The 57,671-nt window shown below is 66.3% G+C and carries 43 protein-coding genes and 1 tRNA gene (2 of these 44 only partly in view); 30 read left to right on the forward strand and 14 right to left on the reverse strand.

Going from position 1 to position 57,671, the window contains the following annotated elements:
- From BSZ14_RS05320 to BSZ14_RS05335, 4 genes are all read right to left on the reverse strand, one after another.
- Positions 1-750, reverse strand: partial view of a 1-phosphofructokinase family hexose kinase gene (locus BSZ14_RS05320; protein WP_076710115.1) — the 5' portion only. 228 nt of this gene lie to the left of the window's left edge; the window shows 750 of its 978 coding nt (coding positions 1-750); its start codon is at positions 748-750; the stop codon falls past the left edge of the window.
- 1 nt (position 751) lies between these two features.
- Positions 752-3,139 carry a phosphoenolpyruvate synthase gene (gene ppsA, locus BSZ14_RS05325; protein ID WP_076710116.1) on the reverse strand — a complete coding sequence of 796 codons (2,388 nt, stop codon included), beginning with the start codon at positions 3,137-3,139 and terminating at the stop codon, positions 752-754.
- Positions 3,136-4,200, reverse strand: coding sequence for a zinc-binding dehydrogenase (locus BSZ14_RS05330; protein WP_076710117.1), 1,065 nt, complete (start codon positions 4,198-4,200; stop codon positions 3,136-3,138). The genes ppsA and BSZ14_RS05330 overlap by 4 nt, the downstream gene beginning before the upstream one ends.
- An 81-nt stretch (positions 4,201-4,281) precedes the next feature.
- Positions 4,282-6,795 carry a cation-translocating P-type ATPase gene (locus BSZ14_RS05335; protein ID WP_076710118.1) on the reverse strand — a complete coding sequence of 838 codons (2,514 nt, stop codon included), beginning with the start codon at positions 6,793-6,795 and terminating at the stop codon, positions 4,282-4,284.
- 259 nt (positions 6,796-7,054) lie between these two features.
- On the opposite strand from BSZ14_RS05335, the gene BSZ14_RS05340 reads away from it, so the two are divergent.
- From BSZ14_RS05340 to BSZ14_RS05360, 5 genes are all read left to right on the forward strand, one after another.
- Positions 7,055-7,711: a BON domain-containing protein gene (locus tag BSZ14_RS05340; RefSeq protein ID WP_083748123.1), complete on the forward strand. Its 657-nt coding sequence runs from the start codon at positions 7,055-7,057 to the stop codon at positions 7,709-7,711.
- A 520-nt stretch (positions 7,712-8,231) separates the two neighbouring features.
- Positions 8,232-10,043, forward strand: a complete 1,812-nt coding sequence (gene lepA / locus BSZ14_RS05345; protein ID WP_076710120.1) for a translation elongation factor 4 — start codon at positions 8,232-8,234, stop codon at positions 10,041-10,043.
- Positions 10,044-10,249: 206 nt separating this feature from the next.
- The gene (modA, locus tag BSZ14_RS05350; protein WP_076710166.1) at positions 10,250-11,002 is read left to right on the forward strand and encodes a molybdate ABC transporter substrate-binding protein; all 753 of its coding nucleotides are present in this window, start codon (positions 10,250-10,252) and stop codon (positions 11,000-11,002) included.
- A gap of 7 nt (positions 11,003-11,009) precedes the next feature.
- Positions 11,010-11,699 (forward strand): molybdate ABC transporter permease subunit, encoded by a 690-nt coding sequence (gene modB, locus BSZ14_RS05355; protein WP_042488059.1) that lies wholly within the window; start codon positions 11,010-11,012, stop codon positions 11,697-11,699.
- On the forward strand, positions 11,689-12,306 hold the full coding sequence (locus BSZ14_RS05360; RefSeq protein ID WP_076710121.1) for an ATP-binding cassette domain-containing protein: 618 nt from the start codon (positions 11,689-11,691) through the stop codon (positions 12,304-12,306). Before modB ends, BSZ14_RS05360 begins: the two co-directional genes overlap by 11 nt.
- Here BSZ14_RS05360 and BSZ14_RS05365 read toward each other — a convergent pair.
- The 5 genes from BSZ14_RS05365 to BSZ14_RS05385 all read right to left on the reverse strand — a co-directional run bounded on the left by BSZ14_RS05365 (position 12,303) and on the right by BSZ14_RS05385 (position 16,401).
- On the reverse strand, positions 12,303-13,094 hold the full coding sequence (locus BSZ14_RS05365) for a hypothetical protein (RefSeq protein WP_139330337.1): 792 nt from the start codon (positions 13,092-13,094) through the stop codon (positions 12,303-12,305). The two genes, BSZ14_RS05360 and BSZ14_RS05365, sit on opposite strands and share 4 nt — an antisense overlap.
- 89 nt (positions 13,095-13,183) lie before the next feature.
- Positions 13,184-14,074, reverse strand: a complete 891-nt coding sequence (locus BSZ14_RS05370; RefSeq protein WP_076710123.1) for a DMT family transporter — start codon at positions 14,072-14,074, stop codon at positions 13,184-13,186.
- A 127-nt stretch (positions 14,075-14,201) separates the two neighbouring features.
- Positions 14,202-14,744 carry a 30S ribosomal protein S9 gene (rpsI, locus tag BSZ14_RS05375; protein WP_076710124.1) on the reverse strand — a complete coding sequence of 181 codons (543 nt, stop codon included), beginning with the start codon at positions 14,742-14,744 and terminating at the stop codon, positions 14,202-14,204.
- On the reverse strand, positions 14,744-15,223 hold the full coding sequence (rplM, locus tag BSZ14_RS05380; RefSeq protein ID WP_042488064.1) for a 50S ribosomal protein L13: 480 nt from the start codon (positions 15,221-15,223) through the stop codon (positions 14,744-14,746). Before rplM ends, rpsI begins: the two co-directional genes overlap by 1 nt.
- A 122-nt stretch (positions 15,224-15,345) precedes the next feature.
- Positions 15,346-16,401 carry a COX15/CtaA family protein gene (locus BSZ14_RS05385; protein WP_241823647.1) on the reverse strand — a complete coding sequence of 352 codons (1,056 nt, stop codon included), beginning with the start codon at positions 16,399-16,401 and terminating at the stop codon, positions 15,346-15,348.
- 98 nt (positions 16,402-16,499) lie between these two features.
- On the opposite strand from BSZ14_RS05385, the gene BSZ14_RS05390 reads away from it, so the two are divergent.
- The 3 genes from BSZ14_RS05390 (at position 16,500) to BSZ14_RS05400 (ending at position 21,244) form a co-directional block, all read left to right on the forward strand.
- A complete protein-coding gene (locus BSZ14_RS05390; protein WP_042487967.1) occupies positions 16,500-16,967 on the forward strand; it encodes a Fur family transcriptional regulator in 468 nt (155 codons plus the stop codon).
- Between the two features lie 285 nt (positions 16,968-17,252).
- Positions 17,253-20,246: a TonB-dependent receptor plug domain-containing protein gene (locus BSZ14_RS05395; protein WP_083748124.1), complete on the forward strand. Its 2,994-nt coding sequence runs from the start codon at positions 17,253-17,255 to the stop codon at positions 20,244-20,246.
- An 11-nt stretch (positions 20,247-20,257) separates the two neighbouring features.
- Positions 20,258-21,244: a glycoside hydrolase family 43 protein gene (locus BSZ14_RS05400; protein WP_076710125.1), complete on the forward strand. Its 987-nt coding sequence runs from the start codon at positions 20,258-20,260 to the stop codon at positions 21,242-21,244.
- 162 nt (positions 21,245-21,406) lie between these two features.
- On the opposite strand, the gene BSZ14_RS05405 is transcribed toward BSZ14_RS05400, so the two are convergent.
- Positions 21,407-22,447 (reverse strand): LacI family DNA-binding transcriptional regulator, encoded by a 1,041-nt coding sequence (locus BSZ14_RS05405; RefSeq protein ID WP_076710126.1) that lies wholly within the window; start codon positions 22,445-22,447, stop codon positions 21,407-21,409.
- A 74-nt stretch (positions 22,448-22,521) separates the two neighbouring features.
- Here BSZ14_RS05405 and BSZ14_RS05410 point away from each other — a divergent pair, with 74 nt between their 5' ends.
- From BSZ14_RS05410 to BSZ14_RS19605, 10 genes are all read left to right on the forward strand, one after another.
- Positions 22,522-23,802: an MFS transporter gene (locus BSZ14_RS05410; protein ID WP_076710127.1), complete on the forward strand. Its 1,281-nt coding sequence runs from the start codon at positions 22,522-22,524 to the stop codon at positions 23,800-23,802.
- Positions 23,799-25,388, forward strand: a complete 1,590-nt coding sequence (locus BSZ14_RS05415; RefSeq protein WP_076710128.1) for a glycoside hydrolase family 43 protein — start codon at positions 23,799-23,801, stop codon at positions 25,386-25,388. Before BSZ14_RS05410 ends, BSZ14_RS05415 begins: the two co-directional genes overlap by 4 nt.
- 115 nt (positions 25,389-25,503) lie before the next feature.
- Positions 25,504-26,769, forward strand: a complete 1,266-nt coding sequence (locus BSZ14_RS05420) for an MFS transporter (RefSeq protein WP_042488106.1) — start codon at positions 25,504-25,506, stop codon at positions 26,767-26,769.
- A complete protein-coding gene (locus BSZ14_RS05425; protein WP_076710129.1) occupies positions 26,766-29,150 on the forward strand; it encodes a glycoside hydrolase family 31 protein in 2,385 nt (794 codons plus the stop codon). The genes BSZ14_RS05420 and BSZ14_RS05425 overlap by 4 nt, the downstream gene beginning before the upstream one ends.
- 231 nt (positions 29,151-29,381) lie before the next feature.
- Positions 29,382-31,688, forward strand: coding sequence for a TonB-dependent receptor (locus BSZ14_RS05430; RefSeq protein WP_076710130.1), 2,307 nt, complete (start codon positions 29,382-29,384; stop codon positions 31,686-31,688).
- Complete coding sequence (locus tag BSZ14_RS05435; protein ID WP_076710131.1) at positions 31,688-33,007, forward strand: alpha/beta hydrolase family protein; 1,320 nt, start codon at positions 31,688-31,690, stop codon at positions 33,005-33,007. Before BSZ14_RS05430 ends, BSZ14_RS05435 begins: the two co-directional genes overlap by 1 nt.
- Positions 33,008-33,090: 83 nt before the next feature.
- Positions 33,091-34,950: a glycoside hydrolase family 2 protein gene (locus tag BSZ14_RS05440; protein ID WP_083748130.1), complete on the forward strand. Its 1,860-nt coding sequence runs from the start codon at positions 33,091-33,093 to the stop codon at positions 34,948-34,950.
- A 53-nt stretch (positions 34,951-35,003) separates the two neighbouring features.
- Positions 35,004-35,495, forward strand: a complete 492-nt coding sequence (locus tag BSZ14_RS05445; protein ID WP_076710132.1) for a nucleoside deaminase — start codon at positions 35,004-35,006, stop codon at positions 35,493-35,495.
- Between the two features lie 49 nt (positions 35,496-35,544).
- A tRNA-Pro gene (locus BSZ14_RS05450) sits at positions 35,545-35,621 on the forward strand.
- A gap of 306 nt (positions 35,622-35,927) precedes the next feature.
- Entirely contained in the window at positions 35,928-36,068 is a 141-nt protein-coding gene (locus BSZ14_RS19605; protein ID WP_158069181.1) for a hypothetical protein, read from the forward strand.
- Positions 36,069-36,393: 325 nt separating this feature from the next.
- Here BSZ14_RS19605 and BSZ14_RS05455 read toward each other — a convergent pair whose 3' ends face one another.
- From BSZ14_RS05455 to BSZ14_RS05465, 3 genes are read right to left on the reverse strand one after another with little or no spacing between them, the layout of a single operon-like run.
- Positions 36,394-37,773: a family 4 glycosyl hydrolase gene (locus BSZ14_RS05455; RefSeq protein ID WP_042490809.1), complete on the reverse strand. Its 1,380-nt coding sequence runs from the start codon at positions 37,771-37,773 to the stop codon at positions 36,394-36,396.
- Complete coding sequence (locus tag BSZ14_RS05460) at positions 37,757-38,680, reverse strand: carbohydrate kinase family protein (protein WP_076710133.1); 924 nt, start codon at positions 38,678-38,680, stop codon at positions 37,757-37,759. Before BSZ14_RS05460 ends, BSZ14_RS05455 begins: the two co-directional genes overlap by 17 nt.
- Positions 38,677-40,068, reverse strand: a complete 1,392-nt coding sequence (locus BSZ14_RS05465; RefSeq protein ID WP_076710134.1) for an APC family permease — start codon at positions 40,066-40,068, stop codon at positions 38,677-38,679. The genes BSZ14_RS05460 and BSZ14_RS05465 overlap by 4 nt, the downstream gene beginning before the upstream one ends.
- A 206-nt stretch (positions 40,069-40,274) precedes the next feature.
- On the opposite strand from BSZ14_RS05465, the gene BSZ14_RS05470 reads away from it, so the two are divergent.
- From BSZ14_RS05470 to BSZ14_RS05485, 4 genes are all read left to right on the forward strand, one after another.
- A complete protein-coding gene (locus BSZ14_RS05470; protein WP_076710135.1) occupies positions 40,275-41,168 on the forward strand; it encodes a MurR/RpiR family transcriptional regulator in 894 nt (297 codons plus the stop codon).
- A gap of 150 nt (positions 41,169-41,318) precedes the next feature.
- Positions 41,319-44,084: a TonB-dependent receptor gene (locus BSZ14_RS05475; RefSeq protein WP_042490799.1), complete on the forward strand. Its 2,766-nt coding sequence runs from the start codon at positions 41,319-41,321 to the stop codon at positions 44,082-44,084.
- A gap of 15 nt (positions 44,085-44,099) precedes the next feature.
- Positions 44,100-45,602 (forward strand): CehA/McbA family metallohydrolase, encoded by a 1,503-nt coding sequence (locus BSZ14_RS05480; protein ID WP_076710136.1) that lies wholly within the window; start codon positions 44,100-44,102, stop codon positions 45,600-45,602.
- A 1-nt stretch (position 45,603) separates the two neighbouring features.
- Positions 45,604-47,952, forward strand: coding sequence for a GH92 family glycosyl hydrolase (locus BSZ14_RS05485; RefSeq protein WP_076710137.1), 2,349 nt, complete (start codon positions 45,604-45,606; stop codon positions 47,950-47,952).
- A gap of 35 nt (positions 47,953-47,987) precedes the next feature.
- Here BSZ14_RS05485 and iolG read toward each other — a convergent pair whose 3' ends face one another.
- Positions 47,988-48,971: an inositol 2-dehydrogenase gene (iolG, locus tag BSZ14_RS05490; protein ID WP_076710138.1), complete on the reverse strand. Its 984-nt coding sequence runs from the start codon at positions 48,969-48,971 to the stop codon at positions 47,988-47,990.
- Between the two features lie 77 nt (positions 48,972-49,048).
- Between iolG and BSZ14_RS05495 the strand changes: the two genes are divergently transcribed.
- From BSZ14_RS05495 to BSZ14_RS05530, 8 genes are all read left to right on the forward strand, one after another.
- Positions 49,049-50,977 (forward strand): bifunctional 5-dehydro-2-deoxygluconokinase/5-dehydro-2-deoxyphosphogluconate aldolase, encoded by a 1,929-nt coding sequence (locus BSZ14_RS05495; RefSeq protein ID WP_076710139.1) that lies wholly within the window; start codon positions 49,049-49,051, stop codon positions 50,975-50,977.
- A gap of 3 nt (positions 50,978-50,980) precedes the next feature.
- Positions 50,981-52,807: a 3D-(3,5/4)-trihydroxycyclohexane-1,2-dione acylhydrolase (decyclizing) gene (gene iolD, locus BSZ14_RS05500; protein WP_076710140.1), complete on the forward strand. Its 1,827-nt coding sequence runs from the start codon at positions 50,981-50,983 to the stop codon at positions 52,805-52,807.
- Positions 52,808-52,918: 111 nt separating this feature from the next.
- Positions 52,919-53,812: a myo-inosose-2 dehydratase gene (iolE, locus tag BSZ14_RS05505; protein WP_076710141.1), complete on the forward strand. Its 894-nt coding sequence runs from the start codon at positions 52,919-52,921 to the stop codon at positions 53,810-53,812.
- Positions 53,809-54,612, forward strand: coding sequence for a 5-deoxy-glucuronate isomerase (iolB, locus tag BSZ14_RS05510; protein ID WP_076710142.1), 804 nt, complete (start codon positions 53,809-53,811; stop codon positions 54,610-54,612). The genes iolE and iolB overlap by 4 nt, the downstream gene beginning before the upstream one ends.
- Before the next feature lie 276 nt (positions 54,613-54,888).
- Positions 54,889-55,245, forward strand: a complete 357-nt coding sequence (locus BSZ14_RS20235; protein WP_338012073.1) for an L-lactate permease — start codon at positions 54,889-54,891, stop codon at positions 55,243-55,245.
- A gap of 2 nt (positions 55,246-55,247) precedes the next feature.
- Complete coding sequence (locus tag BSZ14_RS05520; RefSeq protein WP_241823648.1) at positions 55,248-56,021, forward strand: FCD domain-containing protein; 774 nt, start codon at positions 55,248-55,250, stop codon at positions 56,019-56,021.
- Between the two features lie 16 nt (positions 56,022-56,037).
- Entirely contained in the window at positions 56,038-57,171 is a 1,134-nt protein-coding gene (gene lldD, locus BSZ14_RS05525; RefSeq protein WP_076710143.1) for an FMN-dependent L-lactate dehydrogenase LldD, read from the forward strand.
- A 333-nt stretch (positions 57,172-57,504) separates the two neighbouring features.
- A protein-coding gene (locus BSZ14_RS05530) for a hypothetical protein (protein ID WP_089413584.1) crosses the window boundary here: on the forward strand, positions 57,505-57,671 show its 5' portion. Its footprint extends 88 nt past the window's final position; only the first 167 of its 255 coding nucleotides appear in the window; the start codon lies at positions 57,505-57,507; the stop codon falls past the right edge of the window.

The following is a 57,671-nucleotide window of genomic DNA, read 5'->3' on the forward strand; positions in this document are numbered from 1 at the left end:
GGTTCGTGCCACGATCGGGATGGCACGGCATCGATCGACGCCTTGCCGGGTTACCACCATGGCACCCCGGTCGCCGAGCGAGACGAGCAGGACTTCGGCGAACCCCTGGTCGATCAGGAGCCTGGCGGCTTGTTCTTCGTCCGCCTCCGACAGGAGCGATCGGCCTGCAAGCTGGGCGAGTTCATCGGCATTGGGCTTCAGCAGGAACGCGTGACAGGTCCGCGCCTGCTGCAATCCCTCGCCCGATGTGTCGAGGACCAGGCGGCAGTCATGTGCCCGACAGAGGTCCGCGATACGCGGCAGCAGGTTGGGGGCCACATCGGCGGGCAGGCTGCCGCTGACCACGACATAGCGCGCCGACGGGGCCAGCCGCGCCAATTCGTCGATGCAGCTCTGCTGATCGACCGCGCGCAGCGGCGGTCCGGGCAGCACGAAGCGATATTGCGCGCCCGAACGACGATCCACGATCGACAGGTTCTCGCGGGTCGCGCCGGCCGTGAGGATGCGCAGGAACGGCGTGCCGGTCGCCGTCACCAGCGCAGCCAGATGGTCGCCGGTCAGGCCGCCCGCCGGGAACAGCGCCACCACCGCTTCGCCCAGGGCATGGGCCATCCGCGCGACGTTGATCCCGCCGCCGCCGGGATCGTATCGCGGCGGATCGCAGCGCAATTTCTCGTCGGCCAGGATCATCGCGGTCGCCGTGCTGCAATCCAGCGCGGGATTGAAGGTCAGGGTGATGATATCCGGCATGTCACGCCGCCGCCTGAGCGGTCGCTTCGGCCGCGGCCACCGCCCTGAGCGTGGTGACGAAGCTGTCGGGATTGAGCGACAGCGAGTCGATGCCCTGCGCCACGAGGAAGGCGGCGAAATCGGGATGGTCGCTGGGCGCCTGGCCGCAGATGCCGACCGATGCACCGCTGCGATGCGCACGGGCGATGACGTCGGCGATGGCCCGCCGCACCGCCGCGTCACGCTCGTCGAACAGCGGCGCGAGCAGGTCGGAATCGCGATCGATACCGAGGATCAACTGGGTGAGGTCGTTGGAGCCGATCGAGAAGCCATCGAAACGGCGCGCGAATTCCTCGGCCAGGATGACGTTCGACGGCACCTCGCACATCATCCAGATGCGAAGCTCGCGCGCACCGCGTCGCAACCCGTGATGCGCCATCTCGGCCAGCACCTTGTCGGCCTCGGCCGGGGTGCGGCAGAAGGGGACCATCACCGCGATATTGGTCAGCCCCATCTCGTCGCGCGCCCGGCGGATCGCCCGGCATTCCAGCGCGAAGGCCTCGCGATACTCGGGGTGATAATAGCGCGAGGCGCCGCGAAAGCCGATCATCGGGTTGTTCTCGACCGGTTCGAAGTCCCGGCCGCCGATCAGATGCGCATATTCGTTGCTCTTGAAATCGCTCAACCGCACGATCGCGGGATGCGGGTGGAAGACGGCGGCGATCCGCGCCAGCCCCTCGGCCAGCCGCTCGACGAAAAAGTCGGCCGGATCGGAGTATCCCCGCACCATCCTGGCGATCTGCGCGCGGTCACGGGGGGACGTGACGGCGTCGGGCCGGACGAGCGCCATCGGATGAATGCGGATCAGGTCGGCGATGATGAACTCCATCCGCGCAAGGCCCACGCCCTGCGCCGGAAGACGCCACCAGCGCATGGCCCCCGACGGATCGGCGAGATTGACCATCAATCGGGTCCGCGTGCCGGGAAGATCCCCCAGCGTCACCTCGTCCCGCACGAAGGGGACGATGCCCGAATAGACCGCACCGCGATCACCCTGCGCGCAGGACAAAGTGATCGCCTCGCCATCATTCAGCCGCGTGGTGCCGTCGCCGGTGCCGACGACGGCGGGCAGCCCCAGTTCGCGTGCGACGATCGCGGCATGGCTGGTCGGGCCGCCATGGTCGGTGACGATGCCCGCCGCGCGCCGCATGGCGGGCATCCAGTCGGGATCGGTGCTGCCGGTGACGAGGATCGCGCCGCGTGGAAAGCGGGCGAGGTCGCGGGGATCGCGGATGATGCAGGCCGCGCCGCTCGCGATTCCCTCGCCCACCGCCGCGCCGGACAGGATCGGGTCCGCAGGTGCGGTCAGCCGCCATGTCGCCATCATCGCGCCGCTCTTGCGCGACTGGACCGTTTCGGGGCGGGCCTGAACCAGGAACAACGCGCCGCTTTCGCCGTCCTTGGCCCATTCCAGGTCCATGGGGCAGCCATAATGTGCCTCGACCGCGACCGCCCAGCGCGCGAGTTGCAGGATCTCCGCATCACTCAGCACGAAACAGGCCTGCTCGGCCGGGGGCACGCGCCGGGTGATCGTGCCGCCATGGCGACCATGGATCAGCCGGACCGCCTTTCCGCCCAGCCGCCGGTCGATGATCGCACGGCATCCCGCCTTGGCCAGCGAGGGCTTGAAGACTTGATAGCTGTCGGGCTCGACCTGTCCCTGCACGACCGTCTCGCCCAGGCCCCAGGCGGCGCTGATCGTCACGACGCGTGGGAAACCCGTCTCGGTATCAAGCGTGAAGATGACCCCCGCACCCGCCAGATCGGAGCGGACCATCGCCTGCACGCCGATCGACAGCGCGACAGCCATATGGTCGAAGCCCTTCGCCTCGCGATAGGCGATGGCGCGCGCGGTGAAGAGCGAGGCATAGCAATGGCGACACGCATCGAGCAGAGCGGCGTCGCCGACGATGTTCAGGAACGTTTCCTGCTGTCCGGCAAAGCTCGCGTCAGGCAGATCCTCGGCTGTCGCGCTGGAGCGGACGGCGACCGCCGCCTGCGCCTTGCCGGTCCGCCTGGACAATTCGGCATAGCCCGCGACGATCGCCTGACACAGCGGCGCGGGGAGGGGTGCCTTCAGGATCAGGCGGCGTATCTGCTGTGCCGCCAGGGCCAGCGGCACGGTGCCGGCGCGGAGCGCGGCAAGGCGCTTGCGGATCGCCGCCTCGATCCCGGCGGCGGCCAGGAAGCTCCTATAGGCCGCAGCCGTCGTCGCGAAGCCATCGGGCACCGCGATCCCGCTGCCCTTCATCGCCCCGATCATTTCGCCGAGTGACGCGTTCTTGCCCCCGACCTGGCCGACATCGCCACGGCGCAGTTCTTTGAACCAGATGATGTCGTGCTTGGTCATGGCCGGATCGCCACCTTCAGCACGCCATCGCGCTGATGGGCGAACAGCTCATAGGCGCTCTCGATCCGGTCGAGCGGGAAATGATGGGTGACGAGCGCGCCGGTGTCGACGCGCCCGCCCGCCACCATGGCCATCAACCGCCGCATCCTCTCCTTGCCGCCGGGACACAAAGTGGTGCGGATCACATGGTCGCCGAGCCCTGCTGCTAAGGCCTGCAGCGGAATCGTCAGATCCTGGGCATAGACGCCCAGCGACGACAGGGTGCCTCCGGGACGCAAGACCTTGAGCGCCCACGCAAAGGTCTCCGCTTTGCCCAGCGCCTCGATTGCGACGTCCACGCCCCGGCCTCCGGTCAGCCGGTCGATGGCCGCTACCGGGTCCTCGCGGGTGAAATCGACGACCTCGTCCGCGCCCATGCGCCGCGACACCGCGACGCGCTCGGGCACCGATTCCACCGCGATGATCCGCGCCGCACCAATCAGGCGCGCGCCCGCCGTCGCGCATAGCCCGATCGGGCCTTGCGCGAATATCGCGACCGTGTCGCCGATGCGGATGCGCCCCGCCTCCGCGCCGCCAAAGCCGGTCGACAGGATATCGGGGCACATCAGGACCTGCTCGTCGGTCAGTCCGTCGGGGATCGGCGCCAGATTGGCCATCGCGTCGGGAACCAGCAGATAATCCGCCTGCGCGCCGTCGATCGTGTTGCCGAAGCGCCAGCCGCCCATCGCCTTCCAGCCATGGGCCGTGCCCGCACCGCATTGCGCGCCGCAGCCGGACAGGCTGGCATTGTCCCAACCCGCCGGGGTGATGGCACCGGCAATGACCCGCTGGCCCTCGGTAAAGCCGGTCACGGCCGATCCCAGCTTCTCGATGACGCCGACCGGCTCGTGGCCGATGGTCAGCCCGCTGGCGACGGGATATTCGCCCTTCAGGATATGGATGTCGGTGCCGCAGATCGTCGTCGTGGTGATCCGGATCAGCGCATCGCGCGGCACCGGCTTTTCACCCAGGATGATCCGTCCGGGTTCGATGAAGATCGTCGCGCGCATCGTCTCTGGCATGGCCTTCTCCTTCGCCTTCGCCGATCTTCTATTCCCGGCATCCCCGACGTGGCTGTACGGGAAGATACGAAGCGCGGGCGCTCATCGCCCCGCCCGTGGCCAGGCGCGGTTGGTCGCCGGCAACAGCAGGACCAGGGCCAGGCCGCCCGCCAGGACGACGAGCCATTGCGACGGGCCGGGGCGGTCGAAGGCCAGGATCGTTCGCAGGTCCGTCATGGTCAGGATCGTCGTCAGGACAAGGGCGATGCCCAGGAGGACGAAACGGAACGCCCGGTTCCCCCGGCGCAGCGTCGGGATCAGGCCATTCCTGCCCGCCCGGTCGGCGACGACCAAGGCCAGAATTCCCGCCACCAGCAGAAGGAACACGGTGACGCGCACCGCCCCGCCGCTCCAGCCGTCATGGGGCAGGGTAATGGCCAGTGTCGCCAGCAGTCCCAGGACGATCCCGCCCTGAAGCAGACTTCGGACGACCATGTCCCACGATACCAGTCGCATCTCGGGCGAGCGGGGCGGCCTGGTCATCGCGGCCTCGTCACTGGCTTCGGATTCGAACACCAGGGTGCAGACGGGATCGATGATCAACTCGAACAGCGCGATATGGATCGGGCCGAACAGGATCGGCGTCCCGGTCAGCAGCGGCAGCAGCGCCAACCCGGCGATCGGCATATGGACGCTGATGATGAAGGCGATGGCCTTGCGCAGATTGGCATATTCGCGGCGTCCCAGCCGAATGGCCGCGACGATCGCAGGGAAGTTGTCATTTAGCAGGACGAGCGCCGCCGCCTCGCGCGCGACATCGGTGCCGCGCTGTCCCATGGCAATGCCGATATGCGCGGCCTTGAGCGCCGGGGCGTCGTTGACGCCGTCGCCGGTCATCGCCACCACCTCTCCGGCGGCCTTCAGCGCCTCGACGATGCGCAGCTTCTGGACCGGCATGATCCGGGCGCAGACCGATGTTTCCCGCAGGCGCGCGACGAGCGCGGCGTCGTCCAGCCGTTCGATCTCGGCACCGGTGACCGGCTCGCCGGCGTCCAGCCCCGCGTCGCGCGCGATCGCCCTTGCCGTGCCGGGATGGTCGCCCGTCATCATCACCGTCCGCACGCCGGCTGCGCGACACTCGGCGATGGCGGCAGGCACGTCGGGACGCAGCGGATCGGCCAAGGCGACCAGCCCCTTGAAGCGGAACGGCAATTCGCCCTGCGTTCCCGGCAGGCGTTCGTCCGGCACCTCGGCTTCCGCGATGCCCAGCACCCGCCCACCGCGCGCCGTCATCATCTGCATCGCCGCCTCCATCGCGCTCCGCTCGGCCGGGGCGAGGTCGCACAGCGCCGCGATCGCCTCCGGCGCCCCCTTCGCCGCGACGAGCAGCGTTTGCCCGATCCCGCGAGACCAGACGTTCGACATCGCCAGCAGCTCGGGCGTCAGGGGAAAGCTGTGCCGCAGGGTCCATTGGCCCTGCTCGACGGACAGGGTGGCGGCATCGTCGATCGCGATTTCCATCGGATCCTTGCCGATCGCGGGACTGGCGAGCAGGGCCAGGCTCAGCACCTCGTCGGCATTCTTCGCCCCGGTCGACGGCATGAGCCATTCGCCTGCCGGTCGCCACCATCCGACCAGTTTCATCCGGTTTTCGGTCAGCGTCCCCGTCTTGTCGACGCACAGGATCGTCGCGGCCCCCAAGGCCTCGATCGCCATGGCCTGCCGGGTCAGCACCCCCGCCCGCGCCAGCCGCCAGGCCCCCATCGTCAGGAAAACGGTCAGGACGACCGGAAACTCCTCGGGCAGGAGCGCCATGCCCAGCGCGATGCCCGCCAGCACGGCTTCCAGCCAGCTTCCCCGCAGCAGGCCGAATAGCAGTGTGACCAGGCCGACCATCAGGATGGCGCCGATGGCGGCCACGCGGACGATCCCGTGGATTTCGGTGCGCAATCGCGGTGCCTCGGTGTCGAGCGCGGCGAGCGCCTGTCCGATCCGGCCCATCTGCGTACGCGGTCCGGTCAGGACCACTCGTGCGATCCCGCGCCCGCGCGTGATCAGCGTCCCGGCATAGATCAGCGGCATGTCGTCGCCCCCGGGCGGCGCGGTCACGCTGTCCCCCGGTTGCAGCGTCCGCTTGCGGACGGGCAGCGATTCGCCGGTCAGCAGCGACTCATCGCTCTCCAGCTCGGACGCATTCAGAAGCATGGCGTCGGCGACCACCCGGTCACCCTGTTCGACGACCAGGATATCCTCGGGCACGACCTCCCATCCGGCGATCCGCCTTGGCGTTCCATCACGCAGGACCATCGCTCGCGGCGCCGCCATGTCGCGCAGGGCCTCCAGCGCGCGTTCGGTTCGAGCCTCCTGCACGATGGTCAGCACGATCGAAAGACAGGCGAAGCAGAGCAGCACCAGCGCCTCGACCGAAGAGCCCAGCATCAGATAGGCGAGGCCGCCGACCAGCAGTAACGAGAGCATCGGTTCGCGCAGCACGTCCAGGATGATGTGCACCATGGTCCGCCGCCGCCCGGACGGCAGCCGGTTCGCGCCATCCCGGGCCAGTCGCCGCGCCGCCTCCTCGCTACTCAGGCCATGGACGGACGGATGGGGGGGCATGTCGGATGGGGGTGTTTCCGTGTGAGGCGATCGGGCTGACACGTCTGTGACCGGCATCCGCAATTCCCTTGTCCGACCGTGATGGAACGGTCAGCATTCCCGGCCCACCCCTTCGCGCCAATGCGTAGATTACCGGAGGCGCTGAGGGTGCGGCCGTCATCCTCCGTATAAGTGCGGATTTTTTGGCCGGGCGATCTGCAAGAAAAGGGCCGCCGGATCGCCGCCGATGCCTGGCGACGCCAATCGAAGGAGGTTCGTCATGAAGAAGAGCGACAGCCAAGTGCAGGAAGACGTTATGGAAGAGCTGGTCTGGGAACCCAGCGTCGACCATGCCGATATCGGTGTTTCGGTTCATGACGGTGTCGTGACCCTGTCCGGCTATGTCAAAAGCTATCCCGAGAAGCAGGCCGCGGAAGCGGCGGCACGCCGGGTGGCGGGCGTCCGCGCGATCGCGGAGGACATCAAGGTCCGGTTCAGCACGCAACCGAAGACCGCCGATCATGAAATCGCCAAGCGCATCGTCGATGTCTTCACCTGGAACGTGCTCGTTCCCGTCAACGATATCTCGGTGAAGGTAGAGCATGGCTGGGTGACGCTGGGCGGTACGGTGCAATGGGCCTATCAGCGCGACGAGGCGCGCAAGGCGGCGGGGCGGATCAACGGCGTCATCGGTGTCACCAACCTGATCTCGGTGCGCACCGCCCCCGTGGCGAGCGATGTGCGCGAGCGCATCCTGGCGGCCTTCAAGCGGCAATCGAACCTGTCGGCAGAGGCCATTACCGTCACGACCGAGGGCAATGCCGTGCGGCTCGGCGGAAAGGTCAACCGTTGGAGCGAGCGCGGCATCGCGGAGCGCGCCGCCTGGGCCGCGCCGGGCGTGACCGATGTGACGGACGACATCATCGTCGCCATCTGATGCACGATCTCAGGACCGCCCGACACTTTGCGGCCTTACAGACCTGCTCCCCATTTTCAGGCCGCTGATACGCCAGCTGCGATGTTATCAGGCCCGTGGCGGTGGGCGGTTGGTGAACTCGGCGGGTTCCATCCCGCCGAGGCTGCTGTGCGGTCATGTGGTGCCGAAATCGGCCTGCCTGCCTCAAGGCGGTATCGTCGTTAGATAGCGGCGAACCGTACCCCGACTTCGGACCACTTGCCTGGTCAGTGCGTCCACTCCTGCGCAGCGGGAGGGGTTGCAAAATTGCCACCGGGGCATTGCCCACGGGTCGGCGCTGCCCAGCGCGGCAAGTGACCCTAATCGCGATCCTGCTCCAGCCCGGTCCTTCGACCAGCGGTTTTGCGATCCGACCCCTTCCGCCCCGGGCAATTCATCCTGACCCGAACGGACGACAAAGTCATAAGACAAGCACTTTGGCATCCGCCCGCATCTTTGCTAGTGGCGTGATCGAATAGCTTTTCAGGAAACCATTTCCCCCGTGTCCACGCCGCTCGACAAGATCCGCAACTTCTCCATCATCGCGCATATCGACCATGGCAAGTCGACGCTCGCCGATCGCCTGATCCAGTTCACCGGCGGCCTGACCGACCGCGAGATGAGCGAACAGGTTCTCGATAACATGGAGATCGAGAAGGAACGTGGCATCACCATCAAGGCGCAGACCGTGCGCCTGGCCTACAAGGCGCAGGACGGTGAGACGTACACGCTGAACCTGATGGACACGCCGGGCCATGTCGACTTCGCCTATGAGGTCAGCCGCAGCCTCGCCGCGTGCGAAGGCGCGCTGCTGGTAGTCGACGCCGCGCAGGGCGTCGAGGCGCAGACGCTGGCCAATGTCTATCAGTCGATCGAGCACGACCATGAGATCGTGCCCGTCATCAACAAGATCGACCTTCCCGCCGCCGAACCCGAAAAGGTCCGTGCCGAGATCGAGGATGTGATCGGCATTGACGCCTCGGGCGCGGTGCTGGCCAGTGCGAAGTCGGGCATCGGCATCGGCGATATCCTGGAAGCGATCGTCAAGAACATCCCGGCGCCCAAGGGCGATGCAACCGCGCCGCTCAAGGCGATGCTGGTCGACAGCTGGTACGACCCCTATCTGGGCGTCGTCATCCTGGTCCGCGTGATGGAAGGCACCCTGAAAAAGGGGCAGCAGATCAAGTTCATGCAGGCGGGCACGACCCACCTGATCGACCGGGTCGGCTGTTTCCGGCCCAAGATCGAGCAGCTGACCGAACTGGGCGTCGGCGAGATCGGTTTCATCACCGCGCAGATCAAGGACGTGGCGCAGGCGCGCGTCGGCGACACGCTGACCGACGCCAAGAAGCCGACCGAGCAGGCGCTGCCGGGCTTCAAGGAAGTCCAGCCGGTCGTGTTCTGCGGCCTGTTCCCGGTCGACGCCAACGACTTCGAGAAGTTGCGCGAGTCGATCAGCAAGCTGCGGCTGAACGACGCCTCGTTCAGTTTCGAGATGGAGACCTCGGCCGCATTGGGTTTCGGTTTCCGTTGCGGCTTCCTGGGCCTGCTCCATCTGGAAATCATCCAGGAGCGGCTGACCCGCGAATACGACCTCGACCTCATCACCACCGCGCCGTCGGTGGTCTATCAGATCGAGTTGAGCCATGGCGGTGGGCAGATCGACCTGCACAACCCGGCCGACATGCCCGATCCCAACAAGATCGCGTCGATCGCCGAGCCGTGGATCGAGGCGACCATCTATGTCCCCGACGAATATCTTGGCTCCATCCTGAAGCTGTGCCAGGACCGGCGCGGCATCCAGAAGAACCTGACCTATGTCGGTGGGCGCGCGCAGGCGACCTATGAACTGCCGCTCAACGAAGTCGTGTTCGACTTCTACGACCGGCTGAAGTCGCTGTCGAAGGGCTATGCCAGCTTCGACTATCACCAGATCGGCTATCGCGAGGGCGACCTTGTGAAGATGTCGATCCTGGTCAACGAAGAGCCGGTCGACGCGCTGTCGATGATCGTCCACCGCGGCACCGCCGAGACGCGCGGGCGTGGCATGTGCGAGCGGCTGAAGGAACTGATCCCGCGCCACCTGTTCAAGATTCCGATCCAGGCGGCGATCGGCGGCAAGGTGATCGCGCGTGAGACGATCAGCGCCATGCGCAAGGACGTGACCGCCAAATGCTATGGCGGTGACGCAACGCGTAAGCGCAAGCTGCTGGAAAAGCAGAAAAAGGGTAAGGCGAAGATGCGCGAATACGGCTCGGTCAGCATCCCGCAGGAAGCCTTCATCGCCGCGCTCCGCATGGGGGATGAGGCGTAAAAGCCCTTTCCCCCCGACACGGGGAGGGGGACTACCGCGAAGCGGTGGTGGAGGGGTTTCTCCACATGGCTTTGCCTTGCTGGAAGCCCCCCTCCGACAGTCCTTCTGGCTGCCACCTCCCCGTGCCGGGGAGGATTTGGTGGGATAAAATCGTTCCTTGTGCGTTACAGCCGTCTGACGCCATGAAGGCGAAAAGGGGGCTGTCGATGAAGGGGTTTCGGTTTGTCGCGCTGATCGGCGCATTGTGCGTGTCCGCACCCGTGCTCGCGCAGAACCGTGCCCCGCTGGTCCTTGCCGCCGCCAGCCTTCAGGAATCGATGACGGCCGCCGCCGATGCCTGGGCGAAGAAGGGGCATCCGCGCCCGGTCATCTCCTTCGCAGCCTCGTCCGCCCTCGCGCGACAGGTGCAGGCGGGCGGCAAGGCCGATCTGTTCGCTTCGGCCGACGAAGAATGGATGGACGTCCTGCAAAAGGACGGGCTGCTGGCCGACAGCACCCGCAGTGCGTTCCTGGCCAACCGCCTGGTCGTGATCGCACCCGCGGGCAAGGGCAGGCAGGTCACGACGCGCACGCTGGGCAGGACGCTGTCCGCCGGGCCGCTCGCCATGGCCGATACCGACAGCGTGCCTGCGGGCAAATATGGCAAGGCGGCGCTCGAGAAGCTGGGCGCCTGGGCCATGGTCGCACCGCATGTCGTGCGCGCCGAAAATGTTCGTGCCGCGCTCGCCCTTGTCGAGCGGGGTGCGGCCCCTTACGGCATCGTCTATGCCACCGACGCCAAGGCCTCGTCGCGCGTCCGCGTGGCGGGCCTGTTCCCGGCGGCGAGCCATCCGCCGATCACCTATCCGCTCGCCCGGCTGAAAGCCTCGACCAACCCGGAGGGCGAGGGCTTCCGCCGCTTCCTGCTGTCGGGCGAAGGCAAGGCGATCTTCCGCCGCTTTGGTTTCGCGACGCGATGACGGCCTGATGCTGTCGGCCGAGGAATGGGGGATCGTTCGCCTGTCGCTGCTGGTCGGTGGCACGGCGATGCTCGTGACGCTGCCGATCGCGTTCGTCCTGGCCTGGGCCTTGGCGCGGTGGCGGTTTCCGGGACGGGTGCTGCTCGACGGGATCGTCCATCTGCCGCTGGTCGTGCCGCCCGTCGTCACCGGCTGGGTGTTGCTGCTGGCCTTCGGGCCGGAAGGGCCGGTCGGGCGCTGGCTGGCGGCGTGGTTCGGGGTAAGCGTGCTGTTCCGCTGGACGGGAGCGGCGATCGCGGCGGGTGTCATGGCGCTGCCGCTGGTCGTGCGCGCCATCCGTTTGTCGATCGAGGCGGTCGATCCCCGGCTGGAGCAGGCCGCCCGGACCCTGGGGGCCGGGCGGGTGCGGGTCTTCGCCACCATCACCCTGCCGCTTTGCGCACCGGGCGTCCTCGCGGGGCTGGTGCTGGGCTTCGCACGCTCGATCGGGGAGTTCGGAGCAACGATCACCTTCGTCTCCAATGTGCCCGGCGAGACGGCGACCCTGCCGCTGGCCATCTATTCCGCGCTTCAGCGGCCCGGCGGCGAGGACATGGTATGGCGACTGGCCAGCGTGTCGGTGGTGCTGTCGCTGGTCGCGCTCGTTGCCTCCGAATGGCTGGCGCGTCGGATGGGGCGGGGGCTGCATGTCCTTTGACGTCGACGTCACGGTGCGGCGTGGCGAAGGGCAGGTCGCGGCCTGCTTCGCCAGCGGGCCAGGTGCGACCGTGCTGTTCGGGCCGTCAGGCGTGGGCAAGACCACGATCCTGCAAATGGTTGCCGGGCTCGTCCGGCCGGACGCGGGCCATGTAAGGGTCGCGGGCGAGACGCTGTTCGATTCCGCTGCCCGTATCGATGTCCGTGCCGAGCATCGCCGTATAGGCTATGTCTTTCAGGAACCACGACTATTCCCGCACCGGCGGGTTGCGGCCAATCTGCGCTATGGGATGGGGCGGGGCATTGCGCAGGGCGGGGGCGACTGGGACGGCGTCATCGCGATGCTGGGCATCGGCCATCTGCTGGACCGCTGGCCGCGAAGCCTGTCGGGCGGAGAGGCCCGGCGCGTGGCGATCGGGCGAGCGCTGCTCAGCAACCCGCGCGTGCTGCTCCTCGACGAGCCGCTGTCCTCGCTCGATCGGGCACGGCGGGGGGATATCCTGGATGCGCTGGAGGTCGTGCGCGACCATAGCGGCATCCCGATCCTGATGGTCACGCACGACCCGGAGGAAGCCGAACGGATCGCCACCGCCATCGTCCGGCTCTAGCGCGGTGCCTTGGCGGGCGGATCGGCGCACCACAGGACCTGCGCGATCAGCCGGGGTCTGGGACAGGCGCGGTCGGGCAGGGGGAACGCTTGTCCTGGATGCCACAGCTTCAACCGGCGCAAGGTCTCGGGCATTTCCGAATCGATCACCGCCAATGGATTGCCGTCACCATAACGCGTTCCGCTGCGATAGCGCAGGACGGGGGCGTAACGACCACCGGCATTCATCCGGTTCACGGTGATCCAGAAGCCGAACGGTGCATCGGATGTGGGCACGGCGGAAATGATCGCGCCGCGCAGCGGACCCGTTTCGACGAAGCGCACCTCCTGGTTGTTGTTGCGGCTCGTCTGTTGGCGAAAGACGGGCACGAAGCGGTCGCCCGTGCGGTCATAGGACAGCGCCATGCGGCCGACGCGCTGGTCGCCATTGCCGGCATGGACGCTGGCGACCTGGACCCAGAGCAGCGCACGTTCGGCGCTGGGGCGGACGATCCGTGCGGTTTCCAGATAATGGGCTTCATCGAACGCGTCGGGCTGGTCCGGACCGGCGAGCAGGTCGTCGAGCGCGGGACGACAGGTCTTCCCGCTATTGCGAGTCAGGCAAAGATGGAGCTTGCCCGGTGCCGTATTGCCGCCCGGGTCTTCCACGTCCGGCCCCTGGCTTGCCACAAGCCGCCAGCCGGGGGCCAGGGCAGAAAGGTCTACCGGAGCTGGCGCGGCGGCAATGGCGGGCAGCGCCAGAACGGCGAGCCATGGGAGCAGTCGATCATGGCCCCGACGCGCTTTCATGTCCTTCCTCCTCTACCGCCCTATGAACGAATGTGCCGCGACGTGGATGGCCGCCTCATAAAGTCCGTGTGACATTCCCGTCAGGGGTGTCAGAACAGCGTCGTCAGCAATACGCCGCCGATGATCGCGATTCCCGACAGGATCTGCCGCGCGCCCAGTCGCTCGCGGAACAGCCGGTGTCCGGCCATGGCAGCGATGGGGGCCTCGATGATGCCCAGCGCACGAACCGGCGCGGCGGGGGACAGGGCGAGCGCCACGAACCACCCCGCCGAGGCGCAGGCCCCGCACAACCCCGCGCCCAGCGACGGTTGCCAGCGGCGCGCCACCTCGACCAGCGTCGCCGGATCGCGCCAGGCGAGGATCAGGCCGAGCGCCACCGTCTGCATCGCCTGAACGACGGCGACGCAGACCAGCGCGGCGAAGACCGGGTGGACGGGATCAAGTGCCAGTGCGGCGTGGCGAAAGGCGTTGAGCGAAAAGCCGAAGAACAGCCCCGATGCCAATCCCATCGCTGCACCGATCAGCGAGGCGCGGCGCTGCTCGGGCGGCGGCCAGGACAGGGCGACCAGGCCGGCCGTGGTGATGGCGACGCCGATCCAGGCCACGCCGCTGATCCGGTCATGATAGACGATCAGGCCGAGCAATGCGGCCAGCGGCAGCGAGCTTTGTTGAAGTGCGGTGCCGACCGCGAAGCCGGACCGCTGCATGGCGTCGAGCAGCGCGGCCGTTGCCAGCACCTGAGACGCGGCACCCACGATCGCCGACAGCCAGAAGGCGCCGCTCCAATGGAGGTCGGCCCCCGGCATGACCAAATGGGCCAGCGTGACGAACAGGATCGAGAAGGGCAGGCCGAACAGGAACCGCACCAGCGTCGCCCCCCATGGTCCCGAGGACGCCATGACCCCGCGTTGCAGGGCGTTGCGACCGACCTGAAAGGTCGCGGCCGCGATGGTGGCGGGAATCCATAACGGGTTTGTCATAGGGGAGGCGTCCTGTCGGGCGGGTGAAGTCCGCTCCAAACGAAAAGAGCGGCCCGTTGCCGGACCGCTCGTTCGTGCTTGATGGCAAGTCCACGGATTGCTTGCGCAATCCGGGGCAGCCCGCAACTTAGCGCTTCGAGAACTGGAAGCTGCGACGCGCCTTGGCGCGGCCATACTTCTTACGCTCGACGGTACGGCTGTCGCGGGTCAGGAAGCCAGCGGCCTTGACCGGAGCGCGCAGGATCGGCTCGTACTTGGTCAGCGCCTGGCTGATGCCGTGCTTGACCGCACCGGCCTGGCCCGACAGACCGCCGCCCTTGACGGTGCAGATCACGTCATACTGACCTTCGCGCTCGGTGATGCCGAACACCTGGTTGATGACGAGACGCAGCGTCGGACGTGCGAAATAGACTTCCTGGTCACGACCGTTGATCGTGATCTTGCCCGAACCCGGCTTCAGCCAGACGCGAGCCACGGCGTCCTTACGACGGCCGGTGGCATAGGCGCGGCCGAACTTGTCCAGTTCCTGCTGACGCAGCGGGGTGGTGCTGACGCGCTCGGCGGGAGCGGCAGGCGCTTCACCGGCAGCGGCGGTCTGCGCCGGGGCGGCAGCGGCCTGCTGGTTCAGGGTGGCGCCGAGATCGGCGAGCGACTGGCGGTTATCGGACATTATGCGCCCACCTTGTTCTTGCGGTTCATCGACGCGATGTCGAGGACTTCGGGGTTCTGAGCGGCGTGCGGATGCTCGGTGCCGGCGAAGATGCGCAGGTTGCGCATCTGCTGGCGGCCCAGCGGACCGCGCGGGATCATACGCTCGACGGCCTTTTCCAGGACGCGCTCGGGGAAGCGGCCTTCCAGGACCTTGGCGGCGGTGATGCCCTTGATACCACCGGCATAACCGGTGTGCTTGTAGTACACCTTCTGGCCCAGCTTGTTGCCGGTGAAGCGCACCTTGTCCGCGTTGATGACGATGACATTGTCACCGCAATCGACGTGCGGGGTGAACGACGTCTTGTGCTTGCCGCGCAGGATGTTCGCGATGATGGTGGCGGCACGGCCGACAACCAGACCGTCGGCGTCGACGATATGCCACTTCTTCTCCACCTCGTGCGGCTTGGCCGCCTTGGTGGTCTTCATGAGCGCCTTCATGGGCGTGAGACCTTTCGGTTTGAAATGCAACACGCCGCCCGTGAACCCGGGCGGCGCGAACAAGGGTCCAATGCTGGAGGACCCCCAAAATGTCAAGCAAAGTGGGGCTTTGCTGACGGGTATTATGATACCTTGCGGTTTTGCCCGACGCTTCCCAGGCAATGCGCGGCGGCGGTCGCGGCGATCAGCAGGAGGGCGGCATTGGCCTGATGCGCGACCGCGATGTCGATCTGCACGCCCGACAACAGCGTGGCGATGCCCAGGCCGATCTGGACGACGACCAGCACGATGACCAGCCAGCCCGCACGCAATGCGCCGTGCCGGATCGCCCGCGCGGCCATCCAGACGAGCAGCCCCGCCGCCGCGAAGGCGAACCAGCGATGGATGAACTGCACCACGACCGGGTTGTCGAAGACATTGGCTATGGCGGGCGTCATCATCGGCGTGCCGACCGGGAACCAGGCGTCGCCCATCAGCGGCCAGCTGGAAAAGGCATAGCCCGCATCCAGCCCTGCGGTCAGCGCACCGAACATCAACTGGACGAACAGCGTGACGATCGCACCCGCGCCGAGCAGCGTCAGCCGGGCCGGGGCCGCCAGGCGGTTGCGATGAAGCGCCATCAGGTCGAGCGCGGTCCACACGATCCCAGCCAGGATGAACAGCGCGGTCAGCAGATGCACCGCCAGCCGGATATGGCTGACGTCCGTGCGCTCGACGAGGCCCGACGCGACCATCCACCAGCCCACCGCCCCCTGCAATCCGCCCAGCGCCAGCAGCGCGACGAGGCGCGGCTTGTAGCCCGCCGGAATGGCCTTCCTCGCCCAGAACCAGATCAGGGGCAGGGCAAAGGCCATGCCGATCACCCGCCCCAGGACACGGTGCAGATATTCCCAGAAGAAGATCGCCTTGAACCCGGCCAGCGTCATGTCGCGGTTGAAGGTCCAATATTCGGGAATGCGCTTGTAATTGGCGAATTCGGCCTGCCACTGCGCATCGGTCAGCGGCGGCACGATGCCGGTGATCGGCTTCCACTCGGTGATCGACAGGCCGCTATTGGTCAGGCGCGTGATGCCGCCGACCACGACCATGGCGACGATCAGCCCGGCGACCGCGAACAACCAGCGGGCCAGGCTGCGGGGGCGGGCAGTAATCATGAAGGCGGGGCTCGGTTGCAGCATGATGCCATCATAGAGTTTCGCACCCGCGCGCGATAGTGGACCGAATGCCCCGCCGCCCGGACCTTGCCCGGCGGGGCGGCACCGCCTAAATCCCCTTCATGGCGCATGTTCACACCCATCAGGAGCCCCAGGGGGCCGACCTCTCCGTCGCGGCCAAGGCTACCCTGGAGCGCGCCGGGGAACAGTGGACGGCGATGCGCGCCAGCGTGTTCGAGGCGCTGGCCGGGTTCGACAAGCCCGCCTCGGCCTATGACATCGCCGATGTCATGTCGCAGTCGCAGGGGCGGCGCGTGGCGGCGAACAGCGTCTATCGCATCCTCGACCTGTTCGTCGGCGCGAATCTGGCCCGCCGGGTGGAGAGCGCCAATGCCTATGTCGCCAACGCGCATCCCGACTGCCTGCACGACTGCATCTTCCTGGTTTGCGACAAGTGCGGGCAGATCACGCATATCGACGATGATCGCCTGACCGGCGCGGTCCGCGACGCGGCTGTCGGTGCGGGGTTTCGCCCCGAGCGGCCGGTGATCGAAGTGCGCGGTCGCTGCGGGGATTGTTCCGGGGACTGATCCATTTCTATTCCTCCCCGATGCGGGGAGGTGGCAGCGCGCAGCGCTGACGGAGGGGGGCTTCCGCAAAGGTCGTCGCTGGCGGCACGCCCCCTCCACCAGCTTCGCTGGTCCCCCTACCCGTGCCGGGGAGGGTAAATGGATCCAGGCGAGAACTTAGCTCATTCCCGCAAATCCGCCAGCGTGTCCGACGTACATGTCATTTTGCAACATTGACACGCGCGCAAAAACAGGAAATGAATGCTGGTAACGTTACCAGATAAAACAGAATCAAAAGGGATGAGGATGATGATGAAGACGGGAACGCGCACCCGGCGGCTGCGCCGTCACGCTCTGGGCGCAGCCAGCCTGATGGTTCTGGCGGGCGGCATGATGGCCGCACCGGCCTGGGCGCAGGTCCCGCCGAACCAGGCAGCGCAGTACGCTTCATCCGATCCGACAGCCGTTCAGACCCCTGCGCCCCAGACCGATCAGGCTGATGAAGGCCCGACCCGCGACATCATCGTGACCGGATCGCGCATCACCACCGGCGGCTTCACCGCACCGACCCCGACCACGGTGATCGGCGAGGAACAGATCGCCGCCAACGCCCAGCCCAACGTCTTCACCACGGTCGCCCAGCTTCCCTCGCTCCAGGGTTCGACCGGCACCGCGACGAACACCTTCAGCACGTCGAGCGGCCAGCAGGGCCTCAGTTCCTTCTCGCTGCGCGGCGTCGGGGCGATCCGCACCCTGACCCTGCTCGACGGGCAGCGCGTCGTCGGCGCGAACGTGACGGGCGTCCCCGACATCAGCCTTTTCCCGCAGCTGCTCATCAAGCGCGTCGATGTCGTGAACGGCGGTGCCTCCGCCTCCTACGGCTCGGACGCGGTCGGCGGTGTGGTAAACTTCATCACCGATACCCGGTTCAAGGGGATCAAGGGCAATGTCCAGGGCGGCGTGACCACCTATGGCGACGATCAGCAGGTGCTGGTCCAGCTGGCGGGCGGCACCAGCCTGCTCAACGACACGGTGCATGTGATCGCGAGCACCGAATATGCGCACGAGGACGGCGTCGGCGGGGGCGACTTCGGCATCAATCTGGCCAATGGCCGCGACTGGTTCCGCCAGTCGACGCTGATCAACCGCAACGTCCTGAACGACGGGTCGCCGCAATATCTGTTCCGCGACTATGCCCAGTCCTACAATTATACGAAGTACGGCCTCATCACTGCCGGGCCGCTACAGGGCATCGCCTTCGACCAGTCGGGCAATCCGTTCCAGTTCCAGTACGGCTCGAACGGCGTGCCCGCGCGCGACGCGGCGGGCAATGTTCGGGGCTGTCTGCCCGGCTTCTGCCAGGGTGGCGACCTGTCGGGCAATGTCGATGCCGGACGCTCGCTCCAGTCGAAGATCCAGCGCGTCAACGGCTATGGTCGTATAGGCTATGACTTCGCCCCCAATGGCGAGCTTTACGGCACGATCAACATCGGCCAGGTCAAGACCAACAACCAGCCGGTCGGCGGGCAGAACCGCCCGAACCTGACCATCCAGTGCGCCAACCCTTACGTCCCCGCGCTGGTCAAGGCACAGTGCGCCACGGCGGGCATCACCAATTTCCAGTATGGCACCAGCAACGCGGCGCTGGGCAACACCCAGGTCTATACCGATCGCCGCCAGTTCCGCTTCGTCGCAGGCGCCAAGGGACGTGAGAGCGTCGCCGGATCCGACTGGTCCTACGACATGTATTTCGAACACGGCACCAACTACACCGATGTCGATGTCAGCAACATCATGCTGTCGCGCCGCTTCAACCAGGCGATCAACGCGACCACGCTGAACGGCGCGATCGTCTGCGCCGATGCGACCGCGCGCGCCAACGGGTGCCAGCCGCTCAATATCTTCGGCGGCAATCCCTCGGCGGCGGCGATCAGCTATATCATGCCGCAATATGGTCCCTATCAGCGGACCCGCCAGACTCAGGACGTCATCAGCCTGAACTTCTCGGGCTCGCCCTTCTCGTCCTGGGCCGGGCCGGTGTCGGTCGCGTTCGGCGGCGAGTTCCGCCACGAATTCTACCGCGTGCGCGCCGACCCTTACGGCGCGGGCTTCGCCAACACGCCCGCCAATGCCAACTACCCGGCCGACCCGGCGCTGCTGGCCGACGGCAACAACTGGTATGCGGGCAATTACAAGAACGGGACCGGCGCCTATAGCGTGAAGGAAGCGTTCGTCGAGGCGAACCTGCCGGTCATCAACTCGGACGCGGGCGGCCGTGCCAACATCAACGGCGCGGTGCGCGTCACCGACTACAGCACCTCGGGCACGGTCTGGGCGTGGAAGATCGGCGGCACCTGGGACCTGCCGGTCGATGGCCTGCGCATTCGCGGCGTGACCTCGCGCGACGTGCGCGCGCCCAACTTGTCGGAGCTGTTCGCCGCGCCGGTCACCACGACGCTGCCGGGCTTTTTCGATCCCTTCCGCAACGTCAATGTGCTGGCGCTGCAGAACACCATCGGCAACGTCAACCTGACGCCCGAGATCGCGCGCAACACCACGCTGGGCATCGCCTTCTCCAATTCGCAGGCGATACCGGGCCTCAGCCTGTCGGTCGACTATTACAAGATCAAGATCACCGACGTCATCTCCAGCCTGGGCGCACAGGACATCGTCAACCTGTGCTATCTCAACATCGCGCCCGAGACGTGCGGCGTGTTCAACCTGAACAACCCCAACGGCCCGAACTTCATCAATGTCCAGTCGTTCAACCTGGCCTCGATCCTGACCGACGGTTTCGATATCGAGGCGAGCTATCGCTGGCGCAATCCGCTGGGCCTGCCGGGCAACCTGACGCTGCGGGCGCTGGCGACCAATATCCGGCGCTTCATCACCGATACCGGCCTGCCGAACACGATCCCGAACGACACGGCGGGCGTGAACATCGGCAACACGCCCAAGTGGAAGTGGCTGGCGGTGCAGACCTATGCCACCGACGACTGGTCGCTGCTGTTGCAGGAACGCTGGTTCAGCGACGGCAAGCTGGGCAATCAGTACATCCAATGCACCACCGGCTGCCCCGCCTCGACCGCGAACCGGCCGACCATCGACAACAACTTCATCCCCGGCGCCTTCTATTTCGACATTGGCGGCACCTATAATGTGAGCAAGGCGGTGACGGCCTATTTTAAGGTCGACAATGTGTTCAACCGCGATCCGGCCAAGTCGCCCTATTTCGTCAACCCGGCGCTCTATGACGTTCTCGGGCGGGTGTACCGCGCGGGCGTGCGCTTCAACTTCTGACGGGGACCCACATGATGACGAAGTCGCGGACGATCGCATCCCTGCTGCTGGCCGCGTCGGGGGCTGCGCTGGCGGCCGACCGGCCGGGGAGCAACCCGATCATCCGCGACCGCTTCACGGCGGATCCCGCGCCGCTGGTCGTGGGAAACACGCTGTACCTCTATGTCGGGCATGACGAAGCGCAGCGCGACGAGATGTTCAACATGAAGGAGTGGCTGGTCTATTCCACCACCGACATGAAGAGCTGGACGCCGCACGGCGCCATCATGAACGTCAAGGACTTCAAATGGGCCAAGAAGGACGCCTGGGCCAGCCAGGCGATCTATAGACACGGCAAATACTGGTTCTACACTGCGGTCGAGCATGACAACAGCCATCCGGGCAAGGCGATCGCGGTCGCGGTGTCCGACAAGCCCACCGGCCCGTTCGTCGATGCCAAGGGATCGGCGCTCATCACCAACGAGATGACGCCGAAGGGTACGCATAGCTGGGAAGACATCGATCCGACCGTCATGACCGATGACGACGGCACGACCTGGATCGCCTGGGGCAACCGGCAATGCTATATCGCCAGGCTGAAGCCCAACATGATCGAGATCGACGGCCCGATCACCGAGATCACGCCGCCGCACTTCGAGGAGGGGCCGTGGCTGCACAAGCGCGGCAAGCTTTATTACCTGACCTATGCCTCGCTGGACCGGACGACGCAGCGGGACGAGCATATCTCCTACGCCACCGCGACCTCGCTGAAGGGGCCATGGACCTATCGCGGGCTGCTGACGGGTTCGGGCAAGTACAGCTTTACGATCCATCCGGGCATCGCCGAGTTCAAGGGCAAGTCCTACCTGTTCCTGCACAATGCGAACCTCGCCATCGGCGACCAGAGCGGCGCGATCGGACGGCGCGCGGTGACGGTCGAGCGGCTTTACTATAATTCCGACGGGACGATGAAGCCGGTCGTGCAGACCGATGCTGGTGTGACGGCTTCGGCGCGGTAAGGGCTAATGGAGCATGGCATTTTACGGTTTCAGGCCGAACCCCTCCCCTTTAGGGGAGGGGCTGGGGTGGGGCATCTCCACGAGCCGCTTGTTTGCGGAAGCGCCCCACCCCCTGCCCCTCCCCTGAAGGGGAGGGGAGACTGTACGTCATGCCATCCGATTCTAGTAACGCGGCGGGGCCGTGGAATCGCGTTCGATCAGTTGATGCTCCAGCACCGTGACGCGCGGCTGGCCGTTCGGCGCCGGAACCCCGCCTCGAATCTCCTGGATCAGCCTTTGCAACGCCTCGGTCGCCAGCGCGCGGACGGGTTGGTGGATGGTGGTCAGCGGCGGCCAGAGCGTCGTTGCGGCGGTGCTGTCGTCGAAGCCCACCACGGTCAGGTCGCCCGGCACGTCCAGATGCCGCCGATGCGCGACCGAGACGATCGCGGCAGCCATGTCGTCGTTGCTGGCGAAGATCGCGGTTGGCGGGCTTTCCCCGGCCAGCAGTTCCTCGCCTGCCCGCAGGCCCGAGGCATAGCTGTAATCGCCCTGGACGATCCGCGTTTCGAGACCGCCTTCTTCCTCGACCGCGCGGCAAAAGCCCGCCAGTCGCTCGATACTGGCCGACTGGCCGGGATTGCCGTGGACGAAGCCGATGCGGCGATGGCCCAGGGCGATCAGGTGGCGGGTCATGTCATAGGCGGCGCGCGCATTGTCGATCCAGACGGACACGGCATCGGGCGCGACGCCGCCGATCACCGCCATGGGCAACCGTGCCTCGCGGATGATGTCGCGGACGAAGTCGGATTCACCCAGCGGCGGGGCCAGGATGACCCCCGCGATCCGCTGGTCGATCAGCCCCTCGATCGCCTCGCGCGTCGGCGGGCGGCCCTGTTCGCCCTTCAGGAGGAACAGCTGCGCCGCGCGGGTCGAGGCTTCTTCGAACACGCCGACCAGCAATTCGCTCATGAAGGCGGCGCTGGGGTTGGAATAGATGACGCCGATGCGGACCTCGCTGGCCGTCACCAGGCTGCGCGCCATCAGATTGGGGGTGTAGTTCAGCCGCTTGATGACCTCGCGGACATGGACGCGCACTTCGTCGCGCACGCCCGCATCGCCATTGATGACGCGCGAGACGGTCATGGGCGAGACGCCAGCCTCCTTGGCCACGTCGATGATGGTCACGCCGCGTGGGCGCTTTCGGGTCTTGGTCACGGTCATCCTGTCCCGTCATCGGGCTTCACGCTATGCCGATGCTCAGCCACAGCCGTGCCCCGGCATGCCGCATCAGGTCAATGGGAACGACATATGCCGAACAGGCCGAAGGACCGCATGTGAAGGGTTTTCCCTATATCCGCTGGACGATCATCGCGCTGTTCGTGGGTGCGATGGTCATCAACTATCTGACCCGCAGCATCCTGGGTGTCGCCGCGCCCGCAATCATGGCCGAACAGCATATCAGTTCGGAACAATATAGCTGGATCACCGGCGCCTTTCAGTTCGGCATCATGTTCCAGCCGGTGGCGGGCTATCTGCTCGACCTGATCGGGTTGAAGATCGGCTTCACCCTGTTCGTCGCGGTGTGGTCCTGCATCACCATCGGGCATGGGTTCGCCAATGGCTGGCTGGGCTTTGCCGGGCTTCGCGGCGCGCTGGGTCTGGTCGAGGGATCGGCGCAACCGGCGGGCATGAAGGTCGTCGCCGAGTGGTTCCCGGCGCGCGAGCGCGGCGTCGCGGGCGGCATCTATCAGATCGGGGCCTCGTTCGGCGCGGTCTTCGCGCCGCCGCTCGTCGCCTGGGCGGTGTTCCACCATAGCTGGCGCGCGGCCTTCTTCGTGGCGGGCGGGCTGGGGCTGCTCTGGGTGCTGGCCTGGCTCTTCTGGTATGCGACGCCCGCCCGTCACCGCGCGCTGTCGGAGGCGGAGCGGACACTGATCGTCGAGGGGCAGGAGGCCGCGCTCGTCAAGCAGCGCCGCCGTCCGCCGCTGGGCGAGCTGCTGCGCCGTCGCAACCTGTGGGCGATCGCGGCGGCGCGGTTCCTGGCGGATCCGGTCTGGGGCATGTTGTCGCTGTGGATGCCGCTCTACCTCGTCCAGGCGCGGCATTTCGACCTGACCCAGATCGCGATGTTCGCCTGGCTGCCCTTCCTGGCCGCCGATCTCGGCTGCCTGTTCGGACCGGCGGTCGTCGCCTCCCTGCAACGGCGCGGGGTCAACCTGATCGACGCGCGGCGCGGGGCCTTTACGCTGGGTGCGGTGCTGATGACCGGCATGATGTTCGTCGGCAGCGTGGGCAGTCCCGTCGCCGCCGTCGCGCTGCTGTGCCTGGGCGGTTTCGCCCACCAGACGCTGTCCGTCACCGTCATCACTTTATGCTCCGACCTGTTTCCGCAGGATCAGGTGGCGACCGCGACCGGCGTGTCGGGGACGGCGGCCAATCTGGGCGTGCTGATCTTTACCCTGACGCTCGGTTCGCTGGTCGATCAGGTCGGCTATCAGCCCTTCTTCATCCTGCTCGGCCTGCTCGATCTGGCCGGCGCGGCTCTCCTCTGGACCTTGGTGCGCAAACCCGCATGACCCCGAACAATCCCATTCTGCCGGGCTTCAATCCCGATCCCTCGATCGTGCGCGTCGGCGAGGATTATTACATCGCGACCTCGACCTTCGAATGGTATCCGGGCGTCCAGATCCACCATAGCCGCGATCTGGTGAACTGGACGCTGGTGGCGCGGCCGCTGAACCGGGCGAGCCAGCTCGACATGCGGGGCAACCCCGATAGTTGCGGCGTCTGGGCACCCGATCTGAGCTATGCCGGTGGGCGGTTCCACCTGATCTTCACCGACGTCAAGCGCTATGGCCGCACCACCGTCGACGGCGCGAAGGGCGCGTCGCTCCGCGACTTCCACAATTACTGGGCGTCGAGCGAGCGGATCGACGGCGAGTGGTCCGATGCCGTCCATCTGAACAGCAGCGGCTTCGACCCGGCGCTGTTCCATGACGATGACGGGCGCAGTTGGCTGCTGAACATGCTGTGGGACCATCGCCCCGATCGCAAGCGCTTTGCCGGGATCGTGATCCAGCAGATGGACCTGACCACCGGCCGCCTGCTGGGCGAGCGTCGCCGCATCTTCGACGGCACGGCGCTGGGTTTCACCGAGGGGCCGCATCTGTATAAGCGCGACGGCTGGTATCATTTGCTGGTCGCCGAGGGGGGAACCGAGCGCGGCCATGCCGTGACGATGGCGCGCGCGCGCGACCTGTTCGGCCCCTATGAGGTGCATCCCGACGGCCCGGTGCTGACCGCGCGCGACACGCCCGACGCGCCGCTGCAACGCACCGGGCATGGCGATCTGGTCGAGACGCCGGACGGTGAGACGTGGATGGCCTTTCTCTGCGGCCGTCCGCTGCCCGTCAGCAATCGCTGCGTGCTGGGCCGCGAGACGGCGATCCGGCGGATGGAGTGGGGCGCGGACGGCTGGCTGCGCTGTGCCGAACCGACGCCGGTGGCGGCTGTCCCCGCGCCGGTCGAGGCGCGGGACCAGTTCGACGCACCATTTCTGCCAGCCGCCTTCCAATGGTTGCGCACGCCCGAGCCGGACCATATCTTCAGCCTGACCGAACGTCCCGGCCATTTGCGACTGTTCGGGCGCGAAACGATCGGCAGCCATTTCGAACAGGCGCTGGTCGCCCGCCGCCAGACCGCCTTCCGCTATGACGTGCGGACGGTCGTCGATTACGAGCCGGAGCATTTCCAGCAGGCCGCCGGGATCGTCGCCTATTACAACAGCACCAAATACCACTTCCTCCAGATCACGGCCGGGGATGCGGGCAAAAAGCTGATCCAGGTCCTGTCGGTCCTCCCGAACGGGGAGGGACAGAGCCTGATGGGGCCTGCAACACCCGCCCCGGCTGGCCCGATCGAGTTGCGGGCGGTGGTCGATCACGAGGAACTCCGCTTCGCCTTCCGTGCCGAGGGAGCGGCGGAATGGACGTGGCTTTCGCAGACCTTCGACGCCTCCATCCTCTCGGATGAGGCGACGTTGGCCGGTTTGCCCAATTTCACGGGTGCCTTTGTCGGCATGGCGTGTCAGGATATGAGCGGGTCGGGTCATCCGGCAGACTTCCGCTATTTCCACTATGTCGAGCGACTTGACGGCGATTGAGCAATCGATCGGCCTGATTGGCTAGACCAATATGGACAGGCCGCTTTCCCGTCGTTAAGCTTGCCCCAGACATCGGCGCCGCGATGCGCCGGGAGAGGGTAGGGGAGTGACGGGCTTGCGGGTACGCAATCTGCGCTGGTGGATCGTTGCGCTGATCTGCGCGGGGACGATCGCCAATTATCTGGCACGCAACAGCCTGGGCGTCCTCGCGCCCGAGCTGAAGTCCGCGCTCCACATGTCGACGCAGCAATACAGCTATGTCGTCGGTGCGTTCCAGCTGGCCTATACGATCATGCAGCCGGTGGCGGGGGCGTTCATCGACCGCTTCGGCCTGCGCGCCGGGTTCGCGCTGTTCGGCCTGGCCTGGTCGGCGGCGAACATGATGCACGCGCTGGCGATCGGCTGGGTCAGCCTGGCCATCTATCGCGGCATATTGGGCTTGTTCGAGTCCGCGGCCATCCCCTCGGGCATCAAGGCGGTGGCCGAGTGGTTCCCGGCGCGCGAGCGCTCGGTGGCGGTCGGCTGGTTCAACGCGGGCACCTCGCTCGGGGCGCTGATCGCGCCTCCGGTGGTGGTGGCGGTTGCGCTGTGGGCCGACTGGCGCACAGCCTTCATCGTCACCGGAGGCGTCGGCATCTTCTGGGCCGCTGCCTGGTACATCTTCTATCGCTCGCCCGACGAGCACCCTGCGATCACGCCCGAGGAAAAGGCGATGATCGCGGTCGAAAAGCCCAAGGGGCCGGTCCAGCGCGCCAAGGCGAAGGATATTCTGCGCACCTCGCGCTTCTGGGTGATTGCGGTGCCGCGTTTCCTGGCCGAACCGGCGTGGCAGACCTTCAGCTTCTGGATTCCCCTCTACCTCGCCAGCGAGCGCGGCATGGACCTGAAGCAGATCGCGCTGTTCGCCTGGCTGCCCTTCCTGGCGGCCGATGTCGGCGGCATATTGGGCGGCTATCTCTCGCCCTGGCTGATGAAGCGTGGCGTCTCACTGATCCCGTCGCGGGTCGCCGGCGTTGTACTGGGCGCGGTCCTGATGATCGCGCCGGGCTGTATCGGACTGGCCGCCAGCCCCTATACGGCGATCGCGTTGTTCTGCATCGGCGGCTTCGCCCATCAGATGATCTCCGGCCTCATCAATACCTTATCAGCCGATGTGTTCGCCCCGGCCGAGGTCGGCACCGCCAATGGCTTTATCGGCCAGGCGGGCTGGATCGGCGGGCTGCTCTTCTCGCTGCTGATCGGGCAGCTGGCCGATACGGTCGGCTATGCGCCGCTCTTTGCCGTGCTGGCGGTCTTCGACCTGATCGGGGCGGCGGTGCTCATCATCTTCATACGGCGGCTGACGCCGTTCGCCACCACGACCCAGGAGACCGGCCAATGAGGCGCGCCACCCTTTCCCAGCCGCCGCGCTTCGCCATCACCGGCCAGTCGCGCGGGCGGCTGACGCTGACCGCCGATACCGGCGCGGTCGCGCACCTCTTCGTGCTGGAGGAGGACATGACGCGCCTTCTGCTGCTGGCCGAGGGGCGCGTGACCAGCCCGCCCAGTTGGGCGATTGCGCCGGGGGTCGAGGACATTGCCGAACCGGGCCGCGATCGGATGGACGTGTCGGGCTTCGCTTGCCCCGACTTCACTTGCGAGGAGACGGACGGGCACCTGATCGTCGCGACTGCGCGGCTTCGCGTGACCCTCACTCTGGACGGCCTGCATGGCCGCTGGGAACAGCGGGCCGAAAAAGGCTGGCACGTCATCACGCAGGACCGCCCGACCCAGGCCTATGACTTCGGATGGTGGGACGGCCGCGCGCATCATTATGCCGCGCGGGTGCCGGGCGAGCGCTTCTACGGACTGGGCGACCGCACGGGCGATACCGACCGGGCGGGTGGGCGCTTTCGCCTGACCAATGTCGACCCGATGGGCTTCGATGCCGAGACGAGCGATCCGCTCTACAAGTCGATCCCCTATCTGCTGGTCGCCGATTCCGAGGGGCGCTGCCATGGCGAGTTTTACGACACGGTCGCCGATGTCACCTTCGACCTGGGGCAGGAGCTGGACAATTATCACGGCCTCTATCGCCATGTCGTGGCCGATGCCGGGGATGTGGATCGCTGGATCATCGCGGGGCCGGACCCGCTGGCGGTCACGCGGCGCTTCACCTGGCTGACCGGGCGTCCGGCGCTGATGCCGCGCTGGTCGCTGGGCTATTCGGGTTCGACGATGACCTACACCGATGCGCCCGACGCGGCGGCGCAGATGGCGGGGTTCCTGGAGCTGTGCAAGCGGCATGATCTGGGCTGCACCTCCTTCCATTTGTCGTCGGGCTACACGTCGATCGGCGACAAGCGGTACGTCTTCCACTGGAACCGCGACAAATTCCCCGATCCCGCTGCCTTCGTCGCTTCCTATGCCGAGGCAGGTGTCCGGCTGGTGCCCAATATCAAGCCCGCATTGCTGCGCAGCCATCCGCGTTATGACGAGGTGGCGGCGGCCGGACTGTTCGTCGCGAACGCGGACGGAGAGCCGGTCGAGGCGCAGTTCTGGGACGAGGTCGGCAGCTATATCGACATGACCTTGCCGAAGGCGGCGGCGTGGTGGCGCGATCAGGTTACCACCGCGCTGCTCGATCACGGGATCGAGGCAACATGGAACGACAATAACGAATATGAACTGTGGGACCGCCGCGCCATGGTCGACGGCTTTGGCCAGGCCCGCCCGGCATCGGAGATGCGCCCGGTCCAGCCAATCTTGATGACCCGCGCCTCGCGTCAGGCGCAGGTCGCCGCGCGGCCCGATACAAGGCCCTATGTCGTCACCCGATCGGGCATGGCGGGACTGCACCGCTATGCGCAAACCTGGTCGGGTGACAACCGGACCGAGTGGAAGACGATCCGCTACAATGTCCGCCAGTCGATCGGGCTGGCGCTGTCGGGAGTGTCGAACAGCGGCCATGACGTGGGCGGCTTTTCCGGGCCTGCGCCGTCGCCGGAGCTGCTGATCCGCTGGGTGCAGGCGGGGGTGCTGATGCCCCGGTTCAGCATCCATAGCTGGAACGACGACCGGACGGTCAATGAGCCCTGGATGTATCCGGAGGTGCTGCCCGCGATGCACCGCCTGATGGCGCTGCGCCAGACCTTGATCCCGTTCTTCTACGACCTGCTGCACCGCTATCATGAGGATTACGAGCCGATGGTCCGCCCGCTCTGGGCCGACTTCCCGCAGGACCCAGCGGCCTGGGGCGAGCGGGACGAGCATATGCTGGGGCCGGATGTTCTTGCCGCCCCGGTGATGGATGAAGGGGCGGAGCGCCGTTCGGTGCAACTGCCGGGTGGAACCGAATGGGTTCACGTCTGGACGGGCGAGCGTTTCGCCGGTGGCGTAAAGGCCGATGTCGCCGCGCCAATTGATGGCCCGCCGCCGCTATTCGCGCGGAGCGGATCAGCGATGCTGGTCGACCTTGCCCGGGGCGGCTGGCGGCCTGAGCCCTATCGTCGTGGGCTGTGGCTCTTCCCGCCCTCGACCGGCGCTGTCCGTTGGACCGGCATGGACGATAGCGGCGACGGTCATGGCTCGGTCACGCGCTGGCATCTGACCGGCCAAGCCGATGGGGAGCGGGTCGTCGTCGCCGTGTCACGCGACGGGGAAGCGGAGGGCGGCATGACCCTTCTGCTCCCGCCGGGCGACGGCCGAGCCCTGATCGTCGAAGGCGCGGATAGTATGCCGGTCGAGCAGGATGGACGACGCGGCCTTCATCTGACCGTCTGACGTTTCGATCGGGCAAGCGAGAGCGTCCGGCCTTGGCCGGGCGCTTTTGCGTATCTGGCGCTGGTTAGTGATGCGCAAATGTCGCACACGTTTGCAATTCTTCATTGTATTAGCGCAACCAAAGCAACCCGCCTGCGCAGGTCTAACAACAGCATTGCATTGGTAAGGCCATTCGGTATGTTTGGTTGACAAGGCCAGACCGGCCAAGACCGGCGGCAATGGGAGGGAAGGATGAAGATGCTGCGTTCCACCGTGGCCCTGACGGCGATGATCGCATCGCTGTCGGCGGCAAGTCAGGTTTCGGCTCAGCAGGCCGCACCATCGCCAGCCGATGAGGCGCAACTGACCCAGGCGGCACAGGGACAGCCCGGCGGCCCCACCTCCAACGTCGCGCCCGAACCGGCCAGCGCAGGCGACATCATCGTCACCGCCAACAAGCGCGCCGAGAATGTCCAGCGCGTGCCGCTCGCCGTGTCGGTCGTCGCTCCGGCCCAGTTGGCGGCGGCGGGTGTCCGCAATTTCACCGATATCGGCAAGGTCTCATCCTCGCTGGTCGTCCGCCCGGCCGAACAGCCGCAGAACTCCAACATTTCGCTCCGCGGTGTCGGCACCTTCGCCTTCGGGATCGGCGTCGAATCCAGCGTCGCGGTACTGGTGGACGAGGTGCCGCTGGCGTTCCAGGCGCGCGCCTTCACCGACCTGCCCGATGTCGAGCGGATCGAGGTGCTGCGCGGCCCCCAAAGCACGCTCTACGGCAAGTCGGCTTCTGCGGGTCTGGTCAACCTGATCACGCGCAACCCGACCTCGGAACTGCGCATCCGCGCCAATGCGGTGGCGACGACCGATCGCGAGCAGGGCGTGAACTTCAGCGTGTCTGGTCCGATCAACGAGCAGCTCGGCTATGTCGTGTCCGCCGCCTACAACAATTGGGACGGCAATATCCGCAACCTGTTCAACGGCAAGCGGGTCAATGGCCGCGAGACGCTGAACCTGCGCGGCAAGCTGCGCTGGGAGCCGACCGATACGGCGGCGCTGGTCATCTCGGGCAATTACGTCAACGGCAACACCACGGTCGGTCGCCCCTTCCTGGCATTCGGTCAAAATGCCCGGCTGCGCGGCACTGCCGGGCTGACCCCATCGGTCGTTCTGCCCGGCATCGTGGTCGGGCCGGACAACCAGACGATCAGCAATAATTACGACTCGCGCACCAAATATGAGGGCGGCGGCGGTTATATCCGTGGCGAGTTCGGCATCGGTTCGCTGAACCTGGTGACGATCAGTTCGTACGACCGTTTCCACCTGAACGACTATCTGGACCATGACGACACGTCGGCACCGGGCAATCTGGGCAACAACACCCAGATCGGCGTGTTTAATTCCGAGCAGGTGACCGAGGAAGTCCGCCTGCAGTCCGACGCGGACAAGCCGTTCCGCTATACGGTCGGCCTCTACGGCGCGAATGTGAAGTTCAATCGCCCGTTCCAGCGCGGGCCGTATTTCTCGCTCGCCAACTGGTATGCCACGTCGCAGTCGCGCCAGGTCGCGGCCTTTGCGCAGGTCGACTGGACGATCGTGCCCGACCTGACCTTCACCGGCGGCGGTCGCGTGCAGAACGAGCGGGTCAGCTATACCTTCCGCGACAATCTGGCGGGCACGGCCTTTGCGGGTCATGCCAGTGACACGGCGGGCACCTATCGCGGCACGCTGCGCTATGATTTCAGCCCGACGATCAACGGCTTCGTGACCTATGCGACCGGTTACAAGGGCCAGACCTACGATCTGACGACCGGCTTCAACCGCAATCGTGCGTTGGCCGGGCCGATCCGCCCTGAACGCTCGCGCGATAAGGAACTGGGTATCCGCAGCCAGTTCCTCGACCGCCGCCTGACCGCCAACGTCACCTTGTTCGACACCAATTACCGTGACCTTCAGGCCCAGACGATCGAGACGCTGGCCGATGGCACATCCAATTATCGCCTGACCAATGTCGGCAAGCTGAATACAAAGGGCGTCGAGTTCGAGGGTTCGATGCGGTTCAGCGACAGCTTCAACCTGGGCGGGGCCGTCACCTATCTCGACGCGAAATATACCGAGTTCGGGGTCGCCCAATGCTATCCGCTCCAGACCGCGGCGCAGGGCTGCACCGGCTCCCCCGCCAGCCAGAACCTGACCGACACCACCGCGATCCAGGCGCCCAAGTGGAAGTTCAACGCCAATCTGGACTATTCGCCGCGCCTGACCACGACCACGCGCGGTGTGGCGCAGGTGAACTGGCAATATCAGAGCAGCCTGTTTTTCCAGGCACGCGATCCCCAGACCTTCCAGCCCGCCTTCAGCATCGTCAATGTCGGCCTGGGCGTGCGCGAGGAGGATCGCCGATGGGAGCTGGTCGCCTTCGTCAACAACCTGTTCGACAAGCAATATTACGGGTCGCTGGTGAACACGGCGGGTAATTTCGGCAACAACATCGCGACCCAAGCGGTGCTGCCGCGCGACTTCCGCCGCTATGCCGGGATGCGCCTCGGCCTGAACTTCTGATGCGCCGGGTCGGTCTGGGGCTGGCGGCGGTGGCGACGCTCGCCGCTGTCGCCACCGCGCAGATGCCGGGGGCGGGGCAGGGCGATGCCCCGGCCCGCCCGCCGGTCGACGCCCCCGAACTTGCCCGGCTGGGACGCTATCCGGTCGGCGTACAGCGCAACCGTTTCGTCCAGCCGGGGCAGGCCGATCCGCTCCAGGGCAGGGACCGGCCTGCCATCGTCGATCGCGAACTGCCGTTGCTCATCTGGTATCCGGCGGCCTCGGCGGGGCGGGGGACCACCTATCATACCGCCCTGTCGGGCGAGGATGGCCGCGACGTCGTCTTCGATCTGCCCGGCCTGGCTTCGCCCGACCGTCCGGCCGCGGCGGGCCGTTTCCCGCTGGTGATCCTGGCGCATGGCTATGGGAACACGCCCGAAGTCCTTTCCTGGCTCGGTGAAAATCTGGCCAGCAAGGGCTATGTCGTCGTCGCCCCGGCCTTTCGCGATCCGCCGATCAGTATCCGTACCGATGCCGCCCGTGCGGGACCGATCGCTCGGCGACCGCTCGACATCGCCTTCGTCACCGCCCAGGCGCAGGCCCGTGCCGACCAGCATAAGGGCATATTTGCCGCTGCCGATCCGACCCGAACCGCGCTGATCGGTTATTCGATGGGCGGTTACGGCGTACTGACGGTCGGCGGGGCACCGCTGAACCCGGCGATGGGCCAGCTCAGCCGGGGCATCCTCACCCCCTATGCCGCCGATCGGGCGGGCGCGTTGCGCGCGAAGCACCTCAAGGCCATCGTTGCGCTGGCCCCCGCCGCCCGCTTCGGCGAGGTGCCGATCTGGACGGGGCAGGGCGTGGGCGCGGTGCCCGTGCCGACCCTGATCGTCGTCGGCGATCATGACCGGGTCGTCGGGCATGAGGCAGCGCGTGCGCTGTTCACGGCGCCCGCGTCGGCCCCCCGCTATCTGCTGACCTTTGCCCAGGCCGGGCATAGCATCGCCCTGACACCCGCACCGCCCGCGATGCGGCAGCGTTTCTGGGACATGGACTGGTTCGAGGACGCGGTGTGGCGCAAGGACCGGCTGCTGCCCATCCAGACCCATTTCATCACCGCCTTTCTCGACCGCTATGTGAAGGGTGAGACGGCGATGGATGCCTATCTCAACGGCCTGACGGTGCAGTCGGATGCGGGCCGCTGGCCGGGCGCGCCGGTCGGCCGGGTGGCGCAATACAGCCCCGGCCCGCCCGCCTCGACCGTGTGGAAGGGATTCCAGCCCGGCCGTGCGGTCGGCATGAGCTTCGAATATCGCCCCGCACCCGGCTGGAGATGAACGGGGGCGGGGTCTAGACTGACGACCAAGGCTGGCGGTCAGGACCGGCCGAATGACGGGAGAGCGACGTGATGGGCAGGACCATGTGGGGATATGCCGCGGCGGGCATGATGCTGGCCACAGGCGCGCCGCTTTACGCACAGGATGCCGCGCCCCGGCCCGGTCCCGTTCTCGCGGCGGCCGATCTGCGTGACGGGACCGACCTGTCGGGGCCGTGGCATTACTCGATCGACCCGTTCCGCTCCGGCATTTCGGGCTTTCACGGCGGCATGCCCGATAGCGGGCAGCAGCGGTGGAAGGACGTGGACGTTCGCACCGAGATGGCGAAGGACAGCCGCGTCCTCTACGAATTCGACCTGCCCCATTCGCCGCTGACCTCGCTGCCGTCGTCCTGGCTGACCCAGGCACCCGAGCTTCGCCATTATGACGGGCTGATGTGGTATCAACGGACTTTCGCCGCGCCCGCCGTCCGCAAGGGCCGCTATTTCCTGCGCTTCGGCGCGGCCAATTACGCGACCATCGTCTATCTGAACGGTAAGCCGGTCGGAAAGCATGAGGGCGGCTTCACGCCCTTCGCCTTCGACATCACCGGGCTGCTTCGCGACGGGATGAACCAGGTCACAGTCGGCGTCGACAGCCAGGCGACCGAAGCCACCGTGCCGCCGCCGGTCACCGATTGGGAAAATTATGGCGGCATCACCCGGCCGGTTCGGCTGATCCAGACGCCCGATACCTATGTCGACGACGCCTGGGTGTGCCTGACCCGCGATGGTCGCATGGCGGTGGACGTGCATCTCGACGGGCCGCAGGCGGCGAACCGGCCGATGCGGCTGCGCATCGCCGAGCTGGGGCTGGACCGGGCGGGTACCACCGATGCCAAGGGCGACTGGCGCGCGACCATGGCCGCTCCCCGCGCGCTGGTCCGCTGGTCGCCCGAGCGGCCCCGGCTCTATGACGTGGCGGTGACGGCGGGCGAGGACCATTGGCGCGACCGCATCGGCTTTCGCACCATCGAGCGACGCGGCGCCGACATCCTGCTCAACGGCAAGCCGATCTTCCTGCGCGGCATCTCGATGCATGAGGAAGAACTGGGCGTCGATCCCACCCGCGCGATGACCCCGGCCGCCTCGCGCGCGCTGCTGTCCGAGATCAAGGACGGGCTGCACGGCAATTTCGTCCGGCTGGCGCATTATCCACATTCCGATGTGACGGTGCGGCTGGCGGACGAACTCGGCTTGATCGTCTGGAGCGAGGTGCCGGTCTATTGGCGCGTCGCCTGGTCCAACCCCGACACGCTGAACCGCGCCCGGATGATGCTCGCGGAGAATATCCTGCGCGACCGCAACCGCGCCTCGATCGCCATCTGGAGCGTCGCCAACGAGACGCCCGTGACCGACGCCCGCAATGTCTTCCTCCGCACGCTGGTCGGCGATGTCCGGCGGCTGGACGACACCCGTCTGGTCAGCGCCGCGCTGCTGGTCGAGCGGGGGGAGGGCGCCGATCACCCCGTGATGACCCTCGCCGATCCGCTGGCCGACGCGCTGGATGTCATGGCGATCAACACCTATAATGGCTGGTATACCCCGGATCGCCTGACCGATCTGGCGCGCAGCGAATGGCGGGTGCCCGCCGACAAGCCGCTGATCTTCTCCGAATTCGGCGCCGATGCACGGGCGGGTTTCCACGATCCGGCGAACAAGCAGAAATTTTCCGAGGAGTTTCAGGCCGACTATTACCGCGCCACGCTGGGCATGGCGGACCATGTGCCGACCCTGCGCGGCATGTCGCCCTGGATCCTGAAGGACTTCCGCTCGCCCCGCCGCCAGAACCCCGATTTCCAGCAGGGCTGGAACCGCAAGGGCCTGATCTCCGAGACCGGACAGCGCAAGGAGGCCTTCGGTGTGCTGAGCGATTATTATGGCACGAAGGCCGAACAGCGATAGGTGGGATTTCAAAAGCTTGAACCCGAAAGCCGGGCCACGGCGTTAACCCCGCCATGACCCAGGACGACGAAAAATGGATGCGCATGGCGATCGAGGTCGCGCGGTCGAAAGGCTCCGATCCCTCGACCTCGCCGCTCGGCTCGGTGATCGTGCTCGACGGCCGGGTTCTTGCCGCCGAGCGCAACCAGACCGAGGAACTGCCCGACGCCACCGCCCATGCCGAGATGATGGCGATCCGCCGCGCCTGCGAAGGGGAGGGTGAACTCGAACTGCGCGGCGCGACGCTTTACTCGACGCTGCAACCCTGCGGCATGTGCACCATGGCCTCGATCTGGTCGAAGGTCGGCCGCGTAGTCTATGGCGCGGGCCGCGATGACGTCCATGCGATGTATTTCGAGGCGCGGCACGTCGATACGCTGGGCTTCATCGCCGACGCTTACCGCAATGACATCGTGATTGAGGGCGGCTGCCTGCGCGAGGAATGCGCGGCGCTCTATTACCCGCCCGATGCCGACCTGTCGGAAGACGAACAAGCCAACCTTTGAAATTCCCCTTGCACCCACCGCCCCGCTTCCCCTAAGGGCCAACCCCTGTCGGGGAGTGGCGCAGTCTGGTAGCGCGCCTGCTTTGGGAGCAGGATGTCGCAGGTTCGAATCCTGTCTCCCCGACCAGAATGGCTGTTATTCGCCATTCTTGCGCTGACGAAAGCGTCACCAGTCATCTGAAACCGGAACAGACCGGAGACAGGTGAAAATCATGGGAAATCAAAACCACGGAATAGTCCCGGAACGGGTTGGCAGTTCGCTCGCGGATGCCGAACAGGCTTGGGTGGATTGGCGCGGCGGTGAACGCCCCGTTGATGCAAACGCGCTGACACGTCCGCGCTATGGCGATCGCGAACTGTTCATCCGATCGGCATGGGCGCATGACTGGTCCCGGCCGTGCCAATATCGCGTCGCCGTCTTCGGAGACAATCCATGACGACGACTGAGGAGGGGCTGCGGCATTTGCGCAAATTGGCTTCTGGAAAAGGTGCCAAGCCTCAGCCGCTCAAGCAGGGCTACGTTTCTTTTCTGCGGTCAGAAAGCCGGGCCGGTGAAAATCGGTTGGTCGACTGACCCGAGCGAGCGCCTCTATCGCCTGCAAACCGGCAGGGCGTCACGTCTGCATATCTGAGCTGACGTGTCGGGCACAAAGGCTGACGAGAGCGTCTATCACAACCGCTTTGCCGATGCTTGGGTTGGTGGCGAGTGGTTTGCGCGAACCCCGGCGCCGGAGGCTCAAATCGCCTAGGCCGCCTCGTGGTCGAGGGCCGTGGGCGCGGCCCCTGATGCGCCGGTGACGCTCAGCCCGACCAGACCGGCCGAACCGAGCATCAGGGTCCGCCGCGTGGTGCCCGTTACCACGCGGGCGCGATCCGTCGTCACTGCGCCGCGTCCCGGCTCAGCAATGCTGGCAGGTCGGGTCCAGCAGGTCGGCCAGCAGCGCGCCGGTCGGGTCCCACTCGCCGATCGCCGGATGGATCAACAGCGCCTTGCGGGCGGTCGGCCTTTCGCCGGTCAGGGCTGCCTCGATGGCGGCGCGCTCATAGGCTTTGATCCCGTGGACCAGTCCGATGGCCGGATCGGGCAAGGGCGCGATCGGCAGCGGGGTGATCGAGTCCCGTTCGATCCGCGAGGACGTCTCGACGATCGAACGTTCGGGCAGGTCGGGCAGGGCGCCCCGGTTGCGTGTGTTGACCACGATCGTGGCGGGTTTCGCGCCGGTCAGCGCGCTCATCACGTCGATCGCGATCCGGTGATAGCCGCTGGCGACGCGGAACGGATCGATGTCGAAGGTCGACTCGGGATCGAAGGCGGAGCCGCCCTCGGCTTCCAGCTTCATATAGGAACCCGACCGCCGGTTCAGATAGGCCGCATAGGCCGCGATCGCACCCGCGCCGTCATCCGCCGACAGGCGATCGCGCAGCGTCGCGATCAGGTCGACGTTCAACGCCTCGACCTCGGTGCCGCGGCTGGCGCCGTGCTTGCACTGGTTGGCCAGCGCGCGGCGGCGTTCGTAATAGAAGAACAGATATTCGGTCGGGATCAGCCGCAGGGCGCGGATCATCGCCTTGTCGAAGACGGGGGCCGAGTAGAGCTTGTCCAGGACCGCGTCGTCGCCCAATACGCGGTCGAACACGTCTTCGCCGTGCAGCCGGATGCCGCGCACCCAGCCGAGATGGTTCAGGCCGACATAGTCGCATTCGACATCGGCCAGCGTCGCGCCCAGGGCATGGGCGATGTTATGGAACAGCTCGGTCGGCGTGTCGCAGATGCCGACGATCTTCGCATTGGTATGATCGCTGATCGCCTGGGTGATGAGGCCGGCGGGATTGGTGAAATTCACCACCCAGCCGTCGGGGCTCAGGCGTTCGACCAGCCGGGCCTGTTCGATGGCGATCGGCACCGTCCGCAGGGCCATCGCCGCACCCGCCGGGCCGGTCGTTTCCTGTCCGGGAAAGCCGTGTTCGATGGCCGTGCGCTCATCGGCGGCGCGACCGGCGATGCCACCGACGCGGATCGAGTTCATGACGAACGACGCGCCCTCGACCGCGTCCTCGATCGAGGATGCCTCGCGGACGATCAGGTCGCCGCCCTCGGCCTTGACGATGGCTCGGCCGAGCGCTGCCATGATCGCGAGACGGTCGGCGTCCGGATCCCACAGGACCAGTTCGCGCGCGCCCAACGCCTCGGCGGCATCGTTCACGCCGAAGGTGACGAGTGGCGTGCGGACACCGCCGCCGCCGATGAGCGTCAGCTTGCGGTCAGTAGGTGCGGTCATAAAAACTCCGAAGTTCTTGGGTATCGGGAATGGCGGCCAGCGCGCCGGGCTGGCGGGTGGACAGCGCGCCGGTCAGGCAGCCGCGACGCAGGCGGGCAAGCGCGTCGCCACCATCGAGCAGCGCGTCGATGAACCCTGCGTCAAAGGCATCGCCCGCGCCGGTGGCGTCCACGGCCACGACGGCGGGCGGAGCGGCCTGGACGATGATGCCATGCTCCAACGCGGCGGCCCCGCGCGCACCCAGTTTCACCATGGGGTGACGCAGTCCGATGAGGGCGGCGTGGTCGAGATAGGCAGCCGGGTCGGCGCTGCCGCAGATCAGCTCGGCCTCCTTCTCGTTGGGTATCAGATGGTCGATGGCGGTCAGCGTCGGGCCATTGGCCGGATCGGCGAGCCATACCGGCTGATAGCCCATGTCGAGTGAGGTGGTGATCCCGGCGGCGGTTAGTTCCGGCAGCACGATATCGGCCACGTCGCGGGGCAGGGGCATGGCGAAATGCACATGCCGGGCATTCTTCAGCGTCTTCAATCCCTTGCCAACGGCCAGGACGCCGACCTGCCGGTTGACCCCGATATGGGTGAAGAAGGACCGATCCTGCGCTGTGGAAACGCTGATCGAGGTACCCGTCGCGCCGTCGCCGATGCTCAGGCCGTCACTGGCCACACCGAAGCGAGCAAGGCGTTCGCGGAACCATGGCATGTCATCCGCGCCGACCAGTCCGACCAGCGCCACGCTGCGCCCCAGTTTCGCCAGACCGCAGGCGGTGGCCGCCGCCCCGCCGCCCATCTCACGCACATAGGAGTCGGTGACGATTTCCTCGCCGGGCTGCGGCCAGGTCGGAAAGCCGCTGAAGACATGATCGACATAGATCTCGCCGATCACGGCGACGTCGGGGTGATGGGTCATAGGACAGGCTCGGGCTTCGGGGCGAAGGGCCAACTCGCGCGGGCACGGGCGACCACGAGGAACACGATGGTGCCGATCATCATCGCGGCGATGCCGGCCAGGACATGGACGGGGCGGCTGGTGCCGACGATGAACAGCCATCCGATCAGGGTGACGATGACCGGCAGGGGATAAAGCGGCATGCGGAAAGTGTGCGCGGCGTCCGCCTTGCGCTGGCGGCGAAGCAGCACGACCGCGAAACACTGCGCCGTGTACTGGAACAGCGTCTGCACGACGATCAGCGCCGCGATCAGATTGTCCAGCGACATCAGGCAGGCCACAGCCGACGCCCCTCCCATGAACAGCAGGGCGACGGTCGGGAAATTCCCGCGCGGATGTAGTCGGGCGAAGCGGGCGAAGAATTCCCCTTCGACGGCCGCGGCATAGGGAACGCGCGAATAGCCGAGCAGGACGATCAGCGCCGATCCCCAGCTGGCGATCAGGATCAGGACGGCCACGGTGACCCCGCCCGCCGAGCCGTAGATGGCCTGCATGAAGTCGGCGACCACGGCATTGCTCTTCATCGCCTGTCGCCAGGGCAGCACGCCCAGGATCGACAGGTTCAGGCCGATATAGAGGAAAGCGACGAGCGGTATCGAGATCAGCACCGCGCGCGGAATGGTGCGGCGGGGCTCGCGCACTTCGCCGCCCAGCATACAGACGGCATTATAGCCACCATAATCATACACGCCGACCAGCGTCGCCGCGCCCAGGCCCGTCCAGAAGGCGGTGGTCGGCGAGAAGGCCCCCTTGGGAAAGGAAAAGGCGCGCCCGGCGTCGAAATGCAAAGCGCCGCTGAGAATGATCCACAGACAGGCGGCAATCACGATCACGCTGACCGTGATGGACAGGCGCTCGATCGACCGCACATCGCGCCACAACAATCCGGTGTTGAGCAGACAGATCGCCGCTGCCACGGCCGCGATGCCCCATCCGGTCAGCGACGGCCAGATGAAGGTCGCATAATGCGCCAGTCCGACGGTGCCCGATGCGATCGACATCGGACCGATCAGCATGGTCTGCCACAGGTAGAGAAAGCCGAACAGACGTCCCAGCCTGGCGGGGCCATAGGCTTCGCGCAGGTAATGGAATGGACCACCCGAGCGCGGCACGGCGGAGCCCAGCTCGGCCCAGACCATTCCGTCGCAGATGCACAACAGCGCGCCCAGCAACCAGCCGATCAGCGCCTGTGGACCGCCCATGGCGGACAGGGCCAGCGGAATGGTGATGAAGGGGCCGATGCCGATCATGTTCAGCAGATTGGCGGAAAGCCCGCCAGCCAGTCCCAGCGTGCGCGGCGTCGCCTCGACAGGCGCAGAGCGCTCGGACGGCATCGCCAGGCCGGTCATGCGGGATAAGCTCCGACCATGTTCGCCGCCGCTTTGGAAGGCATGCAATGCTGTCGTTCCTGGTACGTCATGGCCGCCCTCCCAGATTTGCCCCTATTTAGACAAATAATGTCAAATATAAGTCAATATGAAAATTACATTTCAGAAATGCGCTTTGTAATCGACGTGGTCCCATTTATGATGGCGGCATCGATGCGGAGACGATCATGACCGATGCCGGTATCACGGTGCCCCAGACGGCGGCGGAATTGCGCCAGGCCATTCTCGATCGGCACGACTCGCTCAGCAAAAGGCTTCAGCATGTCGCGCGCTATGTTCTGGATCATCCGGACGACATGGCGCTCCAGCCGTTGAGCGTCATTGCCACGCGATCGGGCACGCAGCCGTCCGCCATCGTCCGATTTGCCAAGTCGCTGGGCTTTACCGGGGCGGGGCCGATGCAGCGATTGTTGCGCGACAGCCTGCTCGCGAACAATGCCGCTCTGGGTTATGGTGAGCGGGTTCATCAGTTCACGGCGTCGGTCGACCAGTCGGTTTCCGAGCGGGGTGTCGGTTCGCTCATCGACGAGTTCACCGAGGCCGATATCCTGGCGTTGCAGAATACCCGGGCTACAGTCGGTGAGGACGGCCTGGCCGAGGCGGTGGCGATGATCCGCAAGGCCCAGGTCGTGCATCTGGCCGGTATGCGCCGGGCCTTTCCCGTTGCTGCCTATCTGGCCTATGCCATTCCGCAGGCGGGCAAGCCGACCATGTTGATCGACGGGATTGGCGGACTCGCCTTTCAACAGTTTCGCGCCATGTCGTCCCGTGACCTGCTGATCGCGATCAGCTATCATTCCTATGCCCCCGAAACCGTGAGCGCGGTCGAGGCAGCGGCGGCGGCGGGGGCCAGCATCCTTGCCATCTCGGACAGCCTGGCCAGCCCGATTGCGCGACATGCGACCCACACCCTGATCGTCCGCGAGGCGGAGGTGCGGGGATTTCGATCCCTCGCGGCGTCGCTGTGCGTCGCCCAGGCGCTCGTCGTCGGCCTGGCCTATGACAAACAGCGCGGCGCGCGCCGGGCCAAGGCGGCCAAGGCGGGGACCGATGCCTCCTGAGGCTGGGGTCTCGGCAGTATCCTGGAATGTGAAACCCCGTAAATTTTTAAAATGAAATATTCAGATTGACACAAAACTGACCAATCTATTTTCTAACGGCCGTGCATTGGGGTGCTCATACCGGGCACTGTAAAAGTGCAGGGGGTTCAGATGCGGAATCGGTCGGGCAAGGGGCGTTTGCTGTCGGGCGTCGTGATGGCAGTGGCAGTGGAAATGGTGGCGCCTGCCGCCATGGCGCAGACGGTTCCGTCGCCCGCCGTGGACGCCGCGGATGCCGATGCGACCCAGCAGACCGCCAGTGAGTCGCTGACCAGCGATATCGTCGTCAATGGTCGCCGCCAGCGGACCGCGCTGGACGAAGAGCGTAACGCCATCGCGACGATCGACATCGTGACCACCGGCGACGTGGCGATCAATTCGCAGACCGGCGTCGCCGATCTGGCCAAGGCCCTGCCGGGCGTGTCGGTCAGCCGCGACCAGGGGCGCAACCAGAGCGCGACCGGCGAAGCGCAGTTCGTCTCGATCCGCGGCTTCGACACCAGCTACAATGCCTATACGCTGGACGGCCTTCGCCTGCCCCAGACCGCGGGCAACACGCGCGCCATTTCGCTGAACCTGTTCTCGCCCTTCGCGATCGGTGGCATCGCCGTCGACAAGACGCCGGGCGCGGCCAAGGATGCCGACGCGATCGCCGGTATCGTCGACCTGCGCTCCCCGACCGCATTCGACTTCAGCAAGTCCTTCACCCGTGCGCGGGTTCTGGGCCAGGGGGCGCAACTTGCCCTCGATCACAAGATGGAGGGCATGGGCGGTGCCATCGGTCTGGACGCGGCACGCCGGTTCGGGAGCGCGGGCCAGTTCGGAGTCTATGTCGCGGGCTATTACGAGGAGCGCGCGAACACGGCCGAGTCCACCGCCGTGCAGAACGACTATAAGGCGGCGAACCGGACCACGGATACCGTTCGTACCGTGCTGGCCAATGGCGGCGCCCTTGCGGCGGACGGCGTGCAGTGGAATTTCTACAACAACCGGATCAAGCGTTATGGCGCGACCGGATCGTTCGACTTCCGCAGCGAGTCGTTCGATGCCTTCGCGCGGGTGAACTACGCCACCTATCTCAACACCAACACGATGAACCAGACCGCGCTCCGCAACGAGCTGACGCGCGGCCAGACCAATCCGAATGGCGGTTCCTACAACGCGGCGGGCGTCTACACGCCGCTGGGCATCAATCCGGCCAGCTATTTCCGTACCGAGGACGTCGAGCAGGAACTGCTGTCGACGCAGATCGGTGCGAAGTGGCATCATGACGGCTTCACCGCCTCGCTCGAGGGGGCCTATGCCGATGGTCGCTTCGATCAGCCGCGCCGTATCGAGGCAGCGTTCCGTGGGATTGCCTATAACGGTGCCGCGGGCAACACGGGGGCGTCGACCGAGGGTGTCGTCGTCGACCTGTCGGACAATCGTTCGCCCCGTCCCGTCCTGTCGCAGGGCGCCATCGCCTATGTCGGCTCGCTCGACCGGCCGACCCAGCTCTATGTCCAGGCGGGCTATGACTATCTGTCCGAGGTCAAGAAGACCGTGAAGGGCAGCGTGGGATGGGAAGGCGAGGGCCTGATCTCGAGCGTGTCGGTCGGTGGCCTGTATGAGGATTCGGATCGTGACGGCCGCTCGCTGGCCCCGGATGCGACGCGGTATCGCTTCCTGACCCCGCTTCAGGCGGGAACGGTGCAGGGACCGTCGATCTCGCAATATCTCGGCACCGTGCTGACCGATTTCCTGAGCTACTACCCCGCGCGTCCCATCAAGGTGCTCGAGCGTTCGCAGCTCGACTCGCAGGTCACGCAGTTCGTGAACTATGCCGCCCTGTCGGCGACCACGATCAACCAGGGGCTGCTCAAGGGCGTCGAGAAGCGCAAGGCGGTGTATGCGACTGCGACCCTGAAGGCGGGCAATCTCGAAGTGATGCCGGGCATTCGTTACGAGGATAATGATTTCACCGCGCGTTTCTACTCGCTCGGGAATCTCGTCAACGCCGGACGCAAATATGATCATGTCGATCCGTCGTTGCTGGCGTCGTGGAAGCCGGACAGCCGCATCGTCGTTCGCGGCGCCATCCGGTCGAGCTATTCGCGTCCGGCCTTCGGCCTGCTGGCGGGGCCGACCACGACGAGCGATCCGAGCGGCGGTTTCGTGACGGTCACGCGGCCCAACCCCGATCTGAAGCCGGTCGAGGCGTGGAGCTATGACGCGGGTCTCGATTATTATGGTGGCGTCGGCCGCTATTTCCAGATTGCGTTGTATTACAAGGATCTGAAGAACATCCTGGTGCCGTCGGGCACTCGTTCGGTCGGCACCGATGGCGGCACCGACGCCAATGGCAACCGGATCATCCTGTTGCAGACGGCCAATGGTCGCAGCGGCAATGCCAAGGGGGTCGAGGTCTCGGGCCGCTATACGCTGGGCGATCTGGTCGGCGGCGGCGTGCTGGGCAATTTCGGCTTCGGCGGCAACGTCACCTATCAGCAGACGCGTGCGACCTATCAGGTCGCGGCCAACGATATCCGCACGACGAACCTGCCCCAGGCCCCGGACCTGATCTACAACGCCGAAGTCTTCTATGCGGGCGGCGGTCTGCGCACCAACTTGTGGTACAACTATACCAGCCGTATCCTCGCCACCGTGCAGGACAGCCAGCCGGACATCTATGTCCAGCCGGTCGGCGAATTGAATCTGGGTCTGGCCTATGAAGTCACGGCGAACCTGGAGGTCGGTTTTGCGGCGCGCAACCTGCTGAACCAGCACACCTACTGGGCGACGGTAGGTAAGGAAAAGACCTATATCTCGAACGACCGGAACGGCGGCTATATGAAGACCGGCCGCGTGTTCCAGTTCAGCCTCACGATGAAGATGTAAGAAGGAGTCCGAACGATGCGGTGGCTGCTCCTGATCTGCATGGCCCTGATGGCCGTGCCCGCCACCGCATCGGATCGGGCACCCGATATAGTCCTGCAAGGCGTCGTCCGCAGTACCGACCGCGCCACGACCAGGGACCTGACCTTCGCCGTTCCCGAAGGGATGGCGCAGGTCCGGGTCGTCTTCACGTTCGAGGGGCGCGACCGGGGCGTTGCGATCAACCTGGGCGTGACCGACCCGCAACGCTTTCGCGGCTGGGGCGGGGGCACCAAATATGCCTTCACCATCGGTGAAGCTTTCGCCTCGCCCTCCTTCCTGCCGGGTCCCATTCCGGCAGGGCCGTGGCGCCTGACGCTCAGCGTACCGTCGATCCGGCCCCATGATGCGGCGAAATGGTCGGCGAAGATCTGGTTCTCGCGTTTTTCCAACCTGGATGAAGTCGCCTTTTCCGCCACGCCGATCCGGTCGGGTCCGGGCTGGTATCGCGGCGACCTGCACAGTCATAGCGGGCAGAGCGATGCGCGATGCCGCAGTCTGGCAGGACGCGAGGCGGGCTGTCCCCCCTTCCTGACCTTTCAGGAAGCGGCCGACCACGGTCTCGATTTCATCGCCTTGACCGACCATAATGTGACGTCGCACTTCATCGAGATGGGCTATCTCCAGCCGCATTTCGACACGCTGCTGCTGATGCCGGGCCGCGAACTCACCACGCGTGACGGACATGCCAACCTGCTGGGTTATATGGGCTTCGTCGATACAGAGATCGGTCGTCCCGGCACGCCGACCGTCAATGCGCTGCTGTCGGCCGCCCATGCCACGGGTGGCTTCCTGACGATCAATCATCCCTCGCGCCCGACCGGCGAGGATTGCCTGGGCTGCGGCTGGGCGCCGCGCGATACCGATTATTCCAAGGTCGATGCGATTGAGGTGGTCAACGGCGGCAGCACGATCGAGACGCCGGGCGACCGCGAGGCGGCGATCACGAAGCAGGTCCGCTATTGGGAGGGGCTGCTCGATCAGGGATATCGGCTGGTCGGCGTCGCGGGCTCGGACAATCACGACGCGATCCAGTATCGCGGCAGGTCGCCCATCGGCCCCCAGGCCGCGATCGGCAGCCTGGCGACGGTCGTGCGGGCGGATGATCTTTCGCAGGGCGCGGTCCTGCGGGGCCTGAAGGGCGGTCGGGTCTTCGTCGATCTGGACGAGGGGCGTGGACGCGTGCTCGACCTGTCGGCGCGTCGCGGTGCGGCGCAGGCGGTGATGGGCGGCACGTTGCCCGCCGGGCGCGACCCGATCACGGGCAGCGTTCATGTCGAGGGCGTGGAGGGCGGCACGGTCGACCTGGTGGTCGATGGTCGCCATGTCCGCCCCCACACTAAGGCCGGGCCGTTGGGGCGTGGGGCGGCGGACATCGCCTTCACCCTGCCGCAGGGATCGGTACGACACTGGTTTCGCGCCGATGTGCGGCGGGCGGACGGCAGGCTCTGGCTGATCGGAAATCCCATCTATGTCCGGTGACATGGCCATTTCCCGCCGGGCATTGATCGGCGGCACCGGAGCGGCGGCGCTGACTGCGTCCATGCCCGCCATCGCTGCGCCCAGGACAGGCAAGCGGCCGGTGGATTGGGTCGATCCGTTCATCGGAACCGGCGGCCATGGCCATACCTATCCGGGCGCGACCCGCCCGTTCGGCATGGTGCAGCTGAGCCCCGACACGGACAATGCACGGTGGGACGCCTGTTCGGGCTATCACCATGACGACACCACGATGCTGGGCTTTTCGCACACGCATCTGTCGGGGACCGGAGTCGGCGACCTGATGGATGTGCTGCTCGTACCCCGCACCGGCCCGATCATCCTGGATCCCGGCAGCCTGGAGCGGCCCGAGGGTAGCTATCGCCAACGTTTCGTCCATACCGACGAGCGCGCGAGGCCCGGCTATTATGCGGTGCGCTTCCCCGATAGCGGGATCGCGGCGGAACTGACCGTCACCGACCGGGTCGGTTATCATCGCTACCGCTTTCCGGGGTCGGGCCATATCCTGGTCGATCTGGCGCATGGCGCACGTGACGAGCCCGATCCCGCCAGCATCGGCTTCGATCCGCCGCGTCCCACGCCGGTCAGCGATGCGTCGCTCCGCCTGATCGGTCGCGATACGCTGGTCGGATCGCGGCGGGTGCAGCAATGGGCGAACGGGCGGGTGATCCACTTCGCGCTGCGGGTGTCGCGGCCTTTCGCCGAGGCGCGCTTCTTCAGCAATGACCGGGCGGTGGCACCGACCGGGGAGGGCGTATCGGGGGCGTCCCTGAAGGCCGCACTGCTCTTTCCCGACGCCGCCACGGGGCCGATCGTCGTTCGCGTCGCGTTGTCGGGCGTCGATGTCGACGGTGCGCTGGCCAACCTGACGGCGAACGGCGCATCGGAAGATTTCGACCGCGTCGTCCGGGAGGCCGATGCGGCCTGGGACGTGGCGCTGGACGGCCTGTCGATCGAGGGCGCGAGCGAGGCCGAGGAGCGGATATTCTACACGGCGGCCTATCACGCGATGCTGGCGCCGACGCTGTTTTCGGACAGCGACGGTCGTTATCGCGGCATGGATACCGCCGTTCACCGGCTGTCCGACGGTGACCATAATTACAGCACCTATTCGCTATGGGATAGCTATCGCACCCTGCATCCGCTGCTGGGGCTGATCCGGCCGGAGCGGAACGCCGATCTGGTTCGCGGTCTGGCCCGCATGACGCTGGAAACCCCGGCCGGGCCGCCGGTATGGCCGCTTCAGGGGATCGAGACCCATTGCATGATCGGCTGGCACTCGGCGGTGGTGATCGCCGAGGGCTTGGTGAAGGGCGTGCCGGGTCTCGACGCGGCGGCCATCTGGCCCGCTATTCGCGAACTCGCCTTTCACAGCGAGGCGCGCGGCCTGCGGCCTTATCGGGAGCTTGGCTATATTCCGTCCGACAAGGTCGGGGAGGCGGCCAGCAAGACCCTGGAATATGCCTATGACGACTGGGCGATGGCGGTCATCGCCGAGCGGGCGGGGGCCAGCGGGGATGCGGCGCGACTGCGCGCCCGGTCGCGCAACTATCGCAACCTGTTCGACCACAAGACGGGTTTCATCCGTCCGCGCCTGGCCGACGGGACATGGGCCGAGCCGTTCGACCCTCGCGCGCTGGGCCATGATACGGCGCACTGGCGCGACTTCACCGAATGTAACGCGTGGCAGGCGACATTCCTCAACCAGCATGACGTCTATGGCCTGATCGACCTGTTCGGCGGGGATGCGGCGTTCGAGGCGAAGCTGGATGCGCTTTTCGCCGCCGACAGCAGCCTTCCCAAGGACGCACCACCCGATGTCAGCGGATTGGTCGGCCAATATGCGCATGGCAACGAACCGAGCCACCACGTTGCCTATCTCTACGCCTATTGCGGCGTTCCGTGGAAGACGCAGGCGCGGGTCCGCATGTTGCTGGAGGGGCAGTATCGCGCCGCGCCGGACGGTCTGTCGGGCAATGAGGATTGCGGCCAGATGAGCGCCTGGTACGTGATGAGCGCATTGGGGCTCTATCCCGTCGATCCGGTCAGCGGGGCCTATGTCTTTGGTGCGCCGCTTCATCCCCGCGCCACGGTGCCGGTCGGGCGGGGCCGCAGCCTGGTGGTCGAGGCACCCGGCATTTCCGCCGATGCCGTCTATGTTCAGCGGGTCAGCTGGAATGGGCAGCCCTGGACGCGCAGCTGGATCGGCCATGGCGAACTGGTCAAGGGCGGGCGGCTGGTCTTCCAGATGGGGTCTAGGCCCAATCCGGCCTTTGGCCGCGATCCGGCCGATCGCCCGCCCTCGTTCGGAATCGTCGGGCGCTCCGCATGACCTCTACCGGCGGGAGCGATCGCGACCGGTCAGGGTCAGACGGGCTCCATCCGGCCGGAGGCTATCGACCGGCGGGCGGCTTCGGCGAGGGCGAGGGCCGCCACCCCGTCATGATGGTCGATCAGCGGCGCCGCGCCTTCGAGCATGTCGGCGAAGTGGGCGATCTCGCGACGATAGGCATCGGCATAGCGATCGAGGAAGAAGGTCTGGATGGGCGCGCTCCGGCATCCGTCCGCGCTCCACTCCTCGACGCTGGTCCGGGCGATATTGCCCGCCCGTATCAGCCCGCGTTCGCCGAAGACCTCGATACGCTGGTCATAGCCATAGCCGCTGCGTCGGCTGGAACTGATCGTACACATCCGGCCATCCGCGGTGGTCAGGATCGTGCGGGCCGTGTCGACGTCCCCCGCCGCACCGATCGCGGGATCGATCAGGCAGGCCGCCTGTGCGAACACGCCGGTAAAGGGCGCATCCATCAGCCAGCGCGCCATGTCGAAATCGTGAATGACCATATCGCTGAACAGCCCGCCCGACGTCTCGACATAGGCGATCGGGGGCGGGGCGGGATCATGGCTGACGATATGAACGGCTTCGACCGCGCCCAGGGCATTGTCCGCCAGCCGCGACCGCAGCGCCGCGAAATGCGGATCGAAGCGGCGGTTGAACCCGATGAGCACCCGCGCGCCCATCGTATCCAGCATCTCGGCGGCGGCACGTGCGCGGGCCAGGTCGAGGTCGACGGGCTTTTCGCAGAAGACGGTGTGCCCCCTGCGTGCGGCGGCGAGCATCAGGTCGACATGCGTCGGCGTGGGGCTGGCGATGACGACCCCGGATATGCCCGGCATCGACAGGGCGGTTTCGACATCGACCGCTGGCACGCCATGATGGCGGGCCAGTCGCCCGGCCGCATCCGGCACGGCGTCGGCCACGCAGGCCAGCCTCAGGCGTGGATGGGCGGCAATCGATTCCGCATGAACCGTTCCGATCCGCCCCGCCCCGATCAATGCGATCTGATGCACGCCCGCTCCCAGATAAAACCGCCTCCATTTTCCACCGCCGAAGGACTTTCGGCAAGTCCGCGCCGGGATCGAGCCTTATGACGACAGAGCCGAACGCCCGTCGACTGGACCTGATCACAATCGGCCGGTCCTGCGTCGACCTGTATGGCGAGCAGATCGGGGGCCGCCTGGAGGACATGGCCAGTTTCGCCAAATATGTCGGCGGCAGTCCGACGAACACGGCGATCGGCGCGGTCCGTCTGGGCCTGCGCGCCGGGCTGCTGACGCGTGTAGGCGACGATCATATGGGCCGGTTCGTCCGCGAACAGCTGACCCGCGAGGGGGTCGCGACGGACGGCGTCGTGACCGATCGGGAACGGCTGACCGCGCTGGTCATCCTGGGCATCCAGGACGCCGAGACCTTTCCCCTGATCTTCTACCGCGAGAATTGCGCCGATGCCGCGCTATGCGAGGAGGATATCGACCCCGACTATATCGCCACGGCCGGCGCGGTCCTGATCAACGGCACGCATCTGGCGCAGCCGGTGCCGCGCGCGGCCAGCCTGAAGGCGGCGCGGCTGGCCCGGGCCGGGGGCGGGCGGGTCGTTTTCGATATCGATTACCGGCCGGTCCTCTGGGGACTGACCGCGCGCGACAGGGGCGAGACCCGGTTCGTCGCCGACCAGGCCGTGACGGCGACGCTGCAATCGGTCTTGCCGCTGGTCGATCTGGTGGTCGGGACGGAGGAGGAAATCCATATCCTGGGTGGGACGGTCGATACGATCGCCGCGCTGCGCCGGATTCGTTCGGCGTGTGACGCGACGGTGGTGGTCAAGCGGGGTGCTCGGGGGTGCCTGATCGTCGATGGCCCGGTGCCCGCCACGGTCGAGGATGGGCTGGTCGTTCCCGGTTTCGCCGTCGCCATGTTCAACGCACTGGGCGCTGGCGACGCCTTCATGGCCGGGTTCCTTCGAGGATGGCTGCACGGCGAGCCGCTGACCGTCTGCGGGCTTTGGGGCAATGCGTGTGGCGCGCTGGTCGTCTCCCGTCATGGTTGCGCGCCCGCGATGCCCGGCTGGCGCGAGTTGCAAATGTTCATCGAGACGACCGACCGGCCCCACCGGCTTCGCGACGACCGGAGGCTGGAACGGGTGCATCGGACGGTCGAACGGGGCATATGCTATGACAGCCTGATGGTCCTGGCCGTGGATCATCGCACCCATTTCGAGGAACTGGTGGCCAGCCTGGGCGGGGAGAGCAGGGCGAGGGTCGCCACGTTCAAGTCGCTGGTATTGCGCGCGACGGATCGGCTGGCGGCGGGGGATACGGGCTTCGGCGTCCTGCTGGACGGCGGTGACGGCGCATCGGCGCTGACGGCGGCGGCGGGCTTGCCCTATTGGGTCGGACGCCCGATCGAGATACCGGGGTCCCGGCCCCTCCGCTTCGAGGGGGATATCGATCCGGCGATCACCCTGCGCGAATGGCCGGTGACGCAGGTCGTCAAATGCCTGGTCTATTACCGTCTCGACGATCCGGCCGAATTACGCGCGGCGCAGGATCGCGAGCTGTTGCGGCTTTACGAGGCGTGTCGGGCGACACGGCACGAAATGCTGCTCGAAGTCATCGTCTCGGCCCACGGCCCGGTCGATGCGCGGACGACCGCGGATGTGCTGGCGCATTTCTATGCGATCGGCATCTATCCCGAATGGTGGAAGCTGGAGCCGTCCGACGATCCGGCAGTCTGGTCCGCCATCGCGCGCGTGATCGAGGAGGGGGACGCGGATTGTCGGGGCGTCCTGCTGCTCGGTCTGTCCGCGACGCCCGAGGTCCTGCTCGAACGCTTCACCGTCGCGGCGGCCTGTCCGATGGTGAAGGGTTTTGCGGTCGGGCGGACGATCTGGCACAAGGCTGCGGCCGACTGGCTGGCCGGTACGATCGACGAGGAAGAGGCGGTGACCCGGATCGCGATGAATTTTCATGTGCTGGTGGACGCTTGGCGGCGCGCAAGGGCCGCCTTTCCCGCCTGAGCGATGACTGTCGAACCGAAGCTGCGGCTGACCGCAGGTCAGGCGTTGGTCCGATGGATGATCGCGCAACAGGTCGAAACCGCCGGGGGCATCCTGCCTTATTTTGCCGGGGTCTGGGCGATCTTTGGCCATGGCAATGTCGCGGGACTGGGAGAGGCGCTGGCGGCGGCATCCGATGACCTGCCCACGATCCGGGCGCATAGCGAGCAGGGTATGGCGCATGCCGCCATCGCCTTTGCCAAGCAAAACCGTCGCGAGCGGGCCATGGCCTGCACCAGTTCGATCGGTCCCGGTGCTACCAACATGGTCACCGCCGCTGCACTGGCGCATGTCAACCGCCTGCCGATCCTGCTTTTGCCTGGCGACGTCTTCGCCAGTCGCCGCCCCGATCCCGTTCTTCAGCAACTGGAGAGCTTTGGGGATCCGACCACCAGCGTCAACGATTGCCTGCGGCCCGTATCGCGCCTGTTCGACCGCATCCTGCGGCCCGAACAGTTGATCGACGCCCTTCCCCGCGCGATGGCGGTGTTGACCGATCCGGCGGCTTGCGGACCTGTCACGCTGTGCCTGTGCCAGGATGTGCAGGCCGAGGCGTTCGATTATCCGGTCTCGCTGTTTCGCACGCGGGTCTGGCGGCGGCGCCGACCCGTCCCGGATCATCGCGAAGTCGACGATCTGGTGACGGCGCTGCGCAATTCCCGCGCGCCGCTGATCGTGGCGGGAGGGGGTGTTCTCTACGCTCGCGCCGAAGAAGGGCTTGCACGGTTTGCGGCCGTCACCGGCATTCCCGTTGCGGAAACCCAGGCGGGGAAGGGCGCGATGCCCGATGATCATCCCCAGGCGCTCGGCGCGGTCGGCGTGACCGGAACGTCGGCGGCGAATGATGCGGCAGCGGCGGCGGACGTGATCGTCGCCATCGGCACGCGGTTGCAGGACTTTACGACGGGGTCGCGCACCCTGTTCGACGTTGATGCCACGCTGTTCCAGGTCAACGTCGCGCTGCATGACACGGCCAAGCATGATGCACGACCTGTGCTGGGCGATGCGGGCGTCGTGCTGGACGATCTGGCGGAGCGGCTGAAGGGCTGGCAGGTCGATCCGGCATGGCGTGCCCGCAACCTGTCGGCCCGAGCCCTATGGCTGCGGCAATGGGCAGAGGCCGTTGCCCCGGACGACAACGTTCCGTCCGATGCTCAGGTGGTCGGTGCGGTCTGGCGGGTGTCGCGACCGGATGACGTGGTCGTCTGCGCGGCGGGCGGCCTGCCCGGCGAGATGCACAAATTCTGGCGGGTGTCGCGTCCTGGCGGCTATCATGCCGAATATGGCTTCTCGTGCATGGGATATGAGATTGCAGGCGGGCTGGGCGTCGCGCTGGCGGCGCCCGACTGTCGTGTGACCGTGATGGTCGGTGACGGCAGCTATCTGATGCTCAATTCCGAGATCGCCACGGCCGTTGCGATGGGGTGCCGCATGACGATCGTCCTGGTCGACAATGGCGGCTTCGGGTGCATCGACCGTTTGCAACGCGCGACCGGCGGCCGGGCATTCGGAAACCTGCGCGATCAGGCCGCCCCGACCATCGACTTCGTGGCCCATGCCCGCAGCCTGGGGGCCAGCGCCGAGCGGGTCGGTGACATTGCCGCGCTCGAGGCGTCGCTGGCTCGGGCGAGGGACGCCGGGGGCGTCAGCCTCATCGTCATCCCGACCGACCCGGCGCGATCGACCGGGGTGGGCGGTCATTGGTGGGACGTACCTGTCGCCGAATGCTCCGATCGCTCCGATGTGCGCACGGCACGTCATCTTTATGATGCCGAGCGACGGAGGACATAGGGAAGCCCGCCCCGGTTTCATGCCTTGGCCTGGACCGCCGGACTGGCTTATGACGCTCGTCGCTTCGCTCGGCGTGATCCTCATCTGCCCGGGCCTGCTGGGAGTGCGTGGATGGCCATAAGCTGGGGAGTCAGTCCCATCGCCTGGGCGAATGACGATCTGCCCGCGCTGGGTGGCGCCATCACCGCCGATCGGATCATGGCCGAGGCAAATGGGATCGGCTTTGAGGGCATCGAACTCGGCAACCGCTTTGCCCGCGATCCCGCGCTCTTGTCATCGCAACTGTCCGCCCACGACCTGCGGCTGATCGGCGGCTGGTATGGCAGCAGCCTGCTGACCCGGTCGGCCGAGGCCGAGATCGCGACGCTGCAAACGCATCTTGCCCTGCTGCAAGAGCTGGGCAGCGATGTCTTTATTCTGGCCGAAACCTCCAACGCCATTCATGGGCGACAGGGAACGCCACTGACATCACGGCCGCGCCTGCAATCCGCCGACTGGGCCGTTTTCGGCGCCCGGCTCGACCGGGTTGCGGCCTATCTGGCGGATCGGGGCTTTCGCCTGGCCTATCATCACCATTTGGGGACGATCGTCGAGACAGGTGAAGACCTGCATCGTCTGATGGAGGCAACGGGCGATCAGGTCCGGCTGACCCTGGACACCGGCCATGCGACGCTGGCCGGGATCGATCCCGTCGCTATCGTTCGGGAATATCCGTCGCGGATTGCGCATGTCCATTGCAAGGATGTCCGGGCCGCGCGTTTCGCGGCGCTGAAGCGCGCCAAAGGCAGTTTTCTGGACGGTGTCGTTGAGGGCATGTTTACGGTCCCCGGTGACGGCGACATGGACTTCGCGCCCTTGCTCCGCGCGCTCGCCGACATCGGCTATGACGGTTGGGTGGTGATCGAGGCGGAGCAGGATCCGGCCAAGGCGGACCCGGCAACATATCAGCGTCTGGGGCTGGACACGCTCCGCCGGATTGCGGCCGAGACAGGATTGGTCGCGTGACGCTGCGCCTGCGCCCGCAGGAACCCGATGCCGAGGGTGTGGTGATCGATGTGACGCCCGAGAGCGCGGGTTGGTCGTATGTCGGCTTTCGCGTGGTACGGCTGGCCCCCGGCGCGCGATATGCCGGGGGTGAAGCGGGACGGGAAGTCTGCATCGTCCTGGCGAGCGGTCGCGCGACGATCTCGGCCGGGGACAGGATCTTTCGCGCGATCGGGGGCAGGACGACGGTGTTCGACGGTCCGCCCATATCCCTCTATGTCCCCGCAGGCGTTGGCTATGATATCGAGGCGCATACGCCCGTCGAGATCGCGATCTGTTCCGCGCCGGGTCTGGGGAACAGGGCGGTGCACTTGATCGCGGCCGAGGATGTCGGTCTGGAAACCCGTGGTAGCGGCACCAACATGCGTTTCGTCCGCAACATCCTGCCGGACACGTCGGACGTCGCGGAAGCGCTTCTCGTCGTGGAAGTCGTGACACCCGGCGGGCACTGGTCGAGCTATCCGCCGCACAAGCACGATGCCGATGCCTGGCCGGACGAAACGCAGCTGGAGGAAAGCTATTGGCATCGGACCCGCCATCCCAATGGCTTTGCGTTCCAGCGCGTCTATACTGACGACCGCTCACTCGACGAGACCATGACGATCGAGGATGGCGATGTCGTGCTCGTTCCGCGCGGCTATCACCCGGTCGCGGCGGCCCATGGGCATGATCTCTATTACCTCAATGTCATGGCCGGTCCTCGCCGGGCGTGGCGATTTACCGAAGATCCCGCCTTCCGCTACGACGTGGCCGTTGATTGACGGAGGCCAAGCCGCCGAAGCTGCACCACCAACCGGGACACGACCTGCCATTAGGGCTCTCGGGACCATCCCGCATACCCGGCCGCCTGCCATATGCGGCAGCTATCGATTCCCAGTTCTGGGTCGATAGGCTTTTACCAGCAAGCCCGGCAGCCCATTATGGTAGTACCAGAAAACGGTAGATATGAGGCTGATTGGTTGACGCTGAGCGTCCAATGGCAAATTATGACTCTAGTGACCAGAATTTGGTACTACCAGAAGCCAAGAAGAGGTGCCGTGGCGGTTTGGTCGCAGAATTATTACCCGTTGGGCGGTATCCGGCAGTCAATCCTGAACATCACCAAGGATCAGCGTCTGCAATTGTTGCTGGCCGGTTTCGGGTTAGGAGTCTCTCTGAAAGGAGTCGTCAGGTTCGGCGCGCCGGTGGCGATCACCGTGGCCCTGCTGGTCGGGCTGGGCTTTCGGTCGCTCTGTGCCGCTGGCCTGTGCCTGATCGCGAACATCGCGCCCTTCCTGATCCTGACCAAGTTCGTCTTCGGGTGCAGCATCGACCCGGTTAAGGCGGTGTTCGCCGCCGACGGGTCGCTCGCGCATCTCGTGCTGAAGCTGCACCTATCGTGGATGATCCCGTGAATATGCTCATGACAGCGGCCGCCAGCGTATCCCACCGGGCGGAGGCTGCGATCGAGGAACTGATCGCCCAGCGCAAATTGCTGCCGGGTGCGCGGCTGCCCTCCGAACGGTCGCTGGCCGAAACGCTCGGCGTATCGCGCAACATCCTGCGGGAGGCGATGAACCGGCTGGCGGCGCAGGGGCGCATCATCATCCGCCCGCGCGCCGGGGCGATCCTGGCCGAGCCGTCGGCGCAATGGACCGAACAGATGATCGCGGAGCCGCTGGCCCCGCTGGTCGAGGCCGATCCGGGTTATCGCCACGATATCTTCGAGGTTCGGGAGTCGCTTGACGGCGCGGCCGCCTATCACGCCGCACGGCGCGCCGATGCGGTGGACAAGGACCGTATCCGCCGCCGCTTCGATGCAATGGAGAAGCTGCACGGGGCGGGCGACGTGGCGGCGGAGGCCCATGCCGATGCCGCCTTCCACCTCGCCATCGCCCATGCCTCGCGCAACGCGGTGCTGACCCATGTCATGTCCAGCCTGTTCGGGCTGCTCCATACCAGCATCTCGCAGAGCCGCGAAAAGATCTATGCCGTGCCGCTGACGTTCGAAGCGCTGTCGGGGCAGCACCGTGCGATCATGGATCGCATCGTCGCCGGCGATGCGGACGGCGCCCGCGATGCGGCCGATGTCCATCTCGAATTCGTGCGCAACACCGTCCGGCGGGTCGAGGAGGACCAGGCCCGGACCGAACGCGCCGCAGCCGCGCGCAGTGCGGACCTCTCGTTATAGATTTGGGAACAATCCAATGATCATTTCCGCCACCACCGACTATCGCGAAGCCGCACGGCGCCGTCTGCCCCCGTTCCTGTTCCACTATATCGACGGCGGCGCTTATGCCGAACATACGTTGCGTCGCAACGTCTCGGACCTGTCCGACGTGGCGCTGCGCCAGCGTGTGTTGCGCGACGTCGCCGATATCGACTTGGGCACGACGTTGTTCGGACAGTCGCTCGGGATGCCGGTGGTACTGGCACCCGTGGGGCTGACCGGCATGTATGCCAGGCGCGGCGAAGTGCAGGCGGCACGGGCGGCGGCTCAGAAGCGGGTGCCGTTCACCCTGTCGACCGTGTCGGTCTGCGCCATCGACGAGGTACAGCGCCAGTCGCCCGCGCCGATCTGGTTCCAGCTCTATGTGCTGAAGGATCGCGGCTTCATGCGCGACGCGCTGGAGCGGGCGCAGGCCGCTGGCGTGGAGACCCTGGTCTTCACCGTCGACATGCCGGTGCCGGGCGCACGCTACCGCGATGCGCATTCGGGCATGTCGGGGCCGAACGCGGCGTGGCGGCGGATGCTGCAGGCAGTCACGCATCCCCGCTGGGCATGGGATGTCGGCATCCATGGGCGGCCGCATGACCTGGGCAATATCTCCGCCTATCGCGGCGCAGCGACGGGGTTGGCCGACTATATCGGCTGGCTGGGCGCGAATTTCGATCCGTCGATCGGATGGCGCGATCTGCAATGGATCCGCGACTTCTGGAAGGGATCGATCGTGATCAAGGGCATTCTCGACGTCGAGGACGCGCGGGAGGCGGTGCGCTTTGGCGCGCAGGGTATCGTCGTGTCCAACCATGGCGGGCGGCAGCTCGACGGCGTGTTGTCCTCGGCGCGGGCGCTGCCGACCATCGCGGACGCGGTGAAGGGGCAACTCACGATCCTCGCGGATTCCGGTGTCCGGTCGGGCCTGGACGTGGTGCGCATGCTGGCCTTGGGCGCGGATGCGACCATGCTGGGGCGGGCCTTTATCTATGCGTTGGCCGCCGATGGCCAGGCGGGGGTCGCCAACCTGCTCGACCTGTTCGACCGGGAGATGCGGGTGGCGATGGCGCTGACCGGCGTGCGGACGATCGCGGACATCGATTCGACCATCATCGCACGCTGATGCGGAACGGACCGGCGCAAACGTCCGCCATGTCGAAACGGGGATGCAGGATTCCGCATTTCCGGCAGCGGACGGGATGTGCCGCTTGGCTTTCCGGTCCGGTGGCGGCGGGAGCGACGCTCGCCACCACCAGACCGCAGAGGATTATCTGACACCGCGCCGGATGATTGGACGGTTGCAGCACCATCTCGCCGCGGTGCAACAGTAACAAAGCGGTATTGTGGTTTCGGGGTAACCGACGCCCAGGCTGCCGCTGTCCATGAGCCCAAAACCTGGCGTTTCGCGTTTATTATGGGGTACATCGCGGCCACGATGTCACGAGGTGCAAGTCACATGATGTACGCAGTCCTGATCGCCGCCGCCCTCTTGTCGCCCCTGACCGTCGGCGTCGCCCAGGCACAGTCCGATCCCGGCAAGAAGGCCTGTGTCGCCGAGGCGCGGCGTCTGTGCCCGATGGAGATGAAGTCGATGAGCCGCAAGAAGGTCGAGAGCTGCATGAT

Origin of the sequence: Sphingomonas sp. Sph1(2015), assembly GCF_001970915.1 — a bacterium.
Taxonomy (GTDB): Bacteria; Pseudomonadota; Alphaproteobacteria; order Sphingomonadales; family Sphingomonadaceae; genus Sphingomonas; species Sphingomonas parapaucimobilis.

Coding starts and splice junctions, on each gene's coding strand:
- ppsA (WP_076710116.1), bottom strand. CDS start 3,139: ATGACCAAGCACGACATCATCTGGTTCAAAGAACTGCGCCGTGGCGAT.
- BSZ14_RS05330 (WP_076710117.1), bottom strand. CDS start 4,200: ATGCCAGAGACGATGCGCGCGACGATCTTCATCGAACCCGGACGGATC.
- BSZ14_RS05335 (WP_076710118.1), bottom strand. CDS start 6,795: ATGCCCCCCCATCCGTCCGTCCATGGCCTGAGTAGCGAGGAGGCGGCG.
- BSZ14_RS05340 (WP_083748123.1), top strand. CDS start 7,055: ATGAAGAAGAGCGACAGCCAAGTGCAGGAAGACGTTATGGAAGAGCTG.
- modA (WP_076710166.1), top strand. CDS start 10,250: ATGAAGGGGTTTCGGTTTGTCGCGCTGATCGGCGCATTGTGCGTGTCC.
- modB (WP_042488059.1), top strand. CDS start 11,010: ATGCTGTCGGCCGAGGAATGGGGGATCGTTCGCCTGTCGCTGCTGGTC.
- BSZ14_RS05360 (WP_076710121.1), top strand. CDS start 11,689: ATGTCCTTTGACGTCGACGTCACGGTGCGGCGTGGCGAAGGGCAGGTC.
- BSZ14_RS05365 (WP_139330337.1), bottom strand. CDS start 13,094: ATGAAAGCGCGTCGGGGCCATGATCGACTGCTCCCATGGCTCGCCGTT.
- BSZ14_RS05370 (WP_076710123.1), bottom strand. CDS start 14,074: ATGACAAACCCGTTATGGATTCCCGCCACCATCGCGGCCGCGACCTTT.
- rpsI (WP_076710124.1), bottom strand. CDS start 14,744: ATGTCCGATAACCGCCAGTCGCTCGCCGATCTCGGCGCCACCCTGAAC.
- rplM (WP_042488064.1), bottom strand. CDS start 15,223: ATGAAGGCGCTCATGAAGACCACCAAGGCGGCCAAGCCGCACGAGGTG.
- BSZ14_RS05385 (WP_241823647.1), bottom strand. CDS start 16,401: ATGCTGCAACCGAGCCCCGCCTTCATGATTACTGCCCGCCCCCGCAGC.
- BSZ14_RS05390 (WP_042487967.1), top strand. CDS start 16,500: ATGGCGCATGTTCACACCCATCAGGAGCCCCAGGGGGCCGACCTCTCC.
- BSZ14_RS05395 (WP_083748124.1), top strand. CDS start 17,253: ATGATGATGAAGACGGGAACGCGCACCCGGCGGCTGCGCCGTCACGCT.
- BSZ14_RS05400 (WP_076710125.1), top strand. CDS start 20,258: ATGATGACGAAGTCGCGGACGATCGCATCCCTGCTGCTGGCCGCGTCG.
- BSZ14_RS05405 (WP_076710126.1), bottom strand. CDS start 22,447: ATGACCGTGACCAAGACCCGAAAGCGCCCACGCGGCGTGACCATCATC.
- BSZ14_RS05410 (WP_076710127.1), top strand. CDS start 22,522: ATGGGAACGACATATGCCGAACAGGCCGAAGGACCGCATGTGAAGGGT.
- BSZ14_RS05415 (WP_076710128.1), top strand. CDS start 23,799: ATGACCCCGAACAATCCCATTCTGCCGGGCTTCAATCCCGATCCCTCG.
- BSZ14_RS05425 (WP_076710129.1), top strand. CDS start 26,766: ATGAGGCGCGCCACCCTTTCCCAGCCGCCGCGCTTCGCCATCACCGGC.
- BSZ14_RS05430 (WP_076710130.1), top strand. CDS start 29,382: ATGAAGATGCTGCGTTCCACCGTGGCCCTGACGGCGATGATCGCATCG.
- BSZ14_RS05435 (WP_076710131.1), top strand. CDS start 31,688: ATGCGCCGGGTCGGTCTGGGGCTGGCGGCGGTGGCGACGCTCGCCGCT.
- BSZ14_RS05440 (WP_083748130.1), top strand. CDS start 33,091: ATGTGGGGATATGCCGCGGCGGGCATGATGCTGGCCACAGGCGCGCCG.
- BSZ14_RS05445 (WP_076710132.1), top strand. CDS start 35,004: ATGACCCAGGACGACGAAAAATGGATGCGCATGGCGATCGAGGTCGCG.
- BSZ14_RS19605 (WP_158069181.1), top strand. CDS start 35,928: ATGACGACGACTGAGGAGGGGCTGCGGCATTTGCGCAAATTGGCTTCT.
- BSZ14_RS05455 (WP_042490809.1), bottom strand. CDS start 37,773: ATGACCGCACCTACTGACCGCAAGCTGACGCTCATCGGCGGCGGCGGT.
- BSZ14_RS05460 (WP_076710133.1), bottom strand. CDS start 38,680: ATGACCCATCACCCCGACGTCGCCGTGATCGGCGAGATCTATGTCGAT.
- BSZ14_RS05465 (WP_076710134.1), bottom strand. CDS start 40,068: ATGACCGGCCTGGCGATGCCGTCCGAGCGCTCTGCGCCTGTCGAGGCG.
- BSZ14_RS05470 (WP_076710135.1), top strand. CDS start 40,275: ATGACCGATGCCGGTATCACGGTGCCCCAGACGGCGGCGGAATTGCGC.
- BSZ14_RS05475 (WP_042490799.1), top strand. CDS start 41,319: ATGCGGAATCGGTCGGGCAAGGGGCGTTTGCTGTCGGGCGTCGTGATG.
- BSZ14_RS05480 (WP_076710136.1), top strand. CDS start 44,100: ATGCGGTGGCTGCTCCTGATCTGCATGGCCCTGATGGCCGTGCCCGCC.
- BSZ14_RS05485 (WP_076710137.1), top strand. CDS start 45,604: ATGGCCATTTCCCGCCGGGCATTGATCGGCGGCACCGGAGCGGCGGCG.
- BSZ14_RS05495 (WP_076710139.1), top strand. CDS start 49,049: ATGACGACAGAGCCGAACGCCCGTCGACTGGACCTGATCACAATCGGC.
- iolD (WP_076710140.1), top strand. CDS start 50,981: ATGACTGTCGAACCGAAGCTGCGGCTGACCGCAGGTCAGGCGTTGGTC.
- iolE (WP_076710141.1), top strand. CDS start 52,919: ATGGCCATAAGCTGGGGAGTCAGTCCCATCGCCTGGGCGAATGACGAT.
- BSZ14_RS05520 (WP_241823648.1), top strand. CDS start 55,248: ATGCTCATGACAGCGGCCGCCAGCGTATCCCACCGGGCGGAGGCTGCG.
- lldD (WP_076710143.1), top strand. CDS start 56,038: ATGATCATTTCCGCCACCACCGACTATCGCGAAGCCGCACGGCGCCGT.